This is a genomic window from Microbulbifer epialgicus, from assembly GCF_041447265.1.
Classification (GTDB): domain Bacteria; phylum Pseudomonadota; class Gammaproteobacteria; order Pseudomonadales; family Cellvibrionaceae; genus Microbulbifer; species Microbulbifer epialgicus.
In genome coordinates this window covers 1-52,217 of record NZ_JBGMEK010000035.1, presented here as the reverse complement: position 1 = coordinate 52,217, position 52,217 = coordinate 1, and the positions used below count along the sequence as shown (strand labels likewise).

Genomic DNA, 52,217 nt, shown 5'->3' with positions numbered 1-52,217 from the left:
CAATCCCGGTTGGATTTGCGCTGATAGTGTAAAGCGGGATAACTCTCGGTCAGTCTTCTAAGAAGACTGGCTCAATAGCCCCCTTTTAGGGGGCCGAGGGCAATTCCGCATTCTAAGAATGCGGATTTTTACTAATCTTTAGAACTGTCCCATCCGTTAACTTTGTGAGTGTTTAAGGCAATGAGGCCGATAGTGTTAAATCCCTTGTTTTGGCCTCGAGAAATTGCAAGTAAGTCGATGTGATCATTTCTGGAACCTCCCAGTGCGGGTAGTGCCCAACTCCTGCCAGTTCTACAATGTTTGCTGGTCGAACAATCAGTTCGCGAAAGCGGGCCACCATATGTACACCCGATACTGGGTCGTCGGAGCCGTTAATCAATTGCAATGGACCTTGGAATTGGTTGAGGGCGTCGATCCAGCGTTGACGGTGCTTGCGACGTTCCCGCATATAGTTAATCAGTTTGTGGAAGCGGTATTTACCACCGTTGTATTGGATGATTTGCCAGAGTTCTTGCAGTTCACGTCTTGTAGGCCGAGTGTCCGGCCCGAAGAGGGCACTGAAGCTGCGGCAGAATTGACGATAGTTGACCAGCCGGTTGATCAGGGGGCCAATTGGCGAGATTAGTAATTTCTGGATGAGCCGGGCTTGGTGCGTTTCAGGGAAGAGGCCGCCGTTCAGTAAGCATGTAGAGCAGAAAAGCTTCTTTTCTCGGCTATTGTCTCTGGCAAGTAGCTCTTGGGCAACGGTATCGCCATAATCGTGTGCCAACAGATGTGCTGAAGTGATGCCCAAGTGATACAGAAGCTCTTCTTGTAAGTCGGCTTGCCCATGGATGCTATAGCGGTGATTTTTGGGTTTGTCGGAATACCCAAAGCCCAACATATCCATGGCAATACAGCGGAAGTTTGCCGTAAGTTGCGGCCAAATTTTCTGCCAGTCATAGCTACTTGTTGGGAAGCCATGAACCATCAACAGTATTGGCTTATGCAAGTTGTTTGGATTGCTATCGACGTAGAATAGCTTATGGCTTTGGAAGTTGAACCATTGTCCGCTTGATAACCATTGATGTGGCTGCATTGGCTCCCCCATTTATTATTTATGCATTAGCTGCAAAGATTGCACGGAACGAGCTGCATCTCAAGTAGGATAGGGTTTTGGCGGGAAGACTATCTATCCAGTGCCACGCAGTGCGTAAATCGCGGGCTTGTTAATGATCTTCCACACAGAAATCAATGTGACTGAAGCCGTTAAAGCGACAATAAGCAGTGGCGGCAACAGCCAGCCGAACAGGCTGGTTTCAATTTGCTCAAGCCACACGGCAAACGGAACAATTATCACAGCGGCTACAGCGATACCGATAATTACGGGAATCAGGCCATCAATAAGTGTGTGATAGAAAATGGTAGCGGGACGGGCACCGATCGCCATGCGCACGCCAAGCTCAGTACGCCGCAGTTGTACACTGTAACTGAGCACTCCAAAGATACCGATGGCAGCGAGGCTGAGTGCCAGTAACGTCAGGGCGGTGGTTACCCAAACTGAGACCCGGTCATTGCTTAGGAGTAGGTCTCGCGCCTGCTCCAGGGAGAATAGCTCGGAAACTTTGTACTGCCTGTTTACTTCGTCAAATTCCCGATTTATTTCTGTAGTGCTGAGTGGTTGGTGAGGTTTATGCCTGAGTACCAGTAGGGGATAGCTCACGTTGATACCGCGCACAAATAAGCGGGCGGGTTCCTTTTTGCCTGGCAGGCTTGCGTTGCGCACTACACCGACCACTTGGTAGGGCAGGTCACCTCGCCAATAGTAGCGATTGCCTAATACTTCTCCATCCGGTTCCAGTTGCTGGGCCAGGGTTTCGTTGACGAGCATCATGCGATTGTTATCGGAAAACTCAGCCGCATTGATATGGCGGCCAGCTACCAGTGGCATACGCAAAATGGAAAGGTAGTTTTCGTCGACTACTGTGGTCTTGGCCATCACCGGGTTTTGTCGGCTGGCATCATGACTTAGGGATGTGGTCCAGAGTGGTCGGCTGATAGAGATAGGGGTGTTTAAACTCAAGCTGGCATTTTGTACTTTAGGGTGCTCCAGCAATCTCTGCCTGATGGCCTTGAGGTAACTCTCCCGTTCGGCAGTGGGGGCGCTCCTAAGATTGCCGATATTCAGAGTCATCACTTGAACGCTGTCCAAGGGGAAGCCAAAGGGCTGGTTAATCAACCGGTTAGCTTGCAGGAAAATCTGCAAGCTGGCGACGATAAGCAAGCTAGTCATCGCCACTTGGCTGCTGATGAGGACTTTGCGGATCAGTGGTGAAATTTGTACACCGGAGCCTTTGCCGCTGCTCTGCAGCATTTGATTCAGTGCGCGGTAATTAACCTGGCGACTGACTATGGCTGAGAAGAACAGGGCGAGAAGTAAGGCACACAACAGTGCGAAAACCAGTGTCTGCCAGTTTAAGGTGAGCTCTTGAATGCGAGGAATTTGTTCCGTAGCCATCACCTTTAATACTTCCGTCGATCCCAGGGCTAACAGCAGAGAAAGTAATGCAGCCCCTAACATAAGTAGGCCGATTTCACACAGCAGGGCCAAAAAGATATGCTTTTTGTGTGCGCCCAACGCGACCTGTATCGCCATATTGCGTTGTTGTTTGGCAGTGCGAGAAAGAATCAGGTTGGTAACATTGGCGCAGGCAATTAACAGAAGCACCAGTGTACCGCCCATTACCATTAGGGTTCGCGTGGTACTGTCGCCAAGAATTTTATTGGCGAGGGGGGTGAGTCGGTATTCAACGGACCTTTCTACCGAAGAGGATCTTCCCGCTAGGGCCGCTTGATACTGGGCATCCATTAATGTGCTCAATTCATGCCCCGCGCTGGCGGGGTTAATGCCCGGCTTCAACTTCCCTGTGAGCATGCGAAAAGGCAGAAAGCCTCTCCAATTATTTCTGCGCTCTACTTGTGTATCGTTAAAGTCCCAGGGTAGCCAGACCGCCGTTTGTCGGCCCTGTTTATAGATTTGGGGTTCAACGAAGTCTTTGGCAGTGACGCCGACAATACGAAAGTCCACCTCCCCAAATTGCAGGCTTTGCTCCAAGACATTTGGGTTGCGCCGGAACATCTGCTCCCAGGTTTGATAACTGATAACCGCCACGGGAACCCGGCTGTCGAGCCCTTCATCGGTATTGAATTGTCTGCCCAAGGCCAGGGGTGCTCCAGCCAGCTGGAGATATTCTGGAGAGACATAGGAAACATTAACCCGTGGTGATCCGGATAAATTGCGAACCACATCTTCCCAGAAGTACACCAGGGCGCTGGACTCGAAGAAACTGTCGTTTTTATAGATTTCAACCAGGGCGGGGTATTGGCTGTTGTTTTCCAGCCGCAGCTGGTTGTTTTGGTAGAGATTACCATTCACGACATACAGCCGATCTTCGTCCGGGTAGGGTAGGGGTGCAGCTAGCAGTTGGTAGTTGAGATTAAATAGCGTCACCAGGGCGCCGAGGGTGATACCCAGGGTCAAAATAATAGTGGTGGCGTAGCTCCGCGCCCGGTTGAGGGACTGGAGGGCAATGGACAGGTCCTTTGTGGTGATCATAGGGCCATCTCATGGGGCTCTTTTATGGGCTGCGGCGTTGAGATTTTTCCATCCAGCAGATGCAATTGGCGGCTGGCCATATCTGCATAGCGGGGGTCATGGGTCACCATGCACAGGGTGGTCCCTTCATTGTTGAGCTGCCGCAGCATTTCCATTACTGCATCGCCATTGTGGGAATCCAGGTTGCCGGTGGGCTCGTCCACCAGTAGCAGGGATGGGTTGCCAACTAGCGCCCGGGCTATGGCGATTCGCTGCTGTTGGCCACCCGATAACTGGTTAGGTTTGTGAGAGGCCCGGTGACTCATCCCCACCTTCTCCAGGCAGTGTTTCACTTTTTTGTCGGCTTCAAGATTGGGAATGGGATTGCGGCGGTATCGCAGTGGCAGGGCGATATTGTCGTAGACAGAGAGCTCATCAATCAGGTTAAAGGACTGGAAGATAAAGCCTACTTTCTCGTTGCGAATAGTCGCCGCCTCACTCAGCGACAATTGAGCGACTTCAATGCCTTCAATCTGATAGCTGCCGCTGGTGGGGAGGTCCAGCAGGCCGAGAATCGAGAGAAGTGTGGATTTACCGCAACCCGAGGGGCCGCAGATAGAAACAAATTCCCCCGAGTAAATACTCAGGTCAACGCCCCGCAGGGCGTGAGTTTCCATTTCTTCGGTGCTGAACACCTTGGTGATCCCGGCCATATGAAGGATTGGCTTGGACATAGCGAACTCCCTGTTCTCGCTTTAGGTTTCAGGCTTTAGTCAACAATCTGGATATGCTCAGCTTCATTAAAATTGGCCATATCCGAGAGGATGATTCGATCCGCTTCATTGACGCCTTGGGTGATTTGGATATATCGGCCCGACTCCTCGCCAAAGCTGATCGGTTGAAGCGCCGCTTCCTCCCCGTTTTCGTTAATCAGGAAGAGATTGGCCTCACTGTGCCTCTGCACATTGATAGGTCTCTCGACGAATAGCGTATCTTCCATCGTGGCAGTGAAGATCCGGGCATCGACGTTGAGTTGTGGCCTGGCAGACTCTGGGGCGCCTTCGCTAAAAGCAATTTCCACTTCAATATTGCCGTCCCGAACCTCGGGCGTAATACGGGTTACCATACCTTCGACTTTTTCTCTGCGGGTATCAATTTCAGCGGGTTGGCCAACCTCCAGTTGCTCTGCTTTGGATTGTGGTACTTGAACCAAAGCGAGAAGATCTGTCTCGCTGCCGATCAGCGCCAGCTCCTGCCCGGGATCGACACCTTGCCCCAGCTCTACCGGTAGTCGTTGCAGTATGCCGTCCAGGCCGGCGCGTACTGTGAGGCGATCTGTCCGCTGTTGGATGCTTTGCAATTGGGTCTGGGCTTGGTTGATTTGCTCGCGCTGGATTAACTCTGATTCGACGGCGACTTTGCGCAGGTGGTTGATACGCTGCTTTTGCAGGTCCACACGTTTTTTCATCTGTTCCTGGCGTAAGACGGTGGTTTGGTAGGTGAGCTGGGAAACCACTCCACTTTTTACCAGCTCGTCCTCAGCTTCGCGACGCAACTTGATCACTTGGTAATTGGAGTTCAGTTCCGCGAGTATGGCTTCCTCCGCGAGAACATCGCGCTGGTTGTTCAGAACAAGCCGACGCAGATTAGCTTCCTCTTGTTCCAGGGAGGTTTCGGCTGCATCCAGATCGCGCATTAACTCTGGATTGCTCAGTTGCATAATGACGCTATCACTTTGTACTTCTGCACCGGGACGCAACATGATTTTTTCAACATTCGCTGCGGTTAGGGCGGTAATTAAAGTCTGCTTGTCTGAACGCAGCCTACCGTAGCCATCTACCACAACCTGCAGGTCTCCCCGTTGGACGGTACCTAGCATTAGCTGTTCCCGCTCAACCTTATAGGCGCTGTCAGGAAGTAACAGGAGGGTGCTGGTAAATGCCACAAAAGCAAGAGCAGCACCACCTAGCATTAAAGGGTGCTTAATCAGGGGGCGTTTCTTAGGTTTATTAATATCCATATTGCGGCATTTCCTTGGTTAAGCAATCGTTGCACGCTTTTCTACTGTGAAACCTTGATGCGGAGGCGAGTTAGAGGTGGAAAACCATAACGATTAAAAAGGGTGGTATTCCTGTTGGAACTCCGAGGGAGGGCGGGTTTTTATCTTGTAATTAGTACTGTCGAGCATATTTTTTTGATCAAAACTCAGGGCTTTAAAAAGGTTTTAGGTGAGGCTGAAAATGCAGGAAAATTGGTACAAGAACCAGTTGCTTGCGGTGAATGGTGGGGAAATACAGGACGGTTTGAATATTTTGAAGTGGGCAGTCACTTGAGAAGTTTAACGATGACCCAATGAATTTTGAGGATCAACTCACAAGTTAAAAGGAGGAGATATGGTGGAAATAAAGGTGTCGTGGCTTAGTGAATCCGGTAGATTGTCTAAACCACTACACCTTTAACAAAATATATTTGTAAAACGAAGGGCTTGATAAGCCATAGTGCAAATTACAGGCCGAGGGTTATCCCAGAGCTTTGACCAATAGCGCCTGTTGAAGTTGATCGTCATCAACCCCCTCTGGTCGGGGTATTTGCACGATATGCCCGGATCCTGGAGCTACATCGATCGCTTTGCCTTCCGTATTCTCCATTTGCTCCAAGGGGAAGAACAAGCTACCGCTGGGAGTCATTAACTCCAATTGATCACCGCGTTCAAAGCGATTTTTAACATCAATCGTCAAATACTCAGGACTGCCGTCAATAAGCTCGCCTACGAACTGTTGGCCCGGAGTTGATATCAACCCCTTTTCATATTGCTGGTATTCTGCTGGTGGATGGCGACGGTAGAAACCTTCCGTGTAGCCTCTGTTCGAGAGGGTTTCTAATTCGTCCATCATCTTCATGTCAAAGTCTTTTCCTGCTGCAGCATCGTCTATGGCGCGACGATAGATCTGGGCAGTACGAGCCACATAGTAGTGGGACTTGGTGCGACCTTCGATTTTTAAAGAGTGAACCCCCATTTCTGTGAGGCGCTTGACATGCTGTACGGCCCGTAAATCTTTGGAGTTCATGATGTAGGTACCGTGCTCATCTTCGTAGGCCGGCATATATTCGCCAGGGCGACCTTCTTCCTGCAGTAAAAAGGCCTGGGAAGTGCTGTCGCTGGCGGAGGTGGGTTGCTGGATGGGTTTCTGGATAGTTTCCTGGGTTTGCACATGAATCAATTCGCCAACTTCATTCTCTTTGGCTTCATGAGCTTGGTATTGCCAGCGGCAGGAGTTGGTGCAGGCGCCCTGGTTGGCATCTCTATGGGTCATATAACCGGACAGCAAGCAGCGCCCGGAATAGGCGATACAGAGTGCACCGTGGACAAAGACTTCCAGCTCCATCTCAGGCACTTTCTGGCGAATTTCCTCAATCTCATCCAGGGACAGTTCCCGGGACAGGATCACCCGAGATAACCCCTGACGATGCCAGAACTTTACGGTCGCGTAGTTTACCGCATTGGCCTGTACGGATAGGTGGACAGGCAGATCAGGCCAACGCTCCCTTACCATCATTATCAGGCCTGGGTCGGACATAATCAGGGCGTCAGGTCCCATTTCGACAATTTCTTCCAGGTCCCGCAGGTAACTGCGAACTTTGTCGTTGTGAGCGGCGATATTAGAGGCGATATAGAACTGTTTTCCCTGCTGGTGTGCTTCTTCTATGCCTAGGCGCAGGGTTTCAATATTTTTGAATTCATTATTGCGCACACGCAAGCTGTAGCGGGGCTGGCCGGCATAAACGGCATCGGCACCATAGGTGAAGGCGAAACGCATATTTTTTAAGGTCCCTGCGGGGGACAACAGCTCAGGTTTAGACACGGAAACAACTCATCATAGAAGGGACTGTCGCTGCCGCATAATACCGGCATCGAAAACTGCTGCCAATGGTATGATAATACGCCCAGAAGAGGTACTTATCTGCCTTCTTCAGCTATGTATGGGTTTGGCTCAGCGTCGCGCAACTTCCCAATAACTCAATACCTCTTTAGTGGTAAATGCCGCAAAGTATTGTGGCCCCACTTCTGTTGTCTCTAATTCCGCAGGTTTTTGATCTGGCTCCATTTGTTTACTCTGTTATCTATTGTACTTGTTCGACAGTAGAGCTTATTTACCCGCCTGGTCGTAGATGAATTGAGGGAAGAAACTAAGCTTATTTCCTTCGCACCTATTTTTTGAAATCGTTACGAGGCTCTGTACACATGCGCTTCGACTCAAAGCAGAATGACCGTCCAGAATATGATCAGGTGATACAGGATATTGCCGATTATGTTCTCAATTATCAGGTCCATTCTGATGATGCCTGGGAGACGGCGCGCTATTGTCTGATGGACTCCCTTGGCTGTGCAGTATTGGCGTTGCGTTTCCCAGAATGTACTAAACTGCTGGGTCCGTTGGTTGAGGGAACTTTGGTGCCTTATGGAGCCCGTGTGCCGGGTACTCAGTTTTGCTTGGACCCAGTAAAGGCTGCCTGGGATATAGGCGCCATCATTCGCTGGCTGGATTACAACGATACCTGGCTCGCCGCTGAGTGGGGTCATCCATCCGACAACTTGGGTGCCATATTGGCGGTTTGTGATTTCCTATCCCTGCAGAAGCTGGTGCATGGAGAAAACCCGTTAAAGATGCGAATGGTATTGGAGGCAATGGTTAAGGCCTATGAGATTCAGGGCATATTGGCACTGGCAAACAGCTTTAATCGGGTGGGCCTCGACCATGTATTGCTGGTACGTGTGGCCTCAACGGCGGTGGTGGCTTGGTTAAAAGGGGGGAGTCGTGAGGAGGTACTGGCTGCGGTTTCCCTGGCTTGGGTGGATGGTTGCGCTCTGCGCACCTACCGGCACGCGCCCAATACCGGTTCGCGCAAGTCCTGGGCCGCGGGAGATGCCACATCTAGGGGGGTGCGCTTGGCAGATATGGCTCTGCGCGGTGAAATGGGGGTGCCGACTGCACTGACTGCAAAGCAGTGGGGGTTCTATGATGTTGCGTTTAGTAAGACAAATGCGGACCAGAAAATCAAGCAGCTGGGAGATTGTGAATTTCAGTTTCCACGCAGCTATGGCTCCTATGTAATAGAAAATATTCTTTTTAAGATCTCTTACCCCGCAGAGTTTCATAGCCAGACTGCCTGTGAGGCGGCGATTATCCTGCACCCACAAGTGAAAGCTCGTATTTCGGCAATAGATAAAATAATAGTGACAACCCATGAATCGGCGATTCGTATTATTTCCAAAACTGGCCCTCTAGCAAATGCTGCGGATCGTGATCACTGCTTGCAATATATCGTCGCGGTTGGCTTACTATTTGGTGATTTATCAGCGGAGTGTTATGAAGATGAGTTTCACAAGGAACACCCGGAAATAGACCGATTGCGGGAGAAAATTGAGGTGGTCGAGGATAAATATTATTCCAAGGACTACTTAGACCCTGAGAAGCGCTCTATTGCCAGTGCCGTGCAGGTATTCTTTAGTGGTGGTGACAAAACGGGCAAAGTGGAGGTGCAATATCCTCTTGGCCACCGGCGTCGGAGAGAGGCTGGTATCCCGCTACTTGAAGAAAAGTTCCGACAAAACCTGGTTTCGCGCTTTCCCCCGACCCAGGCAGAAAAGATCCTTGAACTATTCGCTGATCAGCAGAGATTAGAGAACATGCCAATAAATAAATTTATGGACTTACTGGTAATTTAATGACTGGTAACGGTGTTTGGTCGGTGGCGGCCTAAAAGTTAAAATCAATAAAAACGGCGGCCAAAGGCCGCCTTGATTCAAGCTCTCAGCTGTATACGACGATCAAACAGTTTTCCCAATTTGGATAATCGCCGTAACAAGTTTATTTAGAACTTGTATTCAGCTCCGATGCCAGCGTAGCTGCGATCATAATCTTCATCGGCAGTTTCGTCGGTGTAGAAACCGAATATCTTGGCCGAGCTATTGAATTTGTAGTCGAGACCCAAGCTGTAGGTTTCGCCACCTTCTTTCTTGATGTCAGACTGTCCATACTGAGCTTTCAGAGTCCACTGTTCAATTTTGTAAGCGACAGAGCCCATCCAGCCATCGGTGTTCTCTCCAGCAGCATCTTCCTGCTCCTCGAACAGAGCGCCTACCTGTACAGGACCGACGTTGTATTGAGCTACGAAGCGCTGAACGTCCACGTCCTGCTCTTCAACGCCTTGGTCGACAGCATAGGCCATGTACACGCCGTTGTTATCATAAGCGACAGAAATGGAAACGCCGTTATCGCGCTCTTCGCCGGTTTCTTCGTTGATAATCTCTTCTTTGTTGCTGATATAAGCTGCAGAAGCTTTAAAACCAGCGAAAGACGGAGAGGTGTACTGCAGGGCGTCTGCCTCGCGGTTGTCGCTGCTGGTGATCAGGCTCTTGATATCGCCTTCCAGGTCATTGAACAGGTCAACTTTCTTCTGGGCAACTTTCAGCGGGGTATCGAATTTACCACCGATTACCTGGCCAAAGCCGCCTTCCAGGCCCGCGTAGATATTGCGTTGGGAGAAAGTATCTTCAGCGTCGCCGTCCATATCTACTTCGTATTCCATACGGTAGATACCTTTGATACCGTCGGTCAGAGCGATTTCGCCCTTCACACCTAGGCGGGAAGCATTGCTCTGAACGTCGGTGACAGAGCCGTCACCCTCATCAGCAGCCTGGAAAGTGGCATTGGCTTTGCCGTAAAAGTCGAGTACATCGCCGTCATCTTGGGCGTTGGCCATAGGGGGGATAATGGCAACGATGGCCAGAGAGAGAGCGGTCTTGTTCATAGTCGTCTCGCACAGTTTATGGTTTTGGTCTGAGAGGAAGCCTTCCATATTGTTTGTTTGGCTGCCCCTCGATTTGGTGCGGATTCTGCGACCTGAATATTACAAACATGTTAAAGATGGCACTTTTCTTAAAAGACTTTGACCAGTTAGTGCTACGAATAACAGTTTAGGCAGCCTGAAAGCGGTGTTATACGCCGCAAACAACCACAGCTAGTACGATTGTACAGTATCGGGAAGGAAACCCTTATGTATGGAATTTGTACAATGCACATCGTAAATAGATGCCGACTAACCAAACGGGGCTAGGGATGATTAACGTCAAGCGCAAGGCTATTGCTGGAAAGCTCCGTTCAGGTTGCCTTGTGGGGGCCACCTTGCTGTTGTGGACTTTCTCGCTGTCAATCGTTGCAATTGGTTTGCTTCCCCGCTTGCCGGGAGTGTGGGCGCTGCTTGGTGGCTACCTTGTAGTGGCGCTGGCGGCAGTTTTGTTACCGCAGCGTCGTAGCTTATGGGTCCTGCTTGGAGTCTCACTGACTGGTGCGATATGGGCTTTGTGCAGTAATCAGGCGGCCCTAGACCAGCGCCTCCCATTATGGACACACGGCTCTGATCACTTGCTGGAAGTGGAGGTGGTTTCATTACCTGAAGTTCGTTCCTCCAGTGGAGATCTTTGGAAGCAAGAAGCGGGTAAGAACGTGAAGTTTCAGGCGAAGGTATTGTCCGGCCAATACCCCATTGGAGATGGTAGTCTCCTTAATCTTACCTGGTACCGGGTTGATCCGGATATAGCTGCCCGTTTGCGCGGTAATAGCCGATGGTTACTTCCCGTACGCCTGAAGCGGCCACGTGGCAGTGTAAACCCCTACGGTTTTGATTATGAGGGTTGGCTTTTGCGGCGCGGCGTATATGCCACGGGTTATGTGCGTCCTGTAGATGCAAAACCGAAACTAATAGAGCAGGGTAGGGGCTTGGCATTAATACGCGACAGTCTGAGAGACAGGCTGTTGCAGTTGTCTATTGATAGACCGGGAGTAGTTGCAGCCCTGCTATTGGGCGACCGTAGTGGCCTAAGCCAGGAAGAGCAGGAAGTATTGCAGCAGACAGGGACAGCGCACTTACTGGCTATTTCAGGGTTGCATGTGGGTATGGTGGCCGGTTTTTTACTTTTGGCAGGCCAGGGTATCGCCCGGGGTATCGGCTTGCTCACTGGTCTCAACCCTAGAGTCTTGCCTGTTCTAATGGCTCTCTTGGGAACTTTAATGTACACCTTGCTGGCTGGCGCTCCTTTGTCGGCGCAGAGAGCCTTGGTAATGACTTGGGTATTACTGCTTGCATGGCAGGGACGACGCAGGATAGGTGCCGGTTTTGCATTTGCTCTGGCTTTGGCATTGGTACTGGTGATCCAGCCTCTTTCTTTTTTTGGTGCAGGATTTTGGCTGTCATTTGCCGCTGTAGCGGCACTCTTGCTGGGATTTGGAGGGCGCCAGCTAGTACGCGGCACTTCGGTCAGCTCACTGCAAGTGGGTAACAATCGGTTGGCTACCATGGCTTTGCGCTGGGGCCGTGCGTTTCACCAGCTGTTGCGCAGCCAATGGTTGGTTGCCCTGGGCTTGATCCTGCCCTCTGTGGTTTTGTTTTCTGGCTACAGCACAGGAGGGATGCTGCTAAATTTGCTCGCAATTCCCTGGTTGGGCCTACTGATTTTGCCAGCGCTTATGATCGGGGCCTTACTGATGGGAACTGGTCTGGGGGTATGGTGTTTGACTTTTGCTGGTTGGCAGTTGGATTTATTGCTGAAGATGCTGGAGAAAGCGAATCAGCTACTGCCAAGCTGGCAAGCACTGACCCCGCCTCAGGGGGTGTTTTTGCTGATTGTTACAGCCGCGGGGGTGCTGTTACTACTGATGCCCCGCGGGTTGCCTGGGCGCAGTTTGGGCTGGCTGTTTCTGTTGCCCCTAGTGCAATCTTTTCTGCCGTTACCGGTTTCCGAGCGCCAGGGTTTCACTTTTGCCGCCCTTGACGTTGGTCAGGGCTTGGCTCTTGCACTTTACTCCCCGCAAGGTCGAATTGTATTTGATGCTGGCCCTGCATCCCCCTCTGGTTGGAGCGCTGGAAGTGCGATTGTAGTGCCCTTCCTCACTGGCAGGGGAGTAGATGAACTCGATGCCTTGATTGTCAGTCACGGCGATTGGGATCATGCTGGCGGCGTGGCGGGCCTGCTGCAATATAAGCTGCCGAACAACCTCTTCGCGCCAGGGCAATTCGGGTACAGACTGGCCGAGAGTTTTGGTCTGCCTTCAAAGCCTTGTATTGCTGGTGAGGAGGAGCGCGTTGGCGATATTCAAATTTTTTGGTTATGGCCCGAGGGAAAAGCCGTTAGTGGAGAGGAAAATGATCATAGCTGCGTTGCACTGATTCAGTGGCGCGGCGTGCGATTGTTGTTAACTGGCGATATTGGCACTGTTGTGGAGCGCCGCTTGCAGCAAGCTTACCCGTGGCTTGCTCCGGTAGATATATTAGTGGCTCCACATCATGGTTCGAAGACATCCTCATCAGAGGCCCTGCTGGCTTGGGCAAAACCCAAGCGGGTTATTTTTAGCGCTGGATTTCGCCATCATTTCGGCCATCCCCACGCTGATGTGGTTGCGCGTTACCAGGATGTGGGTGCGCAAATTTTTAGTACGGCACAAAGTGGCGCGATTGAGTTTTTTTGGAGTGAGGACTTCTTGGAGCCGGAGATTTACTACGGAAGATCCGCGCCGCGATTTTGGTATGCGAGTCACAGTGATGAAGAAGGGGGAGGCAGAGGACTTAGCCGCCGGGAGTAGCTGTGATAAAGTGCAGGACCTGCATCCTTTGATGTAGAACTAATTTCCAGAAATCCCTCTCGCTGTTTGGGGCCAAGAAAAGTGTTTGAAATAATAAAATCTGGCGGCTGGCTGATGCTGCCGATCCTACTTTGTTCTGTTGCCGTAATTGCAATTTGCATTGAGCGCCTGTGGACTTTGAACCCCCAGCGCATCGCGCCGCGCACTTTGTTGGGTGATGTTTGGGGCTGGTTGAAAAGCAATCAAGTAAATGCGGATAAGCTCACAGAGCTACGCGACTCCAGTCCGCTTGGAAAAATTTTTGCCGCTGGTCTTTCCAATTCCCGCCACGGTCGCGAGATTATGAAAGACAGTATCGAGGAAACTGCAAGCCAAGTAGTTCACGAGCTTGAACGTTTCCTTGGTGCGCTGGGTACTATAGCTGCCGTTGCTCCGTTGATTGGCTTGCTAGGCACTGTTATTGGCATGATCCAGGTGTTCACCGCAATTATGCTTGAAGGCACGGGTAACGCAGGCGTTCTTGCCGGGGGTATCAGCCAAGCCTTGATTACTACCGCTGCCGGTTTGACTGTAGCTATTCCCGCATTAATGGCCCATAAGTACTTCCAGCGCCGGGTGGACACCATAGTGGTAACAATGGAACAGGAAGCCGTGAAGCTCGTGGACGCTTTGCACAGTGATCGTAAAATTGAAAATGCGGCCTGAGCGAGGTAGCTATTCATGCAATTCCGTCGCCAAGCCAAAGAGCAGGACGGTGTAAACCTTACACCCCTGATCGATGTGGTGTTCCTGCTACTTATTTTCTTTATGGTGTCGACCACTTTCACCAAAGAGAGCCACCTCAAATTGAATCTGCCTGAGGCCGCCGGGCCTCAAGCGTCAGAACAGTCTCGCGCTGTTGAAATTTTAATCAGTGCGGATGGTTTATATTCAGTGGATGGCCAGTCGTTGATCAACAAAAAACTGACCACTTTGAAATCTGCGCTGTCGGAAGTTTCCGCTGGCGAGTACAATCGCCCGCTTGTAATTACCGCTGACGCCACTGCTCACCATCAGGCAGTGGTGCGCGCAATGGATGCCGCTGGACAGTTAGGCTTTGTCAACCTAAGCATTACTACACGGCAACCTGAAGAGAACTAGTGCGCTGAACTTGTATTCGACCGCAATGGATTGCGGAGTTTGCGCGCGTACTCGCCCCTCGGGGGCGAGTCCAGTTATTGGTCTGTATGAAGAAAGTAACCTTGCCCCGAAGTAAACCACAGCGCGGGGCACACACCTACCGGCGTCTGCTCGCCTATGCCCGACCGCACTTGGCCATTTTTGCTGTAGCGGTACTGGGGTTTTTCCTGTTTTCCATTATGGGCGTCAGCCTGATTGCTGTTACTGAGCTGTTGCTTGACGCGGTAGGCGCCGGCATTCAGGAAAGTAGGGGTTTCCTATCCAGGTTTGTAGCATCCCATTATCCCGGGGGGGTTATGCCCCAGGAGACCGCTCGTTGGCTGGTACCTCTTGCGATGCTTTTGATAATTGTGTTGAGGGCAATTGGAAACTTTGTTGGCAGCTACGGCTTGGCTTATGTGGGCCGTGCGGTGATTCATGAGCTGCGAGCTCAGCTTTTTAAGAAGATTGGCCAGCTGCCCAGTGCTTATTTTGACCGCTACACGGGCGCCTATCTCATTTCCAAAGTCTCTTACAACGTAGAGCAGGTAACCAACTCTATCACTAAGGCCGTAAAAGTTTTATTTCGTGAGTCTTTTACCACTATTGGTTTACTGGCGTACCTGTTGTTGGTGAACTGGAAGCTGACTCTGACCTTCTTCTTGTTTGCCCCTCTTATTGCCCTGATAGTGCGCACGGTGGGTAAGCGGTTCCGCAAGTTGAGTCATAGAATACAAAACTCCATGGGTGATGTTACACATGTTACCCAAGAGGCAATCAACGGGTACCAAGTGGTACGTATGTATGGTGGGCAGGAGTACGAAAATTCGCGTTTTCAGTCTGCCAGTGATAACAATCGCAGGCAGTTTATGAAACTGGTGGTAGCCAACAACGCCAGTGTGTCCGTGATCCAAATCTTGGTAGGACTCTCAACTGCCACTATCGTATGGCTGGCATTGGCGCCAGGTATGGTGGAGGCGATGACCGCTGGTGTTTTCGCGGCTTACATTGGTGCCGCGGCCTCCCTGGCAAAGCCGGTGCGCAGCCTGTCGGAAGTTTTTGCTGATATCCAGAAGGGTATTGCTGCGGCGGAGAGTATTTTCGAGGTGATGGATGCACCGAAGGAGCCGCAGGGTGGCAATGTGGATCTGCCCAAGCCAGTACAAGGCTCGGTTTCCTTTGAGGCACTTGACTTCAGCTACGATAAATCGGCGCCCCAAGTGCTATCTGATATCAGCTTTTCTGTGGAGCCGGGTGAGACTGTTGCATTGGTCGGCGCCTCCGGTTCCGGTAAAACTACTTTGGTGAGCCTGCTGGCTCGTTTTTACGAACCAACTGGCGGCCGTATCCTGGTGGATGGCACCGATATTTCATCGGTACCGTTGCAAGATCTGCGCCGGCATATCAGTATGGTGTCGCAAAATATTGTACTGTTTAACGACACCGTCTACCGCAACATTGCTTACGGTGAGCTTGAACATGCGCCTAAGGAAAATGTACTGCGTGCGATTGAGCAGGCGCATGCAGCAGACTTTATTGAAGAGCTGTCTCAGGGACTGGAAACTGCCCTGGGTGATAATGCGCAGATGCTCTCTGGTGGCCAGCGCCAGCGCTTGTCAATTGCTAGGGCCTTGCTTAAGGATGCGCCAATTCTGATTTTGGATGAAGCAACCTCTGCATTGGATAACGAATCAGAGCGTCATATCCAGGCGGCTTTGACAGAAGTGATGAAAAATCGCACTACGTTTGTTATCGCCCACCGCTTAAGTACTATCGAGAATGCCGATCGTATCCTGGTGATGGAGAAAGGACGTATTGTAGAGAGTGGTAACCACGTGGAGTTACTCGCTCGCGGGGGGCGTTACGCCACATTGTTGCAACAGCAGACTATGGGATAGGGCACTTGGATGTCACTGGAAGACTGGTTTAACAAGCGCTGGTATCCGGAGAAAGGGAAGGGCCGTTCCCTCTCCCTGCTGACGCCATTGGAAATGCTCTACGGGGGGGTGAGTAGGCGACGTCGGGTTTTAAACTCACGTACGCCGCCGGAACCTCTGTCGGTGCCGGTAATCGTGGTGGGCAATATTACTGTTGGTGGTGCCGGAAAGACGCCTTTAGTGGCGGAGCTGGCGCGCTGGCTGAAAGAGCGGGGTCGTAACCCTGGAATTGTCAGTCGAGGTTATGGTGGTCGTGCACAGCACTACCCTTACCAGGTCACTGCCCAATCGCATCCATTGGAATCTGGCGATGAGCCACTGATGCTGCACCTGATCACTGGTGTGCCGGTGATGGTTTCCCCCAAACGTGCCGAGGCGGCACAGGCGCTGATCGATTATCATCAGTGCGATGTAATTCTGTCGGATGATGGACTGCAACATTACAGTCTTTGGCGCAGCCTAGAAATTTGCGTGGTGGATGGTCACCGCGGCCTCGGCAATGGTCACATGTTGCCGCGCGGTCCATTGCGAGAACCTGCTTCACGCCTGCAGAGCGTGGATATCATTGTGAGCAACGGTGAGCCGGAAACCAGGGTAAAGCAGCAGTGTGGCGACTTGCTGGAATTTCAGATGGTGCTGGAGCCAGCTTGTTGGCACCAGTTCAACCTCGACCAGACTTCCACGTTACGTTTGACCTCTGGGCCTGAGCCTGGGCCCTGCCACGGTGTGGCAGCGATTGGTAATCCACAGCGCTTTTTTCAAGAATTGCAGCGGCTTGGATTCAAGGTAACGGAGCAGCCTTTTGCGGACCATCATCAGTTTAGCCCGCAAGAATTGCACTTTGATGGTGAAATTCCGGTCATCATGACCATGAAAGATGCAGTGAAATGCCGGGATTTCTGGGAAAGCCATTGGTGGGCACTGGAGGTGCGAGCCAAGTTGTCGGATCTTTTCTATCAAAAGGTGCATCAGCACCTACAACAGCTTCCTGAAGATGAAAAATAATCACTCTTTCGACGTTATTATTCCCGCTCGTTTTGCCTCAAGCCGCTTGCCGGGTAAGCCTTTGGCTGATATTGCTGGCAAACCCATGATTCAGCATGTTTATGAACGAGCTTGTGAGAGTAGCGCAGAGCGAGTAGTTATCGCTACTGATGATATGCGAGTGGCGGAGGCTGTGCGGGTATTCGGTGGTGAGGTGTGCATGACTTCTGCGGAGCACGCTTCCGGCACCGATCGCTTGCAGGAGGTCGCAGCAAATTTGGGACTGGCAGATGATCGTATACTGGTCAATGTGCAGGGGGATGAACCCCTGATCCCCCCTCAGGTTATCGATCAAGTTGCGAGCAATCTTGCACTGAATACCGATGCAGGCGTTGCGACCCTATCGGAACCGATTCTTACCCTGGAAGACTTCCAAAATCCAAATATTGTAAAGGTCGTCACTACTGAATCTGGCTTGGCCCGATATTTCTCCCGCGCACCAATTCCCTGGCCAAGAGACGCATTTGCCCTGCAGGGCAGTGAACTCCCTGCGGATCTGGAACCCCGCAGGCATATCGGTATCTATGCTTACCGAGCGGCGTTATTACAAAACTTCGTGACTTGGCCGATGGCTCCACTGGAGAAGTTTGAAGCCCTGGAGCAGCTGCGTTTTTTGTACCACGATGAGAATATTCATGTGGCCGATGCTTGTTCAGAAGTACCGGGTGGTGTTGATACTGAGCAGGATCTTCTGCGGATGCGGGAGCTTCTCGGTCGAAGCTGAACTCCAATGATAGAAACTGATATCGATCTGCAGCCCCACAATACTCTGGCAATTTCTGCGCGTAGTGCACACTTTGCCAGGGTGCAAACCTTGGAACAGTTACGTGAGGCCCTCGCTTTCGCCCGTGAGCGACACCTGCCGATCCTGCCACTGGGGGGCGGTAGTAATATCGTGTTAACCGGCGATTTCCCCGGGCTGGCAATCCAGGTAGACCTGTGTGGTTCCACTATTGTGCCCGATGATTCCGGCCATGCCATCGAGGTGGCCGCCGGGGAAAATTGGCACCAATTGGTTATGGCTACGGTGGAGCGGGGATTAGGCGGCCTGGAAAACCTGGCGCTAATACCTGGCAAGGTTGGCGCAGCGCCAATCCAGAATATCGGGGCCTATGGTGTCGAGTTGTGTGATCGTTTCGCCGGCCTGCAGGCAATGGAAATTGCCTCTGGTGAGCTACATGCATTTTCTGCCGCGGATTGTGAGTTTGCCTATCGGGACAGTGTCTTCAAAGGCAGGCTGCGAGATAAATATATTATTACCCAAGTGAGCCTGCGCCTGCCGAAAGAGTGGCGGGCTCATACTGACTACCCTGCCTTACGCCATTACTTGACGGAGCACCACAGGGGCTGTGACTTATTGACGCCTATCCAGGTAACACAAGCGGTTATTGCTATTCGCAATAGCAAATTGCCCTTGCCGGAGAAGATTCCTAATGCGGGCAGCTTTTTTAAAAATCCCATAGTCGATTCCGACAGCTATTTAAATCTCAAGGCTGAACACCCAGACTTGGTGGCGTTCGCTGCAGGTGATGGCTGGAAGCTAGCCGCCGGTTGGCTGATAGATCGGGCTGGATGGCGAGGGGTTCGGCGAAATTCCGTTGGTGTTCATGAGTTGCAGGCTTTGGTGCTTGTGAATCCAGGCAGGGGGGCCGGAGTGGAAGTAACGCAACTTGCTGAGGAAATAGCCGCAGATGTGCGCGTAAAATTTGGTGTGTCCCTTGAGCCTGAACCACGTTATTACCCCTGACCCGTTTTCCCCAAGAAAAATCGACTACTTGATGAGAGAGGAGCGGGCTGTGCTGGTGAGGGCCTTTAATGCCTGCCATGAAGCTTTGCGTGCTTGTTTTGTATTGTGCCTTCTTATATGAAAAGGTACCAAAACTTTTTCTGCATGACCAAATGGCCAGCAGGGCTTTTTCGGGGCAACCGTAGCCACGCTCCTTATAGCTATATGTAACATATAAGTAAATTTGATATTTCAATTTGTACCATATACATAATCTTCGGAGATCAGCCTATCAGCTCGCAAAAAGTGCGGAAAGTGAGGTATTGATCGCAGAAAAATAAATTGGTACGTTTTTACGCTATAATAAACGATTATAAAGACAGCAAGATCCTGTGGCCAAATGTCTTTTTTGCAGCATTTGAAACGGGAGTTTCGCTTTGCAGTAGCGTTTTTGTCTGGTATGTTGCGATTGGATTCTTGGGGTGGATCTACGCAGGGTAGTTTCCCTGTGAGTAAAAAGAAGAACGCAGTTTTGAGCGCGCGCGATGGGGATTGATACGCTGCGCAGCCACTGCACTTATCCGTAGTTGGGGATAGCTTGATCAAAGTCTTAGTGGTGGATGATCACGACCTTGTGCGAATGGGGATTTCGCGCATGTTGAGTGATGTCGCGGATATAGAGGTTGTTGGTGAGGCAAACTGTGGCGAAGAAGCCCTCGAGTTTGTGCGCCAGTGTGAAGTTGATGTCATCCTGATGGACGTTAAAATGCCAGGAATGGGTGGTCTTGAGGCGACACGCAAGTTACTTAGCCGTTGCCCTGTAGCTAAAGTAGTAGCCGTCAGTGCCTTGGATGATGACCTGTTCCCTGGGCGCCTGATGCAAGCCGGCGCTATGGGCTACGTCACCAAAGGCGCGGACCTGGAGGAAATGGTCCGTGCAATTCGCACAGTGGTTGATGGTGGAATTTTTATCAGTAATTCCATGGCCACCAAGATGGCAATGCGCAACGTCTCCGGCCAGGCTGAAAACCTCTCTCCATTTGAGAAACTTTCCAAACGTGAATTGCAGACCGCTGATATGATCGTCAACGGAGCCAAAGTGGCGGAGATTGCAAAATCACTGTCTGTGAGTCCTAAGACTGTAAACAGTTACCGTTACCGAATCTTTGAGAAACTGAACATTAACAGTGATGTGGAGTTGACCCTGCTTGCAGTTAAATACCAGATACTAGATCCTGAAGCGGCTGTTTAATTTCAGTGAACTTTCGCTGATTTCGTTGCACCGATTGCCCGATGTTTGATAGCAAACGTTTTCTATCCACTGTTACCCGCAAGCCCGGCGTCTACCAGATGTTCGATGCGGATAATAAAGTTCTCTATGTGGGTAAGGCTAAGAATCTGCGTAACCGGCTTTCCAGCTATTTTCGCAGCTCTGGCCTTACCGCAAAAACCATGGCGCTGGTCCAGCGCATTAGTAATATTGAGGTTACTGTCACCCGCAGTGAGACAGAAGCACTGGTTCTGGAACAAAGCCTGATTAAGTCCCAGCGCCCGCCTTACAATGTGATGTTGAAAGATGATAAGGGATATCCTTATATCTTTCTTTCAAGTACAGATACATTTCCCCGTATCGCTTTCCACCGAGGAGCCAAGCGTAAGAAAGGCCGCTACTTTGGCCCCTTTCCTAACGCTTCCTCTGTTCGCGACAGCCTAAATTTTTTGCAAAAGACCTTTCGAATCCGTTCCTGCGAGGATAGTGTCTTTCGCAATCGCTCCCGACCCTGCCTGCAGTACCAGATTGAACGCTGTACAGCTCCCTGTGTGGGGTTTGTCAGTGAGGAGGAATACCGCCAGGATGTAAGACATGCGGAGATGTTCCTTACCGGTAAAAGTGACAGCATAATTCGTGAGCTGGCCGATCAGATGGATGAGGCCTCAAAAAGACTGGAATTTGAAAAGGCGGCACGACTGCGCGACCAGATTTCCGCATTGCGCCGCTTGCAGGCGGAACAAGTTGCTGAAGGGGATACCGGCGATGTGGATGTTCTGGGTGTGGCCAGTGAAGGAGGCAGCTGTTGTGTGCATGTGCTTTTCATTCGCCAGGGACGTATTTTAGGCAGCCGTAGTTATTTTCCCAGTGAGCGCCTGGGTCTGGCTTACCCTGAATTACTTTCAGCCTTTGTGCCCCAGTTTTATATCGGCAATCCTCGGGAAATTCCTCGTGAGATCCTTGTTTCGGAGGCCCTGGAAGATATAGAACCACTGCAGCAAGCCCTGGGCGCACAGGCAGGGCGCGAAGTGACTATTTCCCATAGATTACGTGGTAAGCGTGCTACCTGGGTGGCAATGGCACAGCAGGCGGCGCAACAGAATTTAAGCAGCCGTACGGCCGCGCAACAGAAATTATTCAGCCGCTTCGAGGCCCTGCAGGAAGCATTGGGGCTTGAACAGTTGCCGGAGCGGCTCGAGTGCTTTGATATCAGCCACTCTGCAGGCGAGGCTACAGTTGCATCCTGCGTGGTGTTTGACACCGGCGGCCCGGTAAAGTCGGATTACCGCCGTTTTAATATAGAGGGTATTCAAGCTGGGGATGATTATGCGGCGATGGGGCAAGCCCTTAAACGGCGCTACACACGCCTATCTGGCGGCGAGGGAAAATTTCCAAATATTCTGTTGATTGATGGTGGCAAAGGGCAGGTGAGCCAAGCTATTGACTCACTGAATGAGCTCGGGGTGATTGGCGTACAGATTATTGGTGTAGCCAAGGGCACCACGCGTAAAGCGGGCTTCGAAACTCTGCATGTGGTTTCCAGTAACAAAGAGCTTGTACTCTCTGCTGATTCGTCCGCTTTGCATCTGATTCAACAGGTGCGGGATGAGGCCCACAGGTTTGCGATTACGGGGCATCGGGCCCGGCGGGACAAGAAACGGCGGGAGTCTCCTCTTGAGGGCATAGCGGGAGTGGGGCCCGCGCGACGGAGGGCATTACTGCGCCATTTTGGCGGTTTACAGGAAATTAAGAAGGCTTCTGTGACAGAAATTGAAAGCGTGGACGGCATCAGCCGCAAGCTCGCACAAGATATATATTCGGCACTACATAATGAATAGCGAATACTGATAAATGGTTAATTATTGCGCGGCTTTTTCATAGAGCGTTTCATTTTGTGCGTTGGCTTGATAACGTACGCCCTCCACAAGAATAGAGATAAGTATGACACTCGCCAACCAACTGACATTGCTTCGCGTCGCGCTGATACCGGTCCTGGTCCTGGTTTTCTATTTGCCCTATAAGTGGAGCTATATCGCCTCGGCAGTGATCTTTGCCGCAGCCGCAGCCACAGATTGGTTGGATGGCTACTTGGCGAGAAAGCTCAATCAGAGTACCGCTTTTGGTGCTTTCCTGGACCCGGTTGCAGATAAATTGATGGTGGCGACTGCGTTAGTGTTACTGGTTGGGTTGCACCAAAATGCTTGGTTTACCATTGCCGCGGCCGTCATTATCTGCCGGGAGATTGCGGTGTCGGGCTTGCGTGAATGGATGGCGGAGTTGGGCCAGCGCAGCAGTGTTGCGGTGTCTTATGTGGGGAAAATCAAAACCACCGCGCAAATGGCGGCAATTATTGTACTGCTCGCCTTTGATGTGCGGGAATTTCCCGTGATGGAAAGCCTTGGTTACTTGCTGCTTTATGTGGCTGCAGCACTTACCTTGTGGACCATGGTCATGTACTTGCGAGCTGCCTGGCCAGTCCTGATGTCTGATAACCATAAGACATAGCGTCAGCAAGGCCATAATGTATCCAGGTGCCTCTAATTTCTGGTCGGGGCACCTTCCCTTCTAGCCTCTTAAAGCCTTCCTTTTGCAGAAGCAAATCATTTAACGCGTCTTATCAGCGTGCAGGGATGTAGTCACAGTGTGTCGCAAAGGAAGTGTATTCTTTACTTCCGACTCACTGGTAATAGGTTGTCGTCCCAAGAGCCATGTTACCTATTCGTTTCTTCTAGAGTGATGAATTGGGTTTGATACTCAATTTGGCGAAAATATTGCTTTAAGTATTTTTCAAGGCCATCAATCGTGGAGGATGAATTGTGTTAGTGAGGCAATTGCTGGTGGGTTTGCTCGCACTCCTGGTGTCATCACTATCGCTGGCACAGGTGGTTCACGATGCTGAGTACTATATCTTGAAAATGCAAAATGGTGACAAGTGGCAAAAAGAGGATGTAGAAATAGACAGGCGCCTACAAGCCCTGCGAAAAAAATATGGTCAGCCACCTAATATTGTTTTTTTACTTTGGGATGATACAGCCTTTGGCGCCGTCGGGTTTCCCGCATTGCAAAAAAATTTCGGTTATACAACCCCCAACCTGAATAAGATGGCGGCTCAGGGCATCAATTTCACCCGTATGTACGCCGAACCTTCCTGTACACCCACCAGAGCTGCAATGCTCACCGGCCGCCACCCGGTTCGTCATGGTATGGGGGCAGTGGGGATGCCCCACGAGTTCTCTGGCTTGCGTGCGGAAGAGGTGACTATCGCGGAGGTGCTTTCCAAGGCGGGTTACGCTACCGGCTTCTTTGGTAAAGGTCATTTGGGGGATATCGAAGAGAGCTACCTACACAACCAGGGATTTGATGAAGCACTGTTTACCCCAATGAATCAGATTACCTCGTTGTACAACCCTCAGGCGAATGCAGTAAATGCTGTCCTTGGATTATTTCCCGATATTTATCCGCCCGATCCGTATCGTCTGGATAATCCGGGCCTGGTCCCCGCTGGTTGGGTAATGAACATTGAAGGGGAGAAGGGCAACCCAGGGCGTGAGTGGTGTGGAACATCCAATGAGTGCTTTAGCAAGTTTGACCCGGAGGCCGAGCGCCGCACTATGGCGTTTATCCGTAAGAATGCTGAAGCAAAAAACCCCTTCTTTGTTGCCTATTGGCCCAACTTTTTAAATTTTATGGCCGTTTATATGCCCAAGCGCTCTGTTGCAGGGTTGATGGTGGCGGATTCCTTCCCCGCCGTTGATGATTTTGTTGGGCAGTTAATGGATGAGCTTCACAACCTGGGGATAGCGGAAAACACCATTTTTATCGCCATGGCAGACAATGGCCCAATGGTACACAGCCCCCCGGCAGGGTGGGGTATGCTTCCCATGCTTTACCGGGGTGGTAAAGGCGACTTCACGGAGGGTGGGGTGAGAGTTCCCGCCTTTGCATGGTGGCCTGGAGTGATTGCACCTGAGCAAACGGTAGGAGATATCATCCATATTACTGATCTCTACACCACTTTCGCCCGACTTGGCGGCGCGGTTGAGCATATCCCGATGGACCGGGTGGTGGATGGTCTGGACCAAACTGCATTACTAATGAATGGTGATACGTACAGCCGTAGGGACTATGTGTTTATTTATACTGGTAAAGAATTGGGGGCTACGGTAAAAGGGCGTTACAAACGCCATTGGATTGGTGCGGGTGAAGTGGCTTCCTCGGGGATGCCGGAGGCCTATTACGATCTTTATATGGACCCTCGCGAAGAGTACCCGCAATTGGTGCCATTGATTCATACCCAGGGACAGTTTAATCATATGCTGGCCCGGCACAGGCTCTTTAAGAAAAAGTATCCTGACATGCCTAGTGGCAAGGGTATCCCTTACACAGGACTCTCCAACGCCCGCCCGGAAACCAAGGCCATTGGGGAAAGGGTGCGTGCGGTGGTGAAAGAAATGCCATTTAGCATTGAAGAGTATCTTGAATTTAAGGTTCCCGGGGAGGATAAAGTGGGGGATTGGGGGCATTAGTATTCAGAGGCGGAATCTGGCAGATCAAAGAAGAGGGCGCTACAGCAGGATGTTTATTCCCGATGAACTTGCCAGTTAAAATCACCCGATTCATCGAAAATAATCGTTTTAAAAATCCCATTATGGAAATTGTACAAGGCCATACCGCTTATGGTAACGGCCCTTCTCACCGCCATTTCCTGGGTTCATGGGAAAGTGGGGCTTGATCCACCCGTAAGGTGCTGTATGTTAGGGTGGTATCACCGTTCGGCATGCAGGAACCACTATGGAACACTCCTTTTCCTCTATTCTCTACGAGGTCGATGATCGGGTTGCTACGATAACCCTTAACCGGCCTGAACGTCTCAATGCCATTAATACCCGATTGCCTGGCGAACTTCGCGATGCGATTGAGTTGGCAGATGCTGATCCGGATGTACATGTTGTCGTATTGCAGGGTGCCGGTAAGGGCTTTTGCGGTGGTTATGATCTGGTTGAGTATGCGGAGGCTCAAGGAGAGATTCCCGGAAGTCAGAGTATGCCCTGGGACCCGACTGAAGACTTGGCCATGATGGGGAAGTGCACTGAACACTTCATGGCGATCTGGCGATCCCGTAAACCGGTGATAGGTAAAATACATGGTGCTGCGGTAGCGGGTGGAAGTGATATTGCCTTGTGTTGCGACCTCATTGTTATGGCTGAGAATAGTCGTATTGGCTACCCGCCCTCCAGGGTCTGGGGGATACCGACCACGATGATGTGGGTCTATCGACTGGGGATAGAGAAAGCCAAGCGCATGTTATTTACTGGCGATCTGGTGAGCGGAAAAGAAGCTGAAGCAATGGGGTTGGTGCTCAAGGCGGTCCCTGAAGACGCCCTGGAAGAGGAGGTGAGAGCTTTATGTAATCGAATTAAAGGTGTGCCCCGAAACCAATTGATGATGAGCAAGCTCGTGGTGAATCAGGCCTACGAAAATATGGGGCTCCATAACACGCAGCTGTTTGCCACCTTGTTTGATGGCATAGCGCGTCATTCCCCTGAGGGCCTTTGGTTTAGGGAGCGTGCACAAGCCGTTGGTTACAAGCAAGCCGTTGAAGAGCGTGATTCGGGTGACCCCATTGCCCCTGGAAGTAGTAAACGTTTTAGTTTGACATAGACACCCACGTCCTACGGACGTGGTCATGAGTGACTGGCTTTGCCTGCGACAAGTGAGGTGCCCCATGTTACACCTAGGTTCGAGTTGTAACGAAAGGAAATAACATGAGCCGTGTCGAGAAATTAACGCATGTCTTGTGGCACTTCCAATACCACATTGTCTGGGGGGCGCCTATCACCTTGTGAAGATGGAAGCTCGGGAACTTCTAATAATACTGGGCCAAGTTTACCACCCCGCTTTTTCTTACCTTGATTGAGGGTAAGAGGGACCTATGCAAGCCAAGTTTCGCTTCCAGTTCGTAAGGCACGGTATTCTGGTTGAGATTGATCACTTTTGCTGCCGCAAAAAGAGAGCCTACTAGACTGGCTGTTGCATCTACAGCGATATCATCTTGGCCATAGGGTGCTATGGGCACTAGGTTATTGGAAGTCCCCGTCATTACCTTGTGGCCGGCAAGATGCAAGGTGTAGTAGAGCCCCGAGAGTGCTAGTTCGCTATTGTTGGGGTTAAAGACCCTCAGGTGAATGCGGAATCGCAAGTTGTTGCCGTTTCCCGGTGGTAATGGCTCCAAAGCGACCACTTCCACTTCTGGTTCCTGGAAGTTGGGGGATAGGGCTGCACAGCCACTGAAGAGGATTATGGTCAATATCAAAAGTGTAGAGCGATAGATCTTTGTCACTGGTAGTCCTTGGTTATTTTTCCCGGGCAGTTTACCCGCTTACTCGTAAAATGCATGGATTCTGGATTACTGTTACCTAGCCGCTTCACTTCACCAATAAAGCCCCAACCGATGGCTGAAAACGGTACTCCCTGCGTCTTGGCCAGCCCACTTAAGTCCGTACCTACTGGGTTATCTACCCTTTCGGCCAACAAACAAGACAGCTGGGAACTTGAGATGAAGAGCTGGCCTCCGATTTTGACAACATTGACACTGGTGTTGTTCGCGAGCTGGAAGAGGTTTTTATTTCCAAGTGTTGAGTGAAACTTAAACAGGGTAGATAGCCACGATAAATCATCGCCTGTACCGGAAGCAGATGTCTTGTAGGTGTTACAGGTAATAGGTGATCTACATGCAGATAGTTCCCTGTGGGCCAGGGGCTTACACAGCAGGAGGCTGGGTATGGGCACTCGGATTTGCTCTGCGGCCAACAGGGTAACCCGGCGAATTCTTCTTGAACTGGTTCTGTCTCTTATTGTGCGAGTGGCATAAAATAGTAATATTTAGAGGTGCTGAGATTTTGGCGGCAACTTCGGGGGGTGACAGAACGCACCCACTTGAGGGTGGCCTGTCTAATATCAGCGCCTTTATGATGCGGGTCACCGGGTAATAGGTCTGAAACATTTGATATAGGCGGACTCGGGGCCTTGACTGGCTGATGTCGAAGTCTATGGTCAAGCCTAAACTGAGTGAGTAGAGGGGCCCGGGTGACCATCTCCTCTACTCACCGATGTTAGCGATGTAGATCGTTATCCATACGACTCATCGCATTTGACAGTGCATTCGATAGGCGCTAACTCCTCTTCGGTCTCTGTAGTAGACTCCGATTCTGTGGTAATGTTGTTGAGGTAATGCTCAATTGACGTACGGAACTTATCCCAGCGATTACCTTTTAGAAGTAATACAGGGCAGTTTTTGCCAGTCCAGTGCTTGTGCGTGACAACGGCATCAACTGACAAGGAAAAGTCGTACAGAAGACACGCGCAGAGTCGGGCAGCACGATCATAAGCTGCCTTCTGGCTAATCTCTTTGTGCATGCATATTTCTATTCCAAGACTTACACCGTTTCCTTTGCCAGCATGCCATCCTTTTTCTGATGCCGGTAATTGCTGGATAACCCGCATATCATCAACGGTGTAATGCCATGAAACCCAATTCTTTTTACCACTCCGAAGTATATAATAGCCCGTCTTACGTACCCATTTTGAATGAGCCTTCGCATCAGCTCTGGAGCCTGTATTTGATGTATTGTGAATAGTTAAATATTCAGGCCTTATTGGGACCCCTGAACGATTTGGCCGACCTTCGTCAATCAGTTCAACCTCAAGGCCCAGTGATTCACCTAACTCACCTCTTCGCATTACCAATTCCTCCATATTAAGGACAGTGTTGACGCAGACACTAGCTGAATCTGCCGCTTCAGAAATTCGGTACGGTGCTGAAGTCTAAGTGGTAAAGATTTCTGCAGTCCGTGTTAATGCGTTTGTTACAAATTGTTTATGAAACTGATACTCCATTAGCAACTATAGGCAAGTCATCTAGGTTCCAGTTGTTTTTCTCTATTTCGTTTATAAACGTTTGAGTTCTGTAAATGGTTTTACGTAAGATCCGATTACTATGGTACTTGAGCCACTGGTGGCGGATGTTAACGTAGGACGAAACCCAGGCTTTTTCATCCCCTCCGCGTGATGGAGGTAATTCGATGAAACGTTTGCGTAAAAACATTAGTACTTGGCCCGAGTGGATGTAAGAATCGTATATGACTAAAGCGCTTAAAGACAACTGTATTTGATTGCGTTCACACCAAGACATAGCGGGATTCCAGTATACCTCGTCGAAAAATTCATCTTGCGTATCTCGCATTATTTGGTCTTCTCTTGCAGCGGAGAGCAAAAGATTTTTGAATTCTTCGTCTTCATGTAAAGGTGTATTTCCGATTAATTCTAAATAAGGAACGAAATCATCGGAGTAACTTCCTTCGCGCTCAACGTACATTTCAATTAAGGTTAATAGATTTCCCTGTTCTGTTGTTTGATGTTTGCCAAATGTAATTTGCTTGCTACGACCTATTCCATCACGGTATACAACTAATTTGTCATATTGGCATTCTGGCGCCCCAGCTTCAAATACGTTAAGGATTTTTTGAATTAGCTTTTTCTTTTCGGTCACTTTCTGCCTCCTTATCTCGTTGGTAGCTAGCTTTTTAATACATGAGTAAAGGGTAGATTCTGAATTCGAATTTCTCACACTTATATAATGATCATCGTGACCACTATTCCTTTCGTCACTATTTCACTTGCAAATATACGTTAACTGGCTATTTTCCCTTACGAAATTAATAGATTGCAGGCACTTGGCACCGTAGAGCTAACTGAAAAAAGGCCATCATGACCACTATCTACTTTTTCCCGCAATTTTATAACTTGTTGGTTATAAAGGTGATCCTGGTCATCAGCGGCGGATACTGTCTTAAGCGATAAACTACGCAGCGGAGGTGCACTATGATAAGGCCAAGCTAACTCGTAATGGTCGATGACGGTCGGAATCAAAGTAAGGGCTACAAAGGCTCGGACGATGGGATGCCTCTCTATACCCCTGCCCAGGCCATATACGACGCGCAAAGGTTTATGGCGATAGTGGAGATATATAAGCTGGAGTTCTCGAAAGAAGAGTTAGTCTAGATTCTGGCCTTGCTGGAAGAATAGAAAGGGAAAAAGTTACACTTCAAATTCATCCAGGCCGACTTTTCACCCAATGGTGTAGAAAAAATTAGAAGTTCAGGGGAAGCGCACCAAGCATGCAACAAACGATAGGTAACTTGCTGATTTTTAATAGGTGTGTGGTGCCCGGGGCCGGACTTGAACCGGCACGGCCGTGAAGCCGGGAGATTTTAAGTCTTATATAACTCATTGATTCTTATAGATTTTCTATTTTTTATGGGTGTTTTGGCCAGTTAAAGACCAATTCACCCTGCTATTTTGGCCAAGTCTGATTCGGTACTGTACCGAAATATGTTCCGTGTACCAAAGGAATGACGCCCACAAACACAATCAGTGGGCTTTATTTTCCTCTTCAGGTCGCATAAAGTAGACCTACCAAAAGAGACAAGGGTAGTTGTGTTGCCCTTAGGCACGGACTTTCAAGAAAGGATGCAGGCCATGACAAGACGACATTTCTAAGCGGGCTCTTCTGCCCAGCTGACTAACACCCCCAACAGATTTTAAAGCTTGGTCAATAGCGACCCGGCCACCCCTTTGCCTGGAGAACTACTATGGAAGACTTGGTACTTGTGCAAGAGCAGCTTGAGAAGGGAATGAGAGAGTACGGTGTTCACCGCTACCTGAAAGCCATTGAGCGCCGCAAGCAGCATGGTGAGGAGGCAGATACGAGTTACGGCAAGACTCTCATCAAGCGCTCATTACTCATTTGTGAAGAGGCGCTAAAGGAGGAGATGGAGCGTGATAGTAGTGCTGTCGGTAGGCACAACAAGGCTCTGAAGTACCTCAGGCAGGGCGAGCTAAGGCCCCTCATATTCATTGCAATGCGCTTCCTCTTCAATGGCATCAGCGCTGGAAGGCAGCTTCAGACACTGTGCAGGCAAATTGGCCAAGCCATTATGGATGAGGTCAATGGGCAGGCTTACCGTGAGCAGTTCAAGGAGACTGGTAAGAAGCTGCAAGCTCAGGCTGCTAAGCGTGTTGGGTATACCTACAGACGCGAACTCTTCAGAACCTTCCAGAATAATACCGAGGATTTTAAAACTGACCGTTGGGATACGGATTCCCAGGTGGTGGTTGGTGCGAAGATGATTAGCATCATCATTGAGAAGACCGGGCTCTTCTACATCCAGAACACCAGAGAGAGGCACAAGTCCTGCAAGTACCTGCTGCCCACTAAATCTTGCTTGGATGCAATTGAGAACCATGTGGAAATGATGAGTGAGATTTGTGTGAGCTATCAACCCATGGTTGTGCCGCCCAACAAATGGGAAGAGGGGAGTGCAAAGGGAGGTGGTTATATCTCTCCCTGGATTAAGCCGTTGCACATGGTCAAGACACGGAATGAAGCCTACCTCTCAGACCTCGCCCACATGGAGTTGAAAGAGATCCGTGCAGCCTTGAACGCGGCTCAAGAAACCCCTTGGAAGATTAACCTGGGCGTGTTGGAAATCATGGAGAAGGCTTATGAGCTGAACAATGGTATGGCTGAGCTGCCTTTACGGATTGATGAAGACCCGATTCCAAGGCCCAGTGAGACTGCTACTGAAGAGGAAGTTGATGAGTACAGGCAGGACCGCCGCAACCAGTTCCAACGCATCAGGGCTAACAAGGGCCGTCGCATCCAGTTTGTAGGGACTCTCACATGTGCCCAACGCTACAGGGAGTTTGAGAATATCTACTTCCCTTACCAGCTGGACTTCAGAGGGCGTCTTTACTCAGTTACTAATGGCTCGCTGTCACCACAAGGGGCTGACTTCAGTAAGGGGCTGCTGCACTTTGCAGAAGCTAAGCCGTTGGGAGAGCGTGGCCTGTACTGGCTTAAGGTTCACATGGCGAATCTCATGGGGGTGGATAAGGTGAGCTTTGATGAGCGAGTTGCATACGTGGATGAGAATTGGGGGGAGTTCATAAGGTGCGGTCAAGATCCACTAGCAAACCTGCTTTGGACTGAGGCTGATAAACCTTGGCAAGCATTGGCAGTCTGCTTTGAGCTGGTGGGGGTGGATAGGGAGGGAGTGAACTTCGCCAGCCGGATACCAGTCGCTTTGGATGGCTCTTGTTCAGGGCTCCAGAACCTGGGAGCTTGTTTGCGGTGCGAGGACACGGGTAGGGAGGTCAACTTACTACCTGCTGACAAGCCCGCTGATATTTACCAGAAGGTTGCAGATAGGGTAATTGCGTCTATTGCGTCCGTCAGTCCTACTAAGTGCGACAAGAAGGCAGCGATAGAAGCTGCTAAAGAGCTAATGAAACTGATTGGAGCTGACCACGGCATCACCACCCCCAAGAGAATGACTAACGCCATAGAGAGAGCGATTAGTGATTGTCCGCGAGACAAGTTGAGTGAAGCTTCCAAGGAGATGCGAAGCATTTATCACCGCGTCGTGGAAGGATGGGCTTGGCTGAAGTTTGGTATCACTCGCAAGACTACTAAGCGAGCCGTGATGACTTTTCCCTATGGCTCCAAGAAATTCGGTTTTAAAGAGCAGCTGATGGAGGACATTCTCATCCCGACTTACAGGGAGCTTTCCACCAAACTTCAGCAGGGTGAAATCACACAGCAGGAATATGAAGAGCAGTGGCCGTTCACTGGAAGAGGGCACTTAGCAGCCAATGTTCTTGCTGATGAGATTTACTCTGCGGTAACTGCGACAGTTGTTAAAGCCGCTGAAGCTATGGATTGGATGCAGCAGACAGCTCGTTTGGTTACTAAGTCTGGTCGCACCATAAGCTGGACCACTCCTTTGGGCTTCCCGGTTCAGCAAAGGTACTTTGAAATGAAAGAGAGGAGGATACGTACAACTCTTTGTGGCGAGACGTATTGGCCAAGGCTTGCAGAGGCAACTGATAAACCTGATACGCGCGCTTCAGCAAACGCCATCTCACCGAACGTAGTGCATAGCCTAGATGCAAGTCACCTGATGATGGTGGTAGGGCTGTCAGCTCAAGAGGGCATCAACAGCTTTGCACTCATCCACGACTCCTTTGGAACACATGCAGCAGATACCGATAAGCTCTTCGGGGTAATCCGCCGTGCTTTCGTTGAGCTTTACCGTGAGAACTACTTAGTGCGACTTAAAGAGCAGCTTACTGCCCAGGTTGCTCCTAAATACAGAGAGGATGTACCGGAACTACCAGAAGAAGGGTGCCTGGATTTAGAAGCAATCCACAAGTCCGCCTATGCATTTGCCTAGCAGGTCTACTAAGCGATACAAGCGGGGTTTTTTGTTGCCCCTAGGCACAGGAATTTAGTGCCCCGCAGATTTGTTGCCCTTAGGCACAGAAAAATTTAGCTGAACCAACAGGTGACTCTATGAAACCACTTACGGCTATTTACACACACTTCATTGATAAGGGCCTGCCTATCCCCGCTGAAGTTTTAAAGCGCGCTATGAAGGCGGGTATCAATGTTACTCAATTCACAATGACAGGTAATAAAAAGAGTGGCTAAGACTATTCTAACCCCGGTTACAGCGGCGAAATTCCCGCACCTTGTAACCCCCAATGACCACTTCAACAAGGAAAATCCGACTTACGAAACCAAGCAAGTCTTTGACATGGAGAATGATGAACATGTTGCTTGGCTTGAGCGTTTCCGTGAGCAGGGTGCAAAGCTTGTTGAAGACTTCCGTGCAGAGATTGTTAAGAAGGGAGGCAAGCTCGCTGCACAGGCTAAGAAAGCAGAAGTAATCCTCCCTATTGAAGAAGATTACGATGTTGAGGGAGAAGGTGAGGAGCAAACCTATACCCCTAACGGTAATTTTGTTCTGAAGATGAAGCAGTACTCCTTGTATAAGGACAAGAAAACAGGGGAGATGAAGAAGCGTTCATTGCCTTTGATTGATACCGCTAAGAACCCTGTGAAAACAGGAGATTTCTATACAGGTTCCAAGCTGGTTGTAGCATTCCGCCCGAATGTCTCAATGGTGCAGGGCAAGCTCTACCTCACTTGCTACATAGAAGCCGTGCAGATACATGAGCTGGCGACCGGGCACTCCGCTCTTGATGCCTTTGGTGTATTTGAAGACGGTTTTAAAGGCGCTGCCAGTTCTGATGAATCAACTCCAGATTCAGATGGTTATGACGCTGGGGGTGACTCTTCAGGTTCTGATGAGGGTGCGCCTAATTTCAACTTTTAAGGGATACAAGCAAGACGCTACGCATATCGTTTCCTTTAAGTTGCCTTACCCACCCTCAGTAAATAACTACTATGGCCGCACCCGCACTGGTTCGGTTTTCATCAAAAAGCCCGGTAAGGAGTTTAGGGCTACCGTTCAAGCTGCCCTTGCTCCCTATAACCTCCAGCCCCTTCAAGGAAAGCTCCGAGTTTGGATTGAAGTTTTCCTTCCTGACCGCCGCAAGAGAGATATAGACAACATTAATAAAGCTCTTCTGGATGCTTTAACGGCTGCTGGAATTTGGGTTGACGATGATTTGGTAACGGACCTCCGCTTGGTTAAGGCGGGGATTGAAAAGGAATTGGGAGGATATGTCGTAGTACATATCGCAGAAATATGTTCGGAAAAAGAAAAGTAACCAGAGCAATTTTGGTTGATGCCACTTTCACGCCTAATTCAGAAGACAAATCAGCGTGGGACATGGAAGGCATTGATAGAAGTAAAGGTGCGCTGGGAATCAGGTCTCACTACATCATCAGACGTAACGGTGATGTTGAGAAGGGTAGAGAGATTGATGAGGTGTGCTGCACAGGCGAGCACCAAGTAGATAAGGAATCAATTTTAATCCTGCTAGTGGGCACAGATAAATTCACAAAGGCTCAAGCGGGAGCTGTAAACGGACTGGTGGATTACCTTCAGGAAAAGTTTCCAGAGGCTGGGCCTGCATTCATGGTGGATGTGGATGAGCCAGAAAGAACAAGTTATTGATTTTGTAGAGAAGTGGGGATCAATTGATTCTCATAAAGCATTTCAACTCTTTGGAATTACACGGCTGGCAGCAGTCATCCATGAGTTGAAAGAAACAGAGCACGCAATGAAAGCTGTCTATGACGGCACGGTGAAAAGCGGCTTTGCAAGGTATGAAGCTGACCCTGAAGAGAGATTCAAAGCTGTTAAGAAGCGGCTCAGCAAATCCTGTAGTAAAGGAATACAGGAAGCTTCATGCCCGAGAGATGTTGTAGCAGCACTGACTGAAGCCCTACGAAATGCGTTGACTTGGGCTAGGGAGGTCGGTGATGGGTGAGTGCGTAAGGAAGGAGCCTTGCCCTTGTGGTGACTCCAGTGACGCGCTGCAAATTTATGAAGATGAGTCTGGGTTTTGTTTCAAATGCGATAGCTACTTTAGTGAAGAAGAGCTTTCAGGTCAGGCATCCCCAGACAAGTCAAAAGGGGGTTCAGCAGCCTCCACTATCACGCCTATTCAAGGCGACTACATATTCCTTGAAGCTCGTGGAATCCAAGCCGATACATGCAGAAAGTACGGATATAGAGTTGGATTCTATGAAGGCCAACCCGCTCAGATTTGTGATGTGAAAGATCTGAATGGAAATCTTATCGGCCAAAAAATAAGACTAAAAGGCAAAGACTTTCGGACCCTCGGTAAGGGAGTAGTTGAGTCCCTTATAGGTGCCCACCTATTCAGTGGTGGTAAGAAAATAATCATCACTGAAGGCGAAATAGACATGCTGACTCTAAGTCAGGTGCAGGGTAATAAATACCCTGTAGTGTCTCTTCCAAACGGCGTTAAGTCAGTTAAGAAAGCCATTGGCAACAATCTTCAATACCTCGCCAATTTTGAGGAAGTGGTTCTCTGTTTTGATATGGATGAACCTGGGCGAGAGGCAGTAGCTGAAGCTGCTTTGATGCTCATGGACCACAACGTCAGGGTTATGAATCTCCCTGAGAAAGACCCCAATGAAATGCTTAAGAAGGGGCTGGTGCAAGAGCTGGTAAGGGCAGTATGGAATGCTGAACCCTACAGGCCAGATGGTCTGGTCACATTAGATTCGCTGGTAGAGGAAGTTATTAAGCCCGTTGAAATCGGTCTTGATTGGTTCCTCCCAACACTTACTAAACACACTTACGGACGCCGCCCAGGTGAGGTGTACTTCTTTGGCGCCGGGACAGGAATGGGTAAGACTGACCTGTTCACTCAGCAAATGGCTTTTGATGTAGAGACGCTGAATAAACCAGTCGGCGTGTTCTATCTGGAAATGGGCACAGTTGAAGCCGCCAGAAGAATTGCTGGGAAAGTTGCTAAGAAGACCTTTCATATCCCTGATACAGGATGGACTCAAGAGGAGCTGGTTGAAACCATTCGGCAGCCCTCACTAAAAAACAGGGTAACTCTTTTTGACTCATTCGGAGTGACCGAGTGGGACAGCATTAAGCAACACATTATTTATCTCGCTAGTCAGGGCGTAAAACTATTTTACATAGACCACCTAACTGCCTTGGCGACTGGTTCTGAGAAAAGTGAAAAAGAAGAGCTAGAGCGAGTCACTGCTGATATGGCCATGCTGGCGAAACGCTACGGCCTAATCCTCCATGTTATTAGCCACCTCACAACACCAGAGCATGGTTCTCATGAGGAAGGCGCGCGCGTGACTATCAGGCAATTTAAAGGGTCACGGGCAATCGGTTTTTGGGCTCACTTTATGTTCGGCCTAGAAAGGAATCAGCAAGCCGCTGATGAAGAAGAGCGTCAGACAACGACGTTCAGAATTTTGAAGGACCGTTATACCGGGCGCGCTGCTGGGGTAACGATAAAGCTTGGGTACGATTTTGAAACCGGCCTTCTGTATGAGCAGGAAACTTTTACAGAGCCATCTACTAGCACTGAAGAAGAGGAACCGCGTTATGCGTTTTAAAAAAGGTGATGAGGTTAAGGTTGTACGTTCTGGAAAAGGCAGCCCATATTGGAACATGACAAAAGAGTCCATGGTTGGGGATGGCAAACCCTATGCAGTGGTTAACATTGATGATGATGAACCTACTGTTCGTTTGAACGTAGGTTGGTTCCATAGCCACTGCTTGGAGTTAGTTGAAGACGAACCTGAAAGCGCCGATGAAGTTGCCGTTGAAGAGACTCCTGAACCTACTTTCAAAGTCGGTGATAAGGTTCGTATTACCCATAAAGTACGGTATTGGGAAGATAACTGTTGGGTGCCTTCTATGGATGCTTCAATCGGTTGTGTAGGGACCATTGAAAGCACCAGAGAAAGGGGAGATTTTTACATTACCCCATTTGGTAAGTGCTACCCACCTGAGTGCTTAGAGCTGGTTACTGACGAACCCGGTGAACATGCCGAAGAGCTTATCTCTGAGGAAGTTACTGAGGACTCATCGGAAACAGTTAAACCATCTCCAGCGCCCCGTAAAACCCTTGATGACTGCTCTCCAGAGGAGTGGGATGCAGCTTCGCGTTCTGTACGTGGTATTGAGTCTACACCTTCTCCTGAAAGTGACGCCCCAAGTGATACCTCACGCGGTGCTTATGTTGTTCAGGAAGGCGGCTCGCATTACAAAAAGTTAGCTATTCAGCCCATGCAATATTCCATGGCTAATGGCCTGGATGCCTGCCAGCACACCATCGTTAAATATGTAACTCGCCATGAAGACAAGGCCGGTATTGCAGACCTTCGCAAGGCTCGCCACACCCTTGAAATCTTGGCTCAAGAGAAATATGGAGAAGCATTGTAGTTGAGACTGGCCTTTGATATTGAAACAAATGGCCTTCTTCACCAGCTCACCAAAATCCATTGCATTGTCGCAATCTGCATAGATACCGGAAAGGAGTATATCTACACAGGCTCAGCTATTAAGCAGGGCGTAGAGATGCTTGCAAGAGCGGAGCTTTTAGTCGCTCACAACGGTATTAACTTTGATGTTCCCGCAATCCAAAAGCTATTCCCAGACTTTAAGCCAGACCATAAGGTGGTACTGGATACTCTTGTCTGTACTCAGCTTATCTATAACGACCCCTTAGAAGAAGACATAAAACTCGCTCAGCGTGGATTACTGCCTAAGAAGCTTCTTGGCAGGCATTCACTAGAGGCGTGGGGCTACCGTCTTGGCGACTATAAGGGTGATTTCAAACCTGAAAACTATATCAATCCAGAAACTGGTGAACCTCATACGTGGCTCACAATTCCTTTCTCACAGGAGATGCTGGATTACTGTATTCAGGATGTGAAGGTAACGATAAAGCTGCTTAAGAGTATCCAGTTTAAACGCACTACTCAGAAGGCTTTAGACCTGGAGCATGAGGTAGCTTGGCGTATGGCTGAGATAGAGCAGTACGGTTTCACATTCAATGTGGCCGGTGCATCTGAGCTTTACGCTGAGCTTGTTCAGGAGAAGTATGAGCTTGAGCAGCAGCTGATAAGCACCTTCGGAAGCTTTGTTAAACGCGGTAAAGAAATAACTCCCAAGAAGACGATTAACTATCGTAAGAATCCTCTGCAAGCAGACCGAACTGCGGGGGCACCTTACACCAAGATAGAGATAATCAAATTCAATCCTGGGAGCCGTGACCACATCGCTAAAGGGCTTATTGAGCGGTATGGATGGGAACCTCAGGTATTTACTGACAAAGGAAACATAACTGTTGATGAGACTGTGCTGGAAGCTCTTCCTTATGAGGAGGCGCATCTAGCAGCTCAGTATCTCCGCAATAATAAGCTCCTGGGTCAGCTTGCAGAGGGCGACAATGCGTGGTTGAAGCTGGAGAGAGAAGGGAGGCTCCATTGCCACGTAAATGCCTTGGGGACTGTAAGTCACAGGGCAAGTCATAGTAAACCAAATTTAGCTCAAGTGCCGAGCTTACGGGCATATAAGGGGAAGGAGTCAAGAACCCTCTTCACTGTCCCTGAAGGCTGGTATTTGATGGGCAGCGACGCATCAGGATTGGAGCTGCGTTGTCTAGCCAATCGTATTTTCCACTGGGATGGTGGGGCATACGTTCAAGAGATTTTAAAAGGCGATATACATACCGCTAACCAGCAAGCTGCTGGGCTGAAGACGCGGGATGAAGCAAAGACATTTATATACGCCTTTCTATATGGGTCTGGCGACCAAGGAATAGGGGCACTACTAGCTCCCGCTGCAAGCCCGAACCAACAGAAGAAAATTGGAGCGGCAACTAAAGCGCGCTTCTTAAAGGCTATCCCGGCCATTACAGCCCTCCGTAAATCCGTTGCAGGGCAGCGCACCAAATTTAAACAAAAGATTAAAGGGCTTGATGGCCGCTGGCTTCACTCGCGTAGTGAGCACAGTGCGGTGAATCTATTACTCCAATCTGATGGAGCCCTGGTGTGTAAGAAATGGCTATGTGTATTTATGGAGCTGATGGAGTCAGTTGGATACAAGCTGGGTTGGGAAGGGGACTTTGTATTGTCTGCCTGGGTACATGATGAGATTCAGGTTGCTTGCAGAACAAAAGAAATCGCCGAGAAGGCAGGTGAGTTCTCTCAGAAGGCTATGAGAATCACCCAAGAATTTTTCAAATTTAACTGCCAGCTAGATACCGACTTCAATATCGGCAAGAGCTGGGCGGATACGCATTAATGATGAATCATAGGGAACTAATAAAATTAGGTGAGGGGAAGTCACTCAAACTTTACAAGTGTACTGGTGATAAGTGGACGATTGGCTTTGGATGGAACATAGAAGATAACGGAATTCCTGAAGAGATTGCTGAGCAGTTGCTAGATGTTGGAATTGAACGTGCTGAGAAAGACCTCTTTCACATCTTTGGTTGGATCTTCATTTCTGACTTAAAAGAGAATCAGTATGGACGCTACTGTGCGCTTTTAGACATGGCGTACAACCTGGGCTTTGGTCGCTTTAAAGGCTTTAAGAAGATGATTACTGCTGTTAAAGCACATGACTGGGAAGAGGCTGCTGAACAAGCTAAAGATTCTCGCTGGTATAATCAGGTTAGGGATCGCAGTGAACGCGATGTTCACCTCTTAAGAACAGGGCGATTCCCAGCATGAAGAAACTGCTCCTTATTGATACCGATATTGTTGCTTACAAGGCATGTGCAAAGGCTGAGTTTGAATGTGACTTTGGTGATTGGACATTCCTAGCAACAAACTTTGAGGTGGCCCTCAATAACGCTGTTGAGCGCATTGAATCTATTCGCGAGCGCTTAAAAGCTGATGAAGTGGTGCTTTGTCTGACTGATGACCACAACTGGCGAAAAGACGTTTTACCTACCTATAAGCGAAACCGTATAGGGACTCGCAAACCCATGAAGCTGCCTGAGGTGAAGGCGGCTCTTTGTGAGCAATATGAGTCCTTTCTACGTCCCGGCCTAGAGGCTGATGACGTTATGGGAATTCTCGCTACTCATGCCGGTTATAAGCCCAAGTTCAAGAAGATTATTGTCAGCGAAGATAAAGATCTTCGGACTATCCCTGCACTTGTTTTCAACCCTGACAAGGACACTAAGCCCCGCCTGATTACTGTGGATGAGGCTGACCGCTGGCATATGGCGCAGTCCATTGCTGGTGATGTTACTGATGGTTATACCGGCTGCCCTGGAATGGGCTTGTCAGGCGCTGAAGAGCTGATTGCTGAGCCTTATCAGTGGGAGCAATACGAACATACCTTCAAGTCTGGACCGAGGAAGGGGAAGACTGAAGAGCGTTGGCGAAAGATACCTTGTGAAGATCTTTGGGAAGGCGTTGTTAGCTGTTATGCGAAGCAAGGTTTAACTGAGGAATATGCACTATCACAAGCACAAGTTGCGAGGATTTTGCGCGCATCTGACTACGACTTTGACAACAAAAAAGTAATCCTATGGGAGCCTATCAATGAACATTGAAGTGAAATATGTACATCACATGGGAACAGACTTAACGGTTGCTAATGCCGCTGGTCCTACGCAACTTGAACCTGAGTTCTGGGAATGTTTGGAGGACTGGGTATACGCCCCAGATAGGCCGATTTTAACTCCTGTTTTTGATTACCCTGGAAGAGATCGCATAACTGATGCTGCTGAAGACGGTGAGCCTTCAGTGTTTAGGCACACGATGCTGAGCGTGATTGTAACCGCACCTAAAAAAGCCTATGTACGCTGTTTGGAGACTGGACTAGGCACCGTAACCCGTCTACGGAATCAAACCCTGAGTGTCGGTTGGAAGAGATGGCTATGGACAGGCTCTGTCAATCAGTTTGCAGAGTTTGCAAACCACCATTTAGGTAGTAGTTGCTCTGAAGAATCCCGGCAAATTTCAATCAAGCTGGATGAGATTTGTCAAACCTTGTTCCCTTATTCCTGGGGAGCTTTATCTCAAAACTCTTAAAGAGGACTTTCATAATGTCTCAAGATAAAACTGAAGCTGTATTGAATCCCGTCATGGTAACTGTTATTGCCCATGTCTTTCTTACTATGCAGGATATGGGGATACCCGCGGCCCTTGCTAGGAAGGTAGTGTCTAATGTTTGTTATGACGTAACAGATACTGGCGATGATGCAAAGAGCCTATTTGAAGCTGGTAGGGATCGCGGAATGTGGCTGGATAAAGGTAAGCATGATGCTGATGCAGCCTATTTAACAGCTAAAGGAGAGGGTTCTCCTGACTTCATTACTACGTCAACAATGACTGCTCATGTTGTTCTTGGGGCCTTAGATGCGGGAACACCTCAATTTCTTATCAGCCCGTTGCTGAATAAGCTTTTGGATAGGTTCGCAGAGTCTGATGCTGTACGGGAGAAACTTCTTATCAGCTCCCGTGATATTTGTCTTGAGTTAAATGAAAAGCGGGAAGAGTCCTCTGATGATAACCCTGAAACAGTAGTAGAGCTGGAAGAGACCGGTTCGTAAAACCATCCCTTAATCACTTTCTGATGTCCCATTAACCACACCATTAAAATCTCTTAAAGAGGACTTTAAAAATGTCTGAAGATAAAACTGAAGCTGTAATGTGCGAAGCCATGATCTCTGTAGTTGCCCACCTATTTTGGGCAATGTATAAATCAGGTGCGTCCGGCAAAATATGTAACACACTAATCTCCTATGTCTGTCAGAAATCCACAGATACTCACACGGATGCGGAGGCTTTATTTGAGGCCGGTAAAAAGCAGTCATTAGAAGTTGCGAAGTATGAACTAGGAGAGACTACTTCTGGGCCAAGTGAGCAGAGGGAGTCACCAGCTGGTTTTATAACTACGGCTACGATGATTGCAAAAGTAGCGGCTGCTGGTCTTTGTGTTGGGTTAACACCAGTTAAGATTAGTGAAGTGGTGGACTATCTGATTAAGAAGCACAGCAATTCAAGCGAAAGTGAGCAGAGGCTCCGCGATAAATCAAGAGAAATCAGTTTAGAGTTTCTTCTTGAGGTAGCTGGAAAGCCTTCCGATGATACCCCGGAAATTGAAGTAGAGCTGGAAGCAGCAGATTCATAGCCTTCTTTTCAGTCCTCTTTAAAGCCTCCTCTACCTACTCAGAAAATCCTCCTAAACGTCTTTATTCATTTGAAAGCTAGATCTTTCAGGCTGCCTTCGTTCGCCTTGAATTTGGATGAGGGAGGATGCTGAGTGGGTAGTAAATACCATGGAGTAACTATGGATTTTTTAGCGGCAGTATCCGGTTTTGCATCATGCCTTTTAGGCATTATCTATTTCCTAATACTGTCAAAAGAAAAAGGCTGGGTGAGTATTTCAATTGAAACGGGTGGCTGGAGATTGCTGGTAGTGGGTGTTGGAGTCCTTGCAACGACCTTGGTAATACTCCTTTTCTCCCTGGTAATTGTTCCTTACCTGCTGATGTAAGCCTCTCTCAAATTTAGCAACCGTTAGATAACCAACACTTCACATAAAGGTGATGACCGTGAAGAAAACCAGATTACCTCTTTACAAGATTAAGCATATTGAACGCCTCCATAAAGAGGGTGTTTCTCAAGGCAAAATCGCGAAAGAAGTAAAAGTTTCCACCAGTACGGTGAGCAAATACATATCAACCTTTAAGGCTGCTATCGGCGAATAGTTTGTAAGCCAGCCTTAAAACAACCTAAGGATTAACAGGTATGCCCGATGACAAAGATCCGGTAGAGCAGGAAGAAATTGCTGATGAAAAAGAACAAGCAGAAACCCCTGCACAAACGCAGGGCGATGTTTCGGATGAAGCAGCGGATAAAAAGAAGGGCCGCACACGCAAGAAGAGCAGCGAGACAAAGGACAGCTCAAAGCAGACTAAGGGATCTTCTAAAGAATCTCCAGTCAAAGCAGCAGTCGTTTACATCCCGTGTAATGATTCGGGCGAAAAGCTTCTGGACCGTGTTTGCGTACAAGCTCCTTCAACTGGGAAGCTTCCTACGGGATTCAATTGGAAGGCTTTTCGCTTAATGGAAGTAATTCCCGTCCGCTAATTTTGTTGCCTTAAGGCATAAGCATGGAAGATTTACTAACAGTGCTACGAAAGGAGATTGACCAGAAGATCCCTAGACGCCCAATAGACCCATTTGAGCACGGTCGTAGGGTAGGGAAGATTGAACTCCTTGAGTACATAGAAAACCTTTTAGAACCAAAGAAAGAGGACCACTTACCTAGTGTGCATGAGTGACGACCCACCCGAGTCACCACCACCTCCGCCTCCTCCCGCGCCTCCACCTCAGAACGCTCCCGACCTAAAGATTAAAGCAGTAGCTGAGAAGCGAAAGACTGCACGCCAGCGTCGTAAGTCTAATAAGGCGGGTCTGCGTAAGGATTTGAGTGCGTTGAATATCAATGGGGCGCAGGCTGGTGGTGCGGGTCTTAATATCCCGACAAAGAGTTAATGGAAAATAAACCAAGTAGAAGTCTTGATGCTGAATCACGATACCGAAGGCTAGAGTCCACTCGTAGTGCGTATATCAAACGTGCTGAGCAGTGCGCAGGGCTGACAATACCCGCGCTATTCCCTGTCAATGGGAATGCAGAAACACTGCAAACTCCTTATCAGGGCCTTGGCAGTCGTGGTGTGAAGCATCTTACAAACAAATTAGTAATGGCGTTATTGCCACCTAATACCCCCTTCTTTCAGCTGCTTCTATCTGAGGAAGTAGATGCTGAAGGTACGAAAGGGGAGGTTGATAAAGCTCTTTCAATGATGGAATCAACCATCAAGAAAGAAATTGAATCCAGCCAGCTTAGAAGCCGGTTATATGAAGCCATAAGACAACTAATGGTGGCTGGAAATTATCTTCTGTACTTCGGTCCAGAGGGTGTAAAGGGCTACAGGCTAGACAAGTATGTGCTGAAGCGTGATGGTTTAGGTCGCATTAGTGAGTGCATTATCAAAGAGGTAATCACTCCTGATGACATACCAACTTCAGTCAGAGATGCTGTGCTAGGCCCAACTCAGATTAATCCCGACCCGGAAAAAGAGCTTAATCAATACACAGTTATTAGGCGTGCTGGAAAGCGCTTCAGGGTCTACCAAGAAATCAAAGGCGTCGTTGTACCTGAATCCCGTGGTAAGTATTCAGAAGATACTTTGCCTTGGCTGCCTCTACGGATGATAAGGGTAGATGGTGAAGACTACGGGCGCTCCTATGTAGAAGAGCATTTAGGGGATTTGGTATCCCTTGAAAAGCTCTCACAAGCAATCGTGGATGGTTCGCAAGCCGCTGCAAGGGTGGTATTCCTGATTGAGCAGGGATCAATACTAACACCCGATGCGGTTAAGAAAGCACGCAATATGGACATTCTCAGAGGTAAGAAAGAGGATGTGACTACCATTCAGCTAGACAAATTCCACGATTTTAGAATCGCTTCCGAAACGATTAGCCAAATCAATAGGGAGCTTTCAAACGCATTCCTATTAAACACTTCTGTTCAACGTAACGCTGAGCGTGTAACCGCTGAGGAAATCCGCTTTATGGCTGCTGAGTTAGAGCAAGCCATTGGCGGGGTTTATACGTTATTAGCACTGGAGCTTCAGCTGCCTCTTGTCTCAATCATTATGGAGAGACTTAAACGAAAAGGACGGCTGCCGCAAATAAAGAAAGGTGACATTGAGCCGCAGGTCTTAACTGGTATTGAGGCGCTAGGCCGGTCACAGGAACTAGAGAAGCTGCGTGTCCTACAGAGCTTTATGCAGGCTCTATCTCCTGAGCTAGTACAGAAATATACCCATGTTGATGAGTTTGTGAAGCGCATTGGAGCTGCTTTGCATCTGGATACCAATGACTTGGTTAAAACAACTGAGCAGATAAAGAAAGCAGAACAGCAGGAAGCACTAAGTCAGATGCTTCAGCAAGTGTCGCCAGACTTAATGAAACAGTTTCAAGGAGAAACGATTTAAATGGCCGAAGGCAATACTGGGGTTACGGTGAGTTCTGACCCCCAGAGCAATAACAATAATGGCGGTGCAAATCCCGCTCTGCCAGCTACACCAGCAGTTGATAACAACAGCACAACCCCTCAATTACCAGAAGGTTTCAACTCTGTTGAAGAGCTGGCAACTGCTTATACCCAGCTTAAAGGGTCTCAAGAGCAGAATCCTGAAACCACACCTAAAGGTGATGATAAGGGTAGCGATAAAGATGGTGATGACCTTGCGTCACAGGTTAGTGACCTTCAGAACCGTCTGACTACAAATGAAATCTTCAAAGCTGTTGGTGGCGAAGATAAGTACAGCCAGTTGACTGACTGGGCCTCAGAAAATCTACCTGAAGGTGAGGTTAAAGCATTCAACGATGTGATGGCTTCAGGTAACCAGGAAGGCATGTTGTTTGCTGTACGTGCTCTGCAAGCTATCCATCAAAACACAATGGATCAAGAACCGGTTCTGAACTTTGGAAACAATGCTAAAGGCATGAGCGGCTATCGCTCTCAAGCAGAGTTGAATCAGGCTATTGCAGATCCGCGTTATTACAGCGACCCAGCTTACAGGGAAGAAGTGGAGCATCGTGTAGCTCTCTCCACGTTCTAAACAACCTCCTCATTTAATTAACAAAATCTAGTAAGTCCTCTACATAAATCTAATGCACTTAGCTGTGTAGGGGATTCCTATGTCTATAAGAAGGTAATAAATTTTTTAATGGCATTTCCTACTGACCAAAATGTATCAAATCCCTTGCAAGTAAACAATGCTGGGGATGCTCGCGCACTGGGCCTGAAGCTTTTCTCAGGTGAAGTTTTGAGTGCGTGGCACGCAAATAATATTGCATTAAAGCTTACCCGCAAAAGAACTATTAAATCCGGTAAGTCCGCCCAATTCCCTTTGTTTGGACGCGGCAATGCTTCTTACCATACCCCTGGTAAGTTGATTGAAGCATCAAAAATCCCGACTGTAGAACGTACAGTAACTATTGATGACGTTGCTATCTCTCCAGTATTTATTGCTGATATTGATGAGAAAATCCTCCACTTTGATACTCGCTCTGAATATTCAATGGAGTGTGGCTCTCAACTAGGCGAGCTTGTTGACCGTAATGTATTCCGTATGGTTACTCAGGCAGGTTTGATTACTGACCAAGCTGCAATGACTGCTGCTGGCCTGACTGCGATTACTGGTCAAGAGTATACCCAGCCAATTCAAATGTCTGGCGCAAGTGACCACTTGGATGGTACCAAGATCTATGCGGCCATTGTGAAGGCTGTTACTGAGTTCCGTAAAAAGAATATTAAAGAGAAGCCGGTAGTAGTACTACCTCCTGACCAGTATGCAGCCCTCCTGACTGTACCTTCCGTTGCCAATGCCGTGTGGTTGAACCGTGATGTAGGTGGTACTGGTAGTATCGCTGAAGGCTATGTTCCGAAGGTTGGCGGTGCTCCAATCTACGAGTCAAACCATATTCCTAGCACTGATGAAAGCTCAGGCATCAGCGATCCAGAGCCGCTGGCAGATGTCACTGTTGGTTCCGGTAATGAAGCGAAATATCGCGGTGATTACTCAAACGTAGTCGGATTGGTTTTCTCTCGCTCAGCGGTTGCTACTACTGAGCTTTGGGGTATCAACACTAAGGTAGTGGAAGAGCCTCTCCGCCTTGGTCATACCATCCTGGCTACTCAAGCACTGGGCCACGACATTCTACGTCCTGAGTGTTCCATCCCGCTGCTGAAAGCATAATTTATTGTTAGCTCAATTGGGGGTCTCTTAGGAGACTCCCCTTTTTTTAGGGGATTAAATGACCAAATTAGATGCTGTAAATTACATGTTGGTGGGAATAGGGGAGGCCCCTGTGAACCAACTTGGAGAGGCATTTGCTGATGCCCGAATAGCCGAAACAATCCTCAGTCAAACTAATACCACAGTTCAGGCTAAGGGCTGGTATTTCAATACCGAAAATCACTTCAAGCTTTCACGCAGTTTTTATTCAGAACTTAAGCTTCCTAAAGGAACGCTGTCTGTAGATACAGGCTCTACTGACGTTGTGCAGCGCGGCTTATATCTATATGACAATGTAAATAAAACCAAAAAATTCCAATCAGATATGGTGGTTCATCTGGTGCTGGAGATTGCTTTTGAGGAGTTACCGCATGAGGCGATGATGGCTGTCCTAACCACAGCTACAAGGCGCTTCCAACAGACTACAGTTGGTTCGGTAACACTTGATAAGTTTCTGGAGGAGAATGAGCGTAAGGCTCACATTTCACTACTTCAAAGTGAATCCGAGAATGCCCACCATAACCTTAAAGAGAATCCTGAGTTTAGGTTGAGTTTAAGACGTGATGGTGGTGTTTCCTTTAGCGGAGCCGATGGCTATCTTGCTTCTTTATATACTTCTGGAGGCTCTTAATGTCTTTATTAAGTCAGTCCATCAGAAACCTGATAGGCGGAGTTAGCCAGCAAGAAGAAAAGCTACGTAGTGCTACTCAATGCGAGGACCAAGTAAATTGCAGGAACTCTTTGGTTGATGGGATGGGTAAGCGTCCATGTACGGAGCTGATAAGTACTCTAACAAACCTTGATACCTCTGATGCCAGCGTTCATTTTATTGAGCGTGATGCCAATGAAAGATACATAATGGTAATTACAGATGGCTCAGTACGTGTCTTCAATTCAGATACAGGCGTTGAGTACCCTGTCGTAGATAATGTTCAATCCAATAAGCAGTATCTTAGGCACAGGACAAAAGATAATGTTCAGAACCAGTTTCAAGTGCTTACTACTGCTGATACGTCCATCATCCTCAATAAGTTGGTCCCAGTTGAGCAGGCATACGTTCGGGAGACAGTCTAATGGCCTCTCAGAACGTACTGACAACAATTGAGATAACAATCCCGACATTTGTCACAGCGGCCCTTACACATCATTCTTGTGGTGGTACAGATAAAAACAAAATTGAATACATAGTGGGGCTATCTTCCCCTCAGGTTGTGACCTTAGCTATTGATAAGAATCTCACTGCGGAAAAGTGTGCCCGCTCTTTAGGTGAGGCCCTACGTACTTACTACCCTTCGTACTTGGTTCATATTAAAGGCTCAACCATTTCCATTGTAAGGCCGCGTGGAAGTGACCTGGACATCACTGAAAATAGCCTGCAGAAGAAAAAGAGGCTGGGAAATAGTAACTCTAATACATGGCATAGGTGGCCCTCCTTAGACGATCGCAGTGTCTATGGAAAGTACTATAAGCGCGGTGTTAGTAATAGATTTATAAGGACATATATCCCATGAGTATTGATTGTTCAAAAGTGCCGACTAAAAGTATTGATTCAGTTGTTGTCACTACACGCGATTATGAACCTGGGGAAATATCTACAGAGATTGCTGATGCCGGGCTTGGCTTTGGTGCCTGGGATACCACTAACAACTCCGCTATTGAAGAGGGCTATCTTGAAGATAACCGTTCCCTCTGCTTTGTTAAACAAGCCGATTACGCGACTAAGTACACACTTAAACTTAACGGTACCTCTTGCTCCTATACGACCCCTGAAGCGACCTCAGATAGGGCCAGAGCGGGACTAGCAACAGAGGCTATTACCAGTAGCATCGTATCTGCAATAAACTCAAAAACTGGTTCTCATGGTTGTACGGCAACAAGCTTCGGTTCATATTTCACTGTCCATTCCTCCAACTCTTATACGATCCAAGCAGTGGACTCATTGGGTGGAAAAGCTTTCTTTGCTTTTAAACATAAAGCTCAGAACTTTTCTGACCTCCCTCCTGATGCCCCTGATGGTTTCCGACTGAAAATATTGCCGGAACCGGATGCGGAGGGCGAGGCTTATCATGTTGTTTACAATAAAGAAGGCGGCGTAACCACAGGCACTTGGGAAGAAACGGTAGCCCCTGGTCTCATAAATCAGCTGGATCGTAATACGATGCCTCACTTACTGACCCGTAAGCAGGATGCACAGTATATAAATTCGGACAATCCCTACGGCATTTATTTTGAGTTTTCACATGCTCCCTGGTCAGCTCGTGAAGTAGGGGACTATGCAACAGCTCCATTCCCGAGTTTTACAAGCTCTATTAATTCAGATGGTCAGCTCTCCGCTATCCGCACGATTACCAGTATGGCCTATTTTAAGAACCGTCTTGTATTTGCGACTGATGAAAACTTGGTATTCAGTGAAGCTGGTAATCACTTTAGGTTCTTTCCAACAACAGTTATCCAGCCGCTAGAGTCAGATGCTATTGATATTGCAATATCAAATAACAAAGTCACACCCATTCAGCACATGATTCCTTATGAAAAGGAATTAATTATGTTCTCGGCAAATCAGCAGTACAGCTGTAGTGGAGGCGAGATATTTAGTGCTGAGACGGTTCAAGTTGTCCCAACTACTGGGTACAGAATTGATGTGAATGTGGCCCCGATAAGGGTGGGCGATAAGATTTTCTTCTGTAGCAGAAAGAGGAACTTTAACACTATTTGGGAATACGTCTATGAAGGAGATAAGTGGCGTGCTTATGATATTACTAAGCATGTCCCTAATTATATTGAAGGGTTTGTCCACCGACTTGCTGGTAACTCTACGCAAGATATGTTGTTCGTACTTCCTCGCCTTTCACATGAAGATACGATTGGCTTTATGTACATCTACAACTGGGCTGAGCAAAGGGATGAGAGAGTACAAAGTGCTTGGCAAAAATGGGAATTTGCAGCTGAGGTGCTTGATATAGTCCTTGAGGCAAATTACCTACGCCTCCTTACCAGATATAACGAGGGTGGTGATGTAGAGGCTCCGACCTACATTTATTACTACGAGGGTATGAACTTATCCTATGATCCCCTAGCAGAGGAGCTAGGACACCCGGCCTTAATTGATAGACGTGAAGAGGTCACTGGATTAGGGATAGGTAGTTCCGATTTAGAAGAATGGGATGGGAGAATCGTATTCCAGTTCCAAGGCAGAGCATTTGTAGGGTTTCCCTATGAACAACGCTATGTATTCTCCCGGTTATCTATTCGGGATAGCTCAGGAACGCCGCTGGTAGGAGGACGCACACAAGCACGGCGTATCATCCTGAACTATGCCGATACGAGTCACTTTGTTGTGGCTGCTGAGGTTAGAGGTAGAAGTGACATACGCTCTCAGGAGTTTAATGCCCGTGTTATTGGTTCAGCTGACAACATCATAGGCGAGATTCCAATCGCAGTTGGTGAACTCACATTCCCCGTGATGGGTGAGGCCGACAGATTACGTGTCCACATATCAAACTGGAGCCCCTTTGATGCGGTCTTCTTATCCGCTCAGTGGGAGGCGTTCTATTCGTATAGAGCACGGCGGTTGTAGCTATGTACGACTTAAGGCCCACTTCAACTGTTGATATTAGGAATGTGGCAGGTGACGTTCACCCCCAATATAAAGTTGAGTTGGAGGTATTCGGTAGTTGTTTTGAAAAGCTACTCGCCCGCTGTGTTGAAAGCAGTAGCGAAGCTTTTTCCATTTGGGACAGGAGCGAGCTAATCGGCCTATCTGGGTTTCGCCGAGGTCATCATGGTGTGTTGCCATGGATGGTTCCAACAACTACAAGACCCTCCAATATCAAAGCATTCATGCAAGACTCTAGCGACAGGCTTGCTAGTTACTCTTCCGAGATGCTTTACAACTACATCCATGAAGGGAATAAGACAGCTCGCCGATACGTGAGAGCGTTAGGCTTCTCTGAATGCAGGTTGATTCCTTACTTCAACGACTCGGAACATACTTTTATACAGGTGGTTAAATGGCCGGTGAATTAACTTCTGCGGCTGCCAGTACGGGTAATCCGTATGCAATTGCTGCCGCAGTCGTAGCTGACATGATGATTGCTAACCGCAAAGATAAAAAGTTAGCTAAAGAGAATAGGAAACGGAGAGATGCTGCCGTTGAAAGTGCATCGTTGAATATACGCGAGATGAACCGGGTATTTCAGACTGAGCAGGAGAAATCCGTTGATGACAAGTTGCAAGCAAAGCTCAACATGTTACGTCAGGCTGACAAGGTTAGTCTCAGTGCTGCTGAGAACGGCGTGGGAGGCTTGTCCATTTTCCGCTTAAGGTCATTTGTAGAGGGGCAGGGAAACCAGAATGTCCGCAACATTGATAGGAACCTGGATGATGGTCGTGCCCGCTTGATGATTAATAAGAGAAATGAGAACCGTAGTGTGATGGACCTAATCAACCAGCTGCAGCAGCCGAAAGGATGGAAGCAGAACTTACTTGATATTGCTATAGCAGGGGCTGGCTCCTACACAAACAATGGTGGTTCTGGTCGTGCTGCTCAAAGGAGCAGTGCATCAGGAGGAGCTTCTACCGGTACTTCCGGGGGAGGTACAACATAGCCAGAGTTACACTAGATGCTGTTGTAGGTAAGCAGGGAACCAAAAGAAAAGTTGCTGACTACGCAACTATGACAACACCAGTAGCCCCCCAGCAAAGCGGGCCGGATACAGTTGATCAGCTGATTTCAATGGGCGGTGTTGCCATGAATAGCTGGGCAGATAAATACAACAAGGAGCTAGATGCTGAGAGCTACCTAGCTTCTGAGATGGCTTACAAGGATGCTGAGCAGAACTTTAGAAAAGCTGTTGAGCGCGATCCATCCCTGCTGGACCTAGAGCCAGATGAGCTTTCAAAACAGGCTGCCAGCTTCCTTGATACTTCCCGCGTCCACAATCCCGACTATGCCACGCGCTTGAAGCGGACCTGGGGAGCGCAATCGCGTCAGCAGGCTCTTCAGATGCGGGAGTCAAAGAGGCATGAGGATAAGAAGGGTATCTACAAGGACTATGTACTCCGCTCAATTCCCGAGCTACAGCAAACCTTTAATCAATCCCCCGAAGATGCGGACTTTGCTCTTGGAGCTGTAAAACAACTGGCTTTAAGTGATGGTCTTAGTGAGCAGGAGTTTCTGGAGATCATAGCTGATGTGCAGGCAATGCCAGAGGTTACTGAGAATGACTTCCAAGCGACCGTATTAGCCGACTTGGTATTGGACCGGAAGGATTCACAAGGCCGCTTGATAGGCGGTGATGCACTTCAGCAGAGAATGAAAGCCGCTCGCCAAAGAACCTTGGACCTCAATACCAAGCAGAAGCAAGAAGCTAAGTTGGCCTTTATACATGACTGGGAAACTCAGGTAATACCAGCAGTGCTTTCAGGCCAGATGGCAGAGCCGGGGTATGACTACTTTGGGGGCGTCATTGAGAAGGGAGTTATCACGGGCTCTGAAGCTGACTCTCTGCTGGACATGATAAAGAGTGAGCGGCTTAAGGCTGGCGGGGATACGGCTAAGCATTACCTGCTAAACGCATTCCTTGAAGGCACTCTTAATAAGGAACTTCCAGTTGCAGCGAGTTATAACCAAATCTGGTGTTTGAAGGTTTGAAAAAAAGCGGCGTATCTGGTTGATTTGTTATCGCCAGACAATAAACCAACTAAG

52 protein-coding genes are annotated in these 52,217 nt (G+C 48.8%); 42 read left to right on the top strand and 10 right to left on the bottom strand.

Translation table 11 applies throughout. From position 1 onward, the window contains the following. Window positions 1-172: 172 nt before the first annotated feature. The 4 genes from ACCI49_RS15085 to ACCI49_RS15070 form a co-directional block, all read right to left on the bottom strand. Window positions 173-1,078, bottom strand: coding sequence for an alpha/beta fold hydrolase (locus ACCI49_RS15085; RefSeq protein ID WP_371839880.1), 906 nt, complete (start codon window positions 1,076-1,078; stop codon window positions 173-175). A gap of 93 nt (window positions 1,079-1,171) precedes the next feature. After that, entirely contained in the window at window positions 1,172-3,595 is a 2,424-nt protein-coding gene (locus ACCI49_RS15080) for an ABC transporter permease (protein WP_371839879.1), read from the bottom strand. Further along, a complete protein-coding gene (locus ACCI49_RS15075; protein WP_371839878.1) occupies window positions 3,592-4,308 on the bottom strand; it encodes an ABC transporter ATP-binding protein in 717 nt (238 codons plus the stop codon). The genes ACCI49_RS15080 and ACCI49_RS15075 overlap by 4 nt, the downstream gene beginning before the upstream one ends. A gap of 35 nt (window positions 4,309-4,343) precedes the next feature. Continuing rightward, the gene (locus ACCI49_RS15070) at window positions 4,344-5,594 is read right to left on the bottom strand and encodes an efflux RND transporter periplasmic adaptor subunit (RefSeq protein ID WP_371839876.1); all 1,251 of its coding nucleotides are present in this window, start codon (window positions 5,592-5,594) and stop codon (window positions 4,344-4,346) included. A gap of 174 nt (window positions 5,595-5,768) precedes the next feature. On the opposite strand from ACCI49_RS15070, the gene ACCI49_RS15065 reads away from it, so the two are divergent. Further along, window positions 5,769-5,930 (top strand): hypothetical protein, encoded by a 162-nt coding sequence (locus ACCI49_RS15065; RefSeq protein ID WP_371839875.1) that lies wholly within the window; start codon window positions 5,769-5,771, stop codon window positions 5,928-5,930. Between the two features lie 163 nt (window positions 5,931-6,093). Here ACCI49_RS15065 and trhP read toward each other — a convergent pair whose 3' ends face one another. Further along, window positions 6,094-7,392: a prephenate-dependent tRNA uridine(34) hydroxylase TrhP gene (gene trhP / locus ACCI49_RS15060; RefSeq protein WP_371839881.1), complete on the bottom strand. Its 1,299-nt coding sequence runs from the start codon at window positions 7,390-7,392 to the stop codon at window positions 6,094-6,096. 425 nt (window positions 7,393-7,817) lie between these two features. Between trhP and ACCI49_RS15055 the strand changes: the two genes are divergently transcribed. Next, on the top strand, window positions 7,818-9,302 hold the full coding sequence (locus ACCI49_RS15055) for a bifunctional 2-methylcitrate dehydratase/aconitate hydratase (protein WP_371839874.1): 1,485 nt from the start codon (window positions 7,818-7,820) through the stop codon (window positions 9,300-9,302). Window positions 9,303-9,448: 146 nt separating this feature from the next. Here the strand turns inward: ACCI49_RS15055 and ACCI49_RS15050 are convergent, their stop codons facing one another. Beyond that, window positions 9,449-10,387: a porin gene (locus ACCI49_RS15050; RefSeq protein WP_371839872.1), complete on the bottom strand. Its 939-nt coding sequence runs from the start codon at window positions 10,385-10,387 to the stop codon at window positions 9,449-9,451. A gap of 308 nt (window positions 10,388-10,695) precedes the next feature. Here ACCI49_RS15050 and ACCI49_RS15045 point away from each other — a divergent pair, with 308 nt between their 5' ends. The 13 genes from ACCI49_RS15045 to ACCI49_RS14985 all read left to right on the top strand — a co-directional run bounded on the left by ACCI49_RS15045 (window position 10,696) and on the right by ACCI49_RS14985 (window position 26,011). Beyond that, entirely contained in the window at window positions 10,696-13,215 is a 2,520-nt protein-coding gene (locus ACCI49_RS15045; protein WP_371839870.1) for a DNA internalization-related competence protein ComEC/Rec2, read from the top strand. Window positions 13,216-13,296: 81 nt separating this feature from the next. Continuing rightward, the gene (locus ACCI49_RS15040) at window positions 13,297-13,920 is read left to right on the top strand and encodes a MotA/TolQ/ExbB proton channel family protein (protein ID WP_371839868.1); all 624 of its coding nucleotides are present in this window, start codon (window positions 13,297-13,299) and stop codon (window positions 13,918-13,920) included. 15 nt (window positions 13,921-13,935) lie between these two features. Further along, window positions 13,936-14,355, top strand: a complete 420-nt coding sequence (locus ACCI49_RS15035; protein ID WP_371839867.1) for an ExbD/TolR family protein — start codon at window positions 13,936-13,938, stop codon at window positions 14,353-14,355. Between the two features lie 86 nt (window positions 14,356-14,441). Further along, window positions 14,442-16,271, top strand: coding sequence for a lipid A export permease/ATP-binding protein MsbA (gene msbA, locus ACCI49_RS15030; protein ID WP_442928494.1), 1,830 nt, complete (start codon window positions 14,442-14,444; stop codon window positions 16,269-16,271). Between the two features lie 9 nt (window positions 16,272-16,280). Next, complete coding sequence (gene lpxK / locus ACCI49_RS15025; protein WP_371839865.1) at window positions 16,281-17,315, top strand: tetraacyldisaccharide 4'-kinase; 1,035 nt, start codon at window positions 16,281-16,283, stop codon at window positions 17,313-17,315. Next, window positions 17,305-18,078 (top strand): 3-deoxy-manno-octulosonate cytidylyltransferase, encoded by a 774-nt coding sequence (kdsB, locus tag ACCI49_RS15020; RefSeq protein ID WP_371839864.1) that lies wholly within the window; start codon window positions 17,305-17,307, stop codon window positions 18,076-18,078. Before lpxK ends, kdsB begins: the two co-directional genes overlap by 11 nt. A gap of 6 nt (window positions 18,079-18,084) precedes the next feature. Further along, entirely contained in the window at window positions 18,085-19,101 is a 1,017-nt protein-coding gene (gene murB, locus ACCI49_RS15015; RefSeq protein WP_371839863.1) for a UDP-N-acetylmuramate dehydrogenase, read from the top strand. A gap of 577 nt (window positions 19,102-19,678) precedes the next feature. Next, window positions 19,679-20,332: a response regulator gene (locus ACCI49_RS15010; RefSeq protein WP_371839862.1), complete on the top strand. Its 654-nt coding sequence runs from the start codon at window positions 19,679-19,681 to the stop codon at window positions 20,330-20,332. Between the two features lie 41 nt (window positions 20,333-20,373). After that, on the top strand, window positions 20,374-22,188 hold the full coding sequence (gene uvrC, locus ACCI49_RS15005) for an excinuclease ABC subunit UvrC (RefSeq protein ID WP_371839861.1): 1,815 nt from the start codon (window positions 20,374-20,376) through the stop codon (window positions 22,186-22,188). A gap of 103 nt (window positions 22,189-22,291) precedes the next feature. After that, complete coding sequence (gene pgsA, locus ACCI49_RS15000) at window positions 22,292-22,855, top strand: CDP-diacylglycerol--glycerol-3-phosphate 3-phosphatidyltransferase (protein WP_371839860.1); 564 nt, start codon at window positions 22,292-22,294, stop codon at window positions 22,853-22,855. A gap of 311 nt (window positions 22,856-23,166) precedes the next feature. Further along, entirely contained in the window at window positions 23,167-24,876 is a 1,710-nt protein-coding gene (locus ACCI49_RS14995; protein WP_371839859.1) for a sulfatase-like hydrolase/transferase, read from the top strand. Continuing rightward, on the top strand, window positions 24,864-25,082 hold the full coding sequence (locus ACCI49_RS14990) for a hypothetical protein (RefSeq protein ID WP_371839857.1): 219 nt from the start codon (window positions 24,864-24,866) through the stop codon (window positions 25,080-25,082). The genes ACCI49_RS14995 and ACCI49_RS14990 overlap by 13 nt, the downstream gene beginning before the upstream one ends. A 59-nt stretch (window positions 25,083-25,141) precedes the next feature. Continuing rightward, a complete protein-coding gene (locus ACCI49_RS14985; RefSeq protein ID WP_371839856.1) occupies window positions 25,142-26,011 on the top strand; it encodes a crotonase/enoyl-CoA hydratase family protein in 870 nt (289 codons plus the stop codon). Between the two features lie 205 nt (window positions 26,012-26,216). Here ACCI49_RS14985 and ACCI49_RS14980 read toward each other — a convergent pair whose 3' ends face one another. The 4 genes from ACCI49_RS14980 to ACCI49_RS14965 all read right to left on the bottom strand — a co-directional run bounded on the left by ACCI49_RS14980 (window position 26,217) and on the right by ACCI49_RS14965 (window position 28,898). Then, entirely contained in the window at window positions 26,217-26,690 is a 474-nt protein-coding gene (locus ACCI49_RS14980) for an LEA/WHy family protein (protein WP_371839854.1), read from the bottom strand. Beyond that, window positions 26,687-26,884, bottom strand: a complete 198-nt coding sequence (locus ACCI49_RS14975) for a hypothetical protein (protein ID WP_371839852.1) — start codon at window positions 26,882-26,884, stop codon at window positions 26,687-26,689. The genes ACCI49_RS14980 and ACCI49_RS14975 overlap by 4 nt, the downstream gene beginning before the upstream one ends. Window positions 26,885-27,478: 594 nt before the next feature. Continuing rightward, a complete protein-coding gene (locus ACCI49_RS14970) occupies window positions 27,479-28,090 on the bottom strand; it encodes a peptidoglycan recognition protein family protein (protein WP_371839851.1) in 612 nt (203 codons plus the stop codon). A 136-nt stretch (window positions 28,091-28,226) separates the two neighbouring features. After that, window positions 28,227-28,898 (bottom strand): chitosanase, encoded by a 672-nt coding sequence (locus ACCI49_RS14965; RefSeq protein WP_371839850.1) that lies wholly within the window; start codon window positions 28,896-28,898, stop codon window positions 28,227-28,229. Window positions 28,899-30,000: 1,102 nt separating this feature from the next. On the opposite strand from ACCI49_RS14965, the gene ACCI49_RS14960 reads away from it, so the two are divergent. The 27 genes from ACCI49_RS14960 (at window position 30,001) to ACCI49_RS14830 (ending at window position 52,163) form a co-directional block, all read left to right on the top strand. Next, window positions 30,001-32,643, top strand: a complete 2,643-nt coding sequence (locus ACCI49_RS14960) for a DNA-directed RNA polymerase (protein ID WP_371839849.1) — start codon at window positions 30,001-30,003, stop codon at window positions 32,641-32,643. Between the two features lie 119 nt (window positions 32,644-32,762). Further along, window positions 32,763-32,900 (top strand): hypothetical protein, encoded by a 138-nt coding sequence (locus ACCI49_RS14955; RefSeq protein ID WP_371839848.1) that lies wholly within the window; start codon window positions 32,763-32,765, stop codon window positions 32,898-32,900. Beyond that, window positions 32,893-33,588: a hypothetical protein gene (locus tag ACCI49_RS14950; protein WP_371839847.1), complete on the top strand. Its 696-nt coding sequence runs from the start codon at window positions 32,893-32,895 to the stop codon at window positions 33,586-33,588. Before ACCI49_RS14955 ends, ACCI49_RS14950 begins: the two co-directional genes overlap by 8 nt. Beyond that, window positions 33,566-33,985 (top strand): RusA family crossover junction endodeoxyribonuclease, encoded by a 420-nt coding sequence (locus ACCI49_RS14945; RefSeq protein WP_371839846.1) that lies wholly within the window; start codon window positions 33,566-33,568, stop codon window positions 33,983-33,985. Before ACCI49_RS14950 ends, ACCI49_RS14945 begins: the two co-directional genes overlap by 23 nt. After that, on the top strand, window positions 33,964-34,335 hold the full coding sequence (locus tag ACCI49_RS14940; RefSeq protein ID WP_371839845.1) for an N-acetylmuramoyl-L-alanine amidase: 372 nt from the start codon (window positions 33,964-33,966) through the stop codon (window positions 34,333-34,335). Before ACCI49_RS14945 ends, ACCI49_RS14940 begins: the two co-directional genes overlap by 22 nt. After that, complete coding sequence (locus ACCI49_RS14935) at window positions 34,310-34,651, top strand: helix-turn-helix domain-containing protein (RefSeq protein ID WP_371839844.1); 342 nt, start codon at window positions 34,310-34,312, stop codon at window positions 34,649-34,651. The genes ACCI49_RS14940 and ACCI49_RS14935 overlap by 26 nt, the downstream gene beginning before the upstream one ends. Next, entirely contained in the window at window positions 34,644-36,278 is a 1,635-nt protein-coding gene (locus ACCI49_RS14930) for a DnaB-like helicase C-terminal domain-containing protein (protein WP_371839843.1), read from the top strand. The genes ACCI49_RS14935 and ACCI49_RS14930 overlap by 8 nt, the downstream gene beginning before the upstream one ends. Beyond that, window positions 36,268-37,110: a hypothetical protein gene (locus ACCI49_RS14925; RefSeq protein ID WP_371839842.1), complete on the top strand. Its 843-nt coding sequence runs from the start codon at window positions 36,268-36,270 to the stop codon at window positions 37,108-37,110. The genes ACCI49_RS14930 and ACCI49_RS14925 overlap by 11 nt, the downstream gene beginning before the upstream one ends. After that, window positions 37,111-38,976 (top strand): DNA polymerase, encoded by a 1,866-nt coding sequence (locus tag ACCI49_RS14920; protein WP_371839841.1) that lies wholly within the window; start codon window positions 37,111-37,113, stop codon window positions 38,974-38,976. After that, window positions 38,976-39,407, top strand: coding sequence for a glycoside hydrolase family protein (locus ACCI49_RS14915; RefSeq protein ID WP_371839839.1), 432 nt, complete (start codon window positions 38,976-38,978; stop codon window positions 39,405-39,407). Before ACCI49_RS14920 ends, ACCI49_RS14915 begins: the two co-directional genes overlap by 1 nt. After that, a complete protein-coding gene (locus ACCI49_RS14910; protein WP_371839838.1) occupies window positions 39,404-40,240 on the top strand; it encodes a hypothetical protein in 837 nt (278 codons plus the stop codon). The genes ACCI49_RS14915 and ACCI49_RS14910 overlap by 4 nt, the downstream gene beginning before the upstream one ends. Continuing rightward, window positions 40,230-40,721, top strand: coding sequence for a hypothetical protein (locus ACCI49_RS14905; RefSeq protein ID WP_371839837.1), 492 nt, complete (start codon window positions 40,230-40,232; stop codon window positions 40,719-40,721). The genes ACCI49_RS14910 and ACCI49_RS14905 overlap by 11 nt, the downstream gene beginning before the upstream one ends. Before the next feature lie 14 nt (window positions 40,722-40,735). Continuing rightward, window positions 40,736-41,242, top strand: coding sequence for a hypothetical protein (locus ACCI49_RS14900; RefSeq protein ID WP_371839836.1), 507 nt, complete (start codon window positions 40,736-40,738; stop codon window positions 41,240-41,242). 71 nt (window positions 41,243-41,313) lie between these two features. Then, window positions 41,314-41,823 (top strand): hypothetical protein, encoded by a 510-nt coding sequence (locus ACCI49_RS14895; RefSeq protein WP_371839835.1) that lies wholly within the window; start codon window positions 41,314-41,316, stop codon window positions 41,821-41,823. A gap of 159 nt (window positions 41,824-41,982) precedes the next feature. After that, the gene (locus tag ACCI49_RS14890; RefSeq protein WP_371839834.1) at window positions 41,983-42,189 is read left to right on the top strand and encodes a hypothetical protein; all 207 of its coding nucleotides are present in this window, start codon (window positions 41,983-41,985) and stop codon (window positions 42,187-42,189) included. A 58-nt stretch (window positions 42,190-42,247) separates the two neighbouring features. After that, on the top strand, window positions 42,248-42,403 hold the full coding sequence (locus ACCI49_RS14885; protein WP_371839833.1) for a helix-turn-helix domain-containing protein: 156 nt from the start codon (window positions 42,248-42,250) through the stop codon (window positions 42,401-42,403). Between the two features lie 40 nt (window positions 42,404-42,443). Next, window positions 42,444-42,785, top strand: a complete 342-nt coding sequence (locus ACCI49_RS14880) for a hypothetical protein (protein WP_371839832.1) — start codon at window positions 42,444-42,446, stop codon at window positions 42,783-42,785. A gap of 186 nt (window positions 42,786-42,971) precedes the next feature. Next, complete coding sequence (locus tag ACCI49_RS14875) at window positions 42,972-43,193, top strand: hypothetical protein (protein WP_371839831.1); 222 nt, start codon at window positions 42,972-42,974, stop codon at window positions 43,191-43,193. Then, a complete protein-coding gene (locus tag ACCI49_RS14870; protein WP_371839830.1) occupies window positions 43,193-44,701 on the top strand; it encodes a portal protein in 1,509 nt (502 codons plus the stop codon). The genes ACCI49_RS14875 and ACCI49_RS14870 overlap by 1 nt, the downstream gene beginning before the upstream one ends. Further along, window positions 44,702-45,331, top strand: coding sequence for a capsid assembly protein (locus tag ACCI49_RS14865; RefSeq protein WP_371839829.1), 630 nt, complete (start codon window positions 44,702-44,704; stop codon window positions 45,329-45,331). A gap of 108 nt (window positions 45,332-45,439) precedes the next feature. Continuing rightward, complete coding sequence (locus ACCI49_RS14860; protein ID WP_371839828.1) at window positions 45,440-46,471, top strand: major capsid protein; 1,032 nt, start codon at window positions 45,440-45,442, stop codon at window positions 46,469-46,471. Window positions 46,472-46,529: 58 nt separating this feature from the next. Beyond that, on the top strand, window positions 46,530-47,141 hold the full coding sequence (locus ACCI49_RS14855; protein ID WP_371839827.1) for a phage tail tubular protein A: 612 nt from the start codon (window positions 46,530-46,532) through the stop codon (window positions 47,139-47,141). After that, window positions 47,141-47,584, top strand: coding sequence for a phage nozzle protein (locus tag ACCI49_RS14850; RefSeq protein ID WP_371839826.1), 444 nt, complete (start codon window positions 47,141-47,143; stop codon window positions 47,582-47,584). Before ACCI49_RS14855 ends, ACCI49_RS14850 begins: the two co-directional genes overlap by 1 nt. Continuing rightward, the gene (locus tag ACCI49_RS14845; protein ID WP_371839825.1) at window positions 47,584-48,021 is read left to right on the top strand and encodes a hypothetical protein; all 438 of its coding nucleotides are present in this window, start codon (window positions 47,584-47,586) and stop codon (window positions 48,019-48,021) included. Before ACCI49_RS14850 ends, ACCI49_RS14845 begins: the two co-directional genes overlap by 1 nt. After that, on the top strand, window positions 48,018-50,087 hold the full coding sequence (locus tag ACCI49_RS14840; protein ID WP_371839824.1) for a phage nozzle protein: 2,070 nt from the start codon (window positions 48,018-48,020) through the stop codon (window positions 50,085-50,087). Before ACCI49_RS14845 ends, ACCI49_RS14840 begins: the two co-directional genes overlap by 4 nt. A 433-nt stretch (window positions 50,088-50,520) precedes the next feature. Next, entirely contained in the window at window positions 50,521-51,117 is a 597-nt protein-coding gene (locus tag ACCI49_RS14835) for a virion core protein, T7 gp14 family (RefSeq protein ID WP_371839823.1), read from the top strand. A 68-nt stretch (window positions 51,118-51,185) separates the two neighbouring features. Beyond that, window positions 51,186-52,163, top strand: coding sequence for a hypothetical protein (locus ACCI49_RS14830; RefSeq protein ID WP_371839822.1), 978 nt, complete (start codon window positions 51,186-51,188; stop codon window positions 52,161-52,163). Window positions 52,164-52,217 lie beyond the last annotated feature (54 nt).

Bases quoted from the DNA above. Each gene is read 5' to 3' on its own strand.
- murB (WP_371839863.1), top strand. From the start codon at position 18,085: ATGATAGAAACTGATATCGATCTGCAGCCCCACAATACTCTGGCAATT.
- ACCI49_RS14870 (WP_371839830.1), top strand. From the start codon at position 43,193: ATGGAAAATAAACCAAGTAGAAGTCTTGATGCTGAATCACGATACCGA.
- ACCI49_RS14890 (WP_371839834.1), top strand. From the start codon at position 41,983: ATGGATTTTTTAGCGGCAGTATCCGGTTTTGCATCATGCCTTTTAGGC.
- ACCI49_RS14840 (WP_371839824.1), top strand. From the start codon at position 48,018: ATGAGTATTGATTGTTCAAAAGTGCCGACTAAAAGTATTGATTCAGTT.
- ACCI49_RS14935 (WP_371839844.1), top strand. From the start codon at position 34,310: ATGAGCCAGAAAGAACAAGTTATTGATTTTGTAGAGAAGTGGGGATCA.
- ACCI49_RS14910 (WP_371839838.1), top strand. From the start codon at position 39,404: ATGAAGAAACTGCTCCTTATTGATACCGATATTGTTGCTTACAAGGCA.
- uvrC (WP_371839861.1), top strand. From the start codon at position 20,374: ATGTTTGATAGCAAACGTTTTCTATCCACTGTTACCCGCAAGCCCGGC.
- ACCI49_RS14895 (WP_371839835.1), top strand. From the start codon at position 41,314: ATGTCTGAAGATAAAACTGAAGCTGTAATGTGCGAAGCCATGATCTCT.
- ACCI49_RS14855 (WP_371839827.1), top strand. From the start codon at position 46,530: ATGACCAAATTAGATGCTGTAAATTACATGTTGGTGGGAATAGGGGAG.
- ACCI49_RS15035 (WP_371839867.1), top strand. From the start codon at position 13,936: ATGCAATTCCGTCGCCAAGCCAAAGAGCAGGACGGTGTAAACCTTACA.
- ACCI49_RS14900 (WP_371839836.1), top strand. From the start codon at position 40,736: ATGTCTCAAGATAAAACTGAAGCTGTATTGAATCCCGTCATGGTAACT.
- ACCI49_RS14845 (WP_371839825.1), top strand. From the start codon at position 47,584: ATGGCCTCTCAGAACGTACTGACAACAATTGAGATAACAATCCCGACA.
- ACCI49_RS15070 (WP_371839876.1), bottom strand. From the start codon at position 5,594: ATGGATATTAATAAACCTAAGAAACGCCCCCTGATTAAGCACCCTTTA.
- ACCI49_RS15055 (WP_371839874.1), top strand. From the start codon at position 7,818: ATGCGCTTCGACTCAAAGCAGAATGACCGTCCAGAATATGATCAGGTG.
- ACCI49_RS14955 (WP_371839848.1), top strand. From the start codon at position 32,763: ATGAAACCACTTACGGCTATTTACACACACTTCATTGATAAGGGCCTG.
- ACCI49_RS14960 (WP_371839849.1), top strand. From the start codon at position 30,001: ATGGAAGACTTGGTACTTGTGCAAGAGCAGCTTGAGAAGGGAATGAGA.
- ACCI49_RS15045 (WP_371839870.1), top strand. From the start codon at position 10,696: ATGATTAACGTCAAGCGCAAGGCTATTGCTGGAAAGCTCCGTTCAGGT.
- ACCI49_RS15080 (WP_371839879.1), bottom strand. From the start codon at position 3,595: ATGATCACCACAAAGGACCTGTCCATTGCCCTCCAGTCCCTCAACCGG.
- ACCI49_RS15085 (WP_371839880.1), bottom strand. From the start codon at position 1,078: ATGCAGCCACATCAATGGTTATCAAGCGGACAATGGTTCAACTTCCAA.
- ACCI49_RS14850 (WP_371839826.1), top strand. From the start codon at position 47,141: ATGTCTTTATTAAGTCAGTCCATCAGAAACCTGATAGGCGGAGTTAGC.
- ACCI49_RS14925 (WP_371839842.1), top strand. From the start codon at position 36,268: ATGCGTTTTAAAAAAGGTGATGAGGTTAAGGTTGTACGTTCTGGAAAA.
- lpxK (WP_371839865.1), top strand. From the start codon at position 16,281: ATGTCACTGGAAGACTGGTTTAACAAGCGCTGGTATCCGGAGAAAGGG.
- ACCI49_RS14940 (WP_371839845.1), top strand. From the start codon at position 33,964: ATGTTCGGAAAAAGAAAAGTAACCAGAGCAATTTTGGTTGATGCCACT.
- trhP (WP_371839881.1), bottom strand. From the start codon at position 7,392: ATGCGTTTCGCCTTCACCTATGGTGCCGATGCCGTTTATGCCGGCCAG.
- kdsB (WP_371839864.1), top strand. From the start codon at position 17,305: ATGAAAAATAATCACTCTTTCGACGTTATTATTCCCGCTCGTTTTGCC.
- ACCI49_RS14865 (WP_371839829.1), top strand. From the start codon at position 44,702: ATGGCCGAAGGCAATACTGGGGTTACGGTGAGTTCTGACCCCCAGAGC.
- ACCI49_RS14830 (WP_371839822.1), top strand. From the start codon at position 51,186: ATGACAACACCAGTAGCCCCCCAGCAAAGCGGGCCGGATACAGTTGAT.
- ACCI49_RS15075 (WP_371839878.1), bottom strand. From the start codon at position 4,308: ATGTCCAAGCCAATCCTTCATATGGCCGGGATCACCAAGGTGTTCAGC.
- ACCI49_RS14915 (WP_371839839.1), top strand. From the start codon at position 38,976: ATGATGAATCATAGGGAACTAATAAAATTAGGTGAGGGGAAGTCACTC.
- ACCI49_RS14970 (WP_371839851.1), bottom strand. From the start codon at position 28,090: ATGCGAAGAGGTGAGTTAGGTGAATCACTGGGCCTTGAGGTTGAACTG.
- ACCI49_RS14905 (WP_371839837.1), top strand. From the start codon at position 40,230: ATGAACATTGAAGTGAAATATGTACATCACATGGGAACAGACTTAACG.
- ACCI49_RS14985 (WP_371839856.1), top strand. From the start codon at position 25,142: ATGGAACACTCCTTTTCCTCTATTCTCTACGAGGTCGATGATCGGGTT.
- ACCI49_RS14875 (WP_371839831.1), top strand. From the start codon at position 42,972: ATGAGTGACGACCCACCCGAGTCACCACCACCTCCGCCTCCTCCCGCG.
- ACCI49_RS14835 (WP_371839823.1), top strand. From the start codon at position 50,521: ATGGCCGGTGAATTAACTTCTGCGGCTGCCAGTACGGGTAATCCGTAT.
- ACCI49_RS15050 (WP_371839872.1), bottom strand. From the start codon at position 10,387: ATGAACAAGACCGCTCTCTCTCTGGCCATCGTTGCCATTATCCCCCCT.
- pgsA (WP_371839860.1), top strand. From the start codon at position 22,292: ATGACACTCGCCAACCAACTGACATTGCTTCGCGTCGCGCTGATACCG.
- ACCI49_RS14880 (WP_371839832.1), top strand. From the start codon at position 42,444: ATGCCCGATGACAAAGATCCGGTAGAGCAGGAAGAAATTGCTGATGAA.
- ACCI49_RS14930 (WP_371839843.1), top strand. From the start codon at position 34,644: ATGGGTGAGTGCGTAAGGAAGGAGCCTTGCCCTTGTGGTGACTCCAGT.
- ACCI49_RS14860 (WP_371839828.1), top strand. From the start codon at position 45,440: ATGGCATTTCCTACTGACCAAAATGTATCAAATCCCTTGCAAGTAAAC.
- msbA (WP_442928494.1), top strand. From the start codon at position 14,442: ATGAAGAAAGTAACCTTGCCCCGAAGTAAACCACAGCGCGGGGCACAC.